Raw genomic sequence first — 55410 nt, 5'->3', positions numbered from 1 at the left:
TGGCAGTAACGGCAAGATAGACCTCTATGGCATTAAGAAACTGCGCGAGCTGATTCTGGAATTAGCAGTACGCGGTAAACTGGTGCAGCAGGATCAAAATGATGAACCGGCATCTGAGCTACTAAAGCGTATCGCTGCCGAGAAAGCCGACCTGGTTAAGCAGGGTAAGATTAAAAAGCAGAAGCTGCTTCCTGATATTAGCGAAGATGAGAAGCCGTTTGAGCTGCCGGATGGATGGGAGTGGGTGCGGTTGAATGATATTAGTGAGTACATACAACGAGGAAAAGGCCCAAAGTATTCTGAACAAGGTTCTGTAAAAGTTGTGTCTCAGAAATGTGTGCAATGGAACGGTTTTAAATTAGAACAATCTCGTTGGATTACGGATGAATCTATCCATTCATATACTGAAGATCGCTTTTTGAAGGATGGGGATGTTCTTTGGAACTCAACAGGTGCTGGTGGTACGGCAGGTAGGTGTATTTATCTGCCTGTAGTGAAAGAAAAACTAGTTGTCGACAGCCATGTCACGTTAATTCGAACCATTAGAGATAATGGAAAGTTTATTAGTAACTATATTTCCACTTATGGGATTCAGAATCGCTTCGATCCAAAGCACTCGAATACATTATTATCTGGCACAACAAATCAGGCAGAATTAAATTCTTCTGTTGTTACTTCTTTCTTAGCTCCATTCCCTCCGCAAAGGGAACAGGAAAGGATAAACGAAAAAACAGCAGAGCTCATGTCCCTCTGCGACCTACTGGAACAGCAATCTTTAACTAGTCACAATGCACATCAGCAACTAGTAGAAACCCTGCTGGCAACCCTGATCGACAGCCAGAATGTAGAAGAGCTTGACGAAAACTGGGCGCGAATTAGCCAGCATTTCGACACGCTGTTTACCACCGAAGCGAGTATCAATTCGCTTAAGCAAACCATCCTGCAACTGGCGGTAATGGGTAGACTGGTGCCGCAAGATCCGAACGATGAACCCGCATCCGAATTGCTCAAACGTATTGAGCAGGAAAAAGCGCAGCTAGTGAAAGAAGGCAAAATTAAAAAGCAAAAACCATTGCCGCCAATCAGTGACGAGGAGAAGCCTTTTGAATTACCTTCGGGTTGGGAGTGGATTCGGTTCGGTGAAATCTTGGCAGAGTTGAAGTACGGGACTTCTCAAAAGTGTGATTATTTAACTAATGGGTATCCTGTTCTGAGAATTCCCAACGTGGTTGGGGGAGAAGTTTCTCTAGAAGACATGAAGTTTGGAAAGTTATCAGAGCATGAAGTGAAGGAGTTGTCTTTAGAAAAAGATGATTTAATTTTCATTCGTTCCAATGGAAGTCTTAATATTGTTGGTCAATGTACTTTGCTAAGACAAGATTTAGTTAACCACGCTTATGCTGGTTATTTAATTCGAGCAAAAATGCACAATAACTTTGTGTGTGCTGAATATATCTCATTAATGACAAAGGCTGTTTTAATTCGCAACCAAATAGAGAAACCAGTCAGAACAACTACGGGTGTTAAAAATATTAATTCATCTGAGCTATCAAATTTAAAACTAACATTTCCGCCTTTATCAATGCAGATGGTAATAGTAGAAAAAGTTAATGCCCTTTTGAGTTTTTGCGAATCTCTCAAATCCCGCCTTAATTCTGCTCAGCAAACTCAGCTCCATCTGGCGGATGCCCTCACTGACGCAGTCTTAAACTAAAGAACAGACGATGCAGGTTCATCATGCTATCTAGCGGGTTAGAGATAACCCCCAGCCGCCAACCATAAGCAAACTAGCCAGCGAGCAACAGTCGGTGAAGGGCTTTTTAAACGCCCCCCACTAACGTGCGTAAATTGCGGGTTGATTCCAATACTGCATGGCGGGGTGCTTTAAAGAGAACGGGAATCTGAGATTTCCGTTTCTACGACCTAAGACACATCTGGGCAAGTTGGCTTATTCAGGCTGGGGTGCCATTGTCGGCATTACAGGAAATGGGCGGCTGGGAGAGTACAGAAATGGTGCAGCGTTATGCTCACCTGGCACCGAACCACTTAACGGAACATGCGAGACAAATTGACGCGATTTTTGGCAGTCGTGTCTCAAATCTGTCCCATGGGGAAAATTTGAAAGCGGGAGTAGAGTGATAACTCGTTGATTTGTATGGTACGCCCTACAGGATTCGAACCTGTGACCTACGGCTTAGAAGGCCGGTGCTCTATCCAACTGAGCTAAGGGCGCATAGTGATTGGGTCGGATTATACGTCCAGCGGCTCGCGCGTCAACGTTTTTGCCTCCCACCAGCAGCGGAGTGCTGCCAGATTAACCAAAACCCCTTAATGCCGCTTGCGCCACTCGCTTAACGACACCAGATTCCCGCCCTGTTCTGTTTCGCCTTCCAGCTCAATCCCTTGCTGAGTGAAGTGCGCATTGTACTGGTCGCGCAGCGCATGCAGTTCCTGGCTGTCTGGCTCCAGCTGGCGCAAGAACCCCAACGCCAGCAACAGCTGTTGCCTCGATATCAACGCTGAAAACCCCGCGCGGCTCAAAATGCCGTGCCAGCGCTGCCTATTTTCGTCGCTGCCATCGACAATCAACACCTGCCAAATCAGCAGCACCGCTGCGCCATTGTGCAGATGCGTGTCGTTATCGCCCGCAATGTAGTCGGTAAACTCTTTTGCCGCCTCTTTGCCCATCAGCGACAACATCGATTCGATATGCACCGGCGGCAGCTGCAACCGTTTATTGAGCGCCTGCACCGCATGGCGCGAGCTGGCCGTCAGCAGCTGAAAACCTACCACGAACACCACCGCCAGCGTGGCGAGAATTAACCAAATCATCACGTCATCCATCTCATTCACTGCCGGGCATCATAAGCGCTAATGCGGGCTGGCGCCACGGCGAAAAATCGGGAAAGCGGCGTTGATGGCGAATCTCTACCTGACAGCCGCACGCGCTTCTGACAGAATAGACGCCATCCCCGATCTAACCCTCTACAGATGGATTTCCTCTCTGATGGCAGCAAAAATTATTGACGGTAAAACGATTGCGCAGCAGGTGCGCCTTGAGGTTGCCGAAAAAGTACAGCAGCGTCTGGCGGCCGGTAAACGTGCACCCGGTTTGGCAGTTGTGCTGGTGGGTGAAAACCCGGCTTCGCAGATCTATGTCGCCAGCAAACGTCGTGCTTGTGATGAAGTGGGCTTCATCTCTCGCTCATACGATCTGCCCGCCACCACCAGCGAAGCCGAGCTGCTGGAGCTGATTGATACGCTCAACAACGACAACGATATCGACGGCATTCTGGTGCAGCTGCCGCTGCCAGCCGGCATCGATAACGTCAAAGTGCTGGAGCGCATCGTGCCGGACAAAGACGTGGATGGCTTCCATCCGTACAACGTCGGTCGTCTGTGCCAGCGCGCGCCGAAACTGCGTCCGTGTACGCCGCGCGGCATCGTCACCTTGCTGGAGCGCTACAATATCGATACTTACGGCCTGAACGCCGTGGTGGTTGGCGCATCGAATATTGTTGGCCGTCCGATGAGCATGGAGCTGCTGCTCGCCGGTTGCACCACCACCGTGACGCACCGTTTCACCAAAGATCTGCGTCATCACGTTGAGCACGCCGATCTGCTGGTGGTTGCAGTCGGCAAGCCGGGCTTTATTCCGGGCGACTGGATCAAGCCGGGCGCGGTAGTCATTGATGTGGGTATCAATCGTCTCGACAGCGGCAAAGTGGTGGGCGATGTGGAGTTCGAAGCAGCTGCTGAGCGCGCCTCGTACATCACGCCGGTTCCAGGCGGCGTCGGTCCAATGACGGTCGCTACATTAATCCAAAACACGCTGACGGCGTGTGAAGAATTTCACGACATTGAGGAGGCATAATGGCCAGTTTTTCTCTCGGTAAACATGCCCACGTTGATTTGTGCGACCTGCTGAAACTCGAAGGTTGGGTGCAAAGCGGTGCGCAGGCGAAAGCCGTGATCGCGGAAGGCGAAGTGCGCGTCGATGGCGCAGTTGAAACGCGTAAGCGCTGCAAGATTGTTGAAGGCCAGAAGGTTGAGTTTGCAGGTTTTAAAATTACGGTTGTTGCGTAATTAGGTGGCGGTCGCCATTAGTGGCGCCGTCACGTTAAGTGCAGTCATTGGCACGGTCGCCATGAATGGCGACCCTACTTTCCCCTTCTATTTGCTCCAGCTCGATATGATTCACCGCCGTATGCTGCGCAATCAGCGTGGCCAGTTTCGGTGAATGGCTGGTGATCCACAGTTGGCTGAACTGGCTGGCTTCAGCAATCAGTCGCGCCAATGCGGGCAACAAGTCTTCATGCAAACTGTTCTCCGGTTCATTCAGCGCCATAAACGCTGGCGGACGCGGGCTGAGCAGCGCCACCACCAAGCAAAGAAACCGCAGCGTGCCATCCGAGAACTCGGCGCTCTCCAGCGGACGCAAAATCCCACGCCGTGACATCAGCATCTGAAAACGTCCGTTCTGCACATCAACGTGAAATTCGGTGTCGGGGAAAGCTTCGGCCATCACTTCAATCAGTAATTCGGAATGACCGCGTTCAACGATAGTGGCCCAGGCCGTCGCCAGATTACTGCCATCATGGCTCAGCACCGGCGCGCGTACGCCAATCTGCGGCGCACGAATCGGTGAACCAGGCCACACAGCAAATTCATGATAGAAACGCCACTGACGTAGCCTTTCACGCACCTGTGAAAGCTCCGGATACAGATGCGGTTCCCCCAGTTGCCCAAACAGCGACTCTTCGGGATGCAGCACCGCCGGATAGGCTACGCGCTCGCCTTGCACGTTATGCAAAAAGGCGGTCTGATTTTGCCGCTGCATGATGCAGGAGGAAGGACGCCGCCGTTGGCCGCTCATCCATAAACGCTCCTCTTTCACCAGCGGATCGAGATTGAACATGCTGGTGACGAGCGGCTCAGGAAAACCGATATCGAGTTGATAATCCATATCGTCCATCACCACCGCCAATGCCAAACGTTTGGGATCGTGGCGACGATCGCCGCGCCGCAATCCGCCCGCCCACATCGCTTTCTGGATGCCGCCCTCTTCCGCCAACGCCAGCGCTAAGCGTCCGCTCGCCGCTTCGTGTAGCAGTCGCACCGCTTTATACAGGTTGGATTTGCCGCAGCCGTTTGGGCCGCTTACCACGTTGAGCTGTTGCAGCGGCAGTGTCAGGTCGCGCACCGAGCGGAAGCCGTGAATGTGAATCTGTTCAATCGCCATCAATAAAAAAGGGCGATTTCTCGCCCTCTCCGGTTATTTGCGTCGCCAGCTTGAACCTTGCGGTCCATCCTCAACGATAACGCCCAACTCATTGAGCTTATCGCGCGCCACATCCGCCTGCGCCCAATCTTTGGCTGCACGCGCATCGGAACGGGCTTTCACCCAATGCTCGATTTCCGCCACTTCATCGTCATTTACCTGCGCACCGCTTTGCAGGAACTGCTCGGGATCCTGCTGCAGAATGCCAAGCACGTTAGCGATCTGGCGCAGTTTCGCCGCCAGCGCATCAGCGGAGGTTTTGTCTTCGGTTTTCAGGCGATTGACTTCACGCGCCATATCGAACAACACCGAATAGGCTTCCGGCGTGTTGAAGTCGTCATCCATCGCAAGACGGAAACGCGCCTCAAACTCTTCGCCACCCGCCGCCGTGGCGTTGGCATCGGTATGACGCAGCGCGGTGTACAAACGCTCAAGCGCGGCACGCGCCTGGTTGAGGTTATCTTCGCCGTAGTTGAGCTGGCTGCGATAGTGGCCCGACATCAGGAAGTAACGCACGGTTTCAGCATCGTAGTGCTGTAACACATCGCGCACGGTGAAGAAGTTATCCAGCGATTTCGACATCTTCTCGCGATCAACCATCACCATGCCGGAGTGCATCCAGTAATTCACATACGGACCATTGTGCGCACAGGTGGATTGCGCCACTTCGTTTTCATGGTGCGGGAACATCAGATCCGAACCGCCGCCGTGAATGTCGAAATGGGTGCCGAGCTGCTTGCAGTTCATCGCCGAACATTCGATGTGCCAGCCTGGACGACCGTTGCCCCACGGCGAATTCCACGCTGGTTCGTCGGCTTTGGACATCTTCCACAGCACGAAGTCCATCGGATTGCGCTTCACATCTGCTACTTCGACGCGCGCACCAGCCTGCAGCTGCTCCAGATCCTGACGCGACAGCGCGCCGTAATCTTTGTCGCTCAGCACGTCGAACATCACGTCGCCGTTGTCCGCCACGTACGCATGATTGCGTTCAATCAGCGTGCCGACCAGTTCGATGATCTCATCGATATGGCGGGTCGCGCGCGGCTCCAGATCCGGCGGCAGAATGCCGAGCGCGGCGAAATCTTTGTGCATCTCGGCGATCATGCGGTTGGTCAGCGTTTCAATACTTTCACCGTTTTGATTGGCACGTTTGATGATTTTGTCATCGATATCGGTGATGTTACGCACATACTTCAGCTGATAGCCCATATAACGCAGATAACGCGCCACCACGTCGAATGCCACAAACGTACGCCCATGGCCGATATGACAGAGGTCGTAAACCGTGATACCACACACGTACATACCGATTTGACCGGCATGGATGGGTTTGAATTCCTCTTTCTGTCGACTCAGGGTGTTATAAATCTTTAGCATTGAACGGTTCCGTTTATTTACGTGTGCGGGATTCGAACGTGATAAATGTGCATTTGGTTTAATACGGTCACCATAAATGGCGACCCTACGTAACCTAACCAGCCGGTTATTGTGCCGTATTTTTCTGACTTGTGCATCGCTCGGTTGCCAACTGCCGTCCGGTTACTGACGCGTTATTGGAAATTGTGATATAAGAAGCGTCTACAAAAATGCCTCGCCGCCTTGCAGGCGCGGCAGCGACACTGACGACAACCTTGACAGGAAGAAAATAATGGTCACTTTCCAGACGAACCATGGCGATATCGTAATTAAAACTTTCGATGACAAAGCGCCGGCTACCGTGAAGAACTTCCTGGAATACTGCGCGGAAGGTTTTTACGATAACACTATCTTCCATCGCGTAATCAACGGTTTCATGATTCAGGGCGGCGGTTTTGAGCCTGGCATGAAGCAGAAAGATACCAAAGCAGACATCCGCAACGAAGCGAACAACGGCCTGAAAAACACCAAAGGCACCCTGGCGATGGCGCGTACTCAGGCTCCACACTCTGCCACTGCCCAGTTCTTCATCAACGTGGCAGACAACGACTTCCTGAACTTCCGTGACGAAAGCCTGCAAGGCTGGGGTTACTGCGTGTTCGCTGAAGTGGTTGAAGGCATGGACGTGGTTGAGAAAATCAAAGCGGTGAAAACCGGCCGCAGCGGCATGCATCAGGACGTTCCGGTTGAAGACGTTGTCATCCAGAAAGTGACTGTTAGCGAGTAATGTCGCGCACGCTGTTTATCGCAGATCTGCATCTGTGTAATGAAGAACCGGCAATTACTGCCGGTTTTCTGCATTTTTTGCAGGGTGAAGCGCGTTCCTGCGATGCACTTTACATCCTCGGCGATCTGTTTGAAGCCTGGATCGGCGACGACGATCCTAATCCGCTGCATCAGCAAATCGCTGCGGCGCTCAAGGCGCTGCCGGTACCGAAATTTTTCATCCACGGTAATCGCGACTTCCTGCTCGGCCAGCGTTTTGCGCGGGCTAGCGGCATGATGCTGCTGCCGGAAGAAAAGGTACTCGATCTCTACGGACATCGCGTGTTGATCATGCACGGCGATACCTTGTGCACCGACGATGAAGGCTATCAGCGTTTTCGCGCCAAAGTGCATCAGCGCTGGTTGCAGCGCCTGTTTCTCGCGTTACCGCTGCGTCTGCGCATGCGCATTGCCGCGCGTATGCGCAATGGCAGCAAGCAGGCGAATCAGCACAAGTCGGTCAGCATCATGGACGTTAATCAGTCCGCAGTGGAAGCCGCGATGACGCGCCAGCAGGTGCCGATTCTGATTCACGGCCACACGCATCGTCCCGCCATTCATCCCTTCACGCTGCACGGCGAAAACGCCCAGCGCGCGGTGCTCGGTGCCTGGCATGAGAACGGATCGATGATTCAGCTTGATGCCAGCGGCGTAAGCCTGATCGAATTCCCCTTCTGAAATCCGGGCGTAAATGCCCGTTTTCCGCCTACGCAACCGTTTTCCTTGCTGCCATCTCATGCTATTCTCTGTGCCCTTCTTCGCCTGCCCGCCCGGCCAGGTTCGTTTGCATATTCACAGGAGTTGACCGCATGTCATCCAACGCCGCCCCGGCCCGTATCGCCATTGTCATGGGTTCCAAAAGTGACTGGGCTACCATGCAGTTCGCCGAGGAAATTCTTAACAGCCTGGATGTTCCCTTCCACGTTGAAGTGGTCTCAGCTCACCGTACGCCTGACAAACTGTTCAGCTTCGCGGAAACCGCAGCCGATAATGGTTTTCAGGTGATCATCGCCGGTGCTGGCGGTGCCGCCCATTTGCCGGGCATGCTGGCCGCGAAAACGCTGGTGCCGGTGCTGGGCGTGCCAGTGCAAAGTGCGGCGCTGAGCGGTGTCGATAGCCTCTATTCCATCGTGCAGATGCCGCGCGGTATTCCGGTCGGAACGCTGGCGATTGGTAAAGCCGGTGCCGCTAACGCCGCCCTGCTGGCGGCACAGATTCTGGCGATCCACGACAGCGCGCTGTCAACGCGCATCGCCAACTGGCGTCAAACACAAACCGATGAAGTGCTGAACAACCCGGATCCGCGGGAGGACGCATGAAGCCGGTTTGCGTATTAGGAAATGGTCAGTTAGGCCGCATGCTGCGCCAGGCAGGTGAACCGCTGGGCATCGCGGTCTATCCGGTGGGTCTGGATGCAGAACCTTCTGCGCTGCCGATCGCTGAAAGCGTGATTACCGCCGAGATTGAGCGCTGGCCGGAAACCGCGTTAACCCGCGAACTGGCGAGCCATCCGGCATTTGTGAATCGCGATATTTTCCCGCGTCTCGCCGATCGCCTGACGCAAAAACAGCTGCTCGATCAGCTGAACCTCGCCACCGCGCCGTGGCAGCTGCTGGCCGATAAAGCCGAGTGGCCAAACGTGTTCAGCACCTTGGGCGAACTGGCGATTGTGAAGCGTCGTACCGGCGGCTATGACGGCCGCGGTCAGTGGCGTTTGCGCGCCAATGAAACCGACACGCTGCCAGATGAGTGCTACGGCGAATGCATCGTTGAGCAAGGCATTAATTTCAGCGGCGAAGTGTCGCTGGTCGGCGCGCGTGGACACGATGGCAGCACGGTGTTTTATCCGCTGACGCATAACCTGCATCAGGACGGCATTCTGCGCACCAGCGTGGCGTTCCCACAGGCCGATGCCGCACAGCAACAGCAGGCAGAAGCGATGCTCAGCGCCATCATGCATGAGCTGAAGTATGTTGGCGTGATGGCGATGGAGTGTTTCATTACGCCCGAAGGTTTGCTGATCAACGAACTGGCTCCACGCGTACACAACAGCGGTCACTGGACGCAGAATGGCGCGTCAATCAGCCAGTTCGAGCTGCATCTGCGTGCGGTTTTGGGTTTGGCGCTGCCAAAACCGGTGGTGTTTGCGCCGTCGGTGATGGTGAATCTGATTGGTACCGATGTGAACCTGGCGTGGTTGCAACAGCCGCTGGTGCATCTGCATTGGTACGACAAAGAGGTGCGCGAAGGCCGCAAGGTTGGGCATCTTAATCTGACCGATAGCGATCATGGGCGCCTTGCGTCAGCGCTGAATGCGCTGGTGCCGCTGCTGCCGGAAGCGTATGCGAGCGGAATTGCGTGGGCGGTTGAGAAGTTATAGTGCAGCTGTTTTTCCCTCACCCTAGCCCTCTCCCGAAGGGAGAGGGAACCGATCGAGCTAACATGTTGTCTCCCTCTCCCTGTGGGAGAGGGCCGGGGTGAGGGCATCAGGCCTCTCCTTTATGCCACCATCTTCATCGCCACATGGCTCCAGCGATTCAGATGCGTAATCTGGAAACCATGTGCACTGAACAATGCATTCAACGACGCTTCCGAATGAATCGTAATATGACCGGTGCGCGGCGCAATATACCAGTCAGTCATCCCCAAATGACTCACTTCGTCAGTGGTCGCTGTGCTGAAGAAAAAAAACCCGCCTTTTTTCAAAAAACCTGACACTTCTGCCAGCGTTTTATGCGGATCCGGCGTATGCTCAAACACCTCAAAACTGGTCATAAATTCATAAGAATTCAGTTCTGGATAATCGCCGGGCACAAACGGATCCCACGCCACCATATCAATGCCCACTTCCTGCATTAAGCGCGCCAGCGTGCCGGTGCCTCCACCGTAATCCAGCATTTTTTTGCCGTGATACTTTTTGAATAACGTCAAAATCAGATCGCGATTTCTCATCGGTCGATTGATCTCATAGTTAGGATCAAACTGCCCGTAATCCTCGTTATACATGTGCTGTGCATAATCCGCTGACGTCCAGTCATCGCACGCGTGGGTATAAACCAAACCACAGGTCTGACATTGATGATAATAAATCGCCACGCCGGTGAGCGGATAAGTGTAACGACTGGCATTTTCCGAATGACAGATGGTATTGAAATCGGTCACACCATACAGCGTGGCTTCGCCCTGGCAGACTTTACAGCAGCCGATTTCAACAACGGATTTGACGATAAGTGGAGATGACATGTTTAGCCTTAAATAAGTCTGGTCTGCTTTGATGAGTCGACTCACACAGACCAGAACTTAAATTTAAGACAAGTCGTTTTGCTTATCCGGCACTGAAGCTTCTGAACAGCGCCTTCTGTTTTAACAGTCGAATACCCAACCAGGCACCGCACAGCGAGAGCAGCAGCGCGCCGCCGATCGGCAAGGCGATCCACAGCGTCCAGTCTGGCTGCCACGGGAAATCGAAGATCTTGCGCTGCAAGCCCCACAGCGCCGCTTCCGCACCTAGCGCTGCCGCAATCCCCGACACCACGCCAAGCAGCGCAAACTCGCACCATAACGTGCCGCGCAGCAGGCGCTTGCTAGCACCGAGCGTGCGATAGACCACCAACTCCTGCCGACGCTGGCGCATGCCAACCTGAATCTGCGCCAGCAGCAGCAGCACGCCGCATACCGTCACCAGCACCACCATCACTTCCAGCGCCTGACTCACCTGCGTCAGCACCTGGCCGATCTGGCGCATCATGCTGCCGATATCCAATAGGCTCAGCGTCGGGAATGCGCGATTAAGCTGCGCCAGCAGCGCCGGATTGCTCTCCATGCGGAAGCTGGTCAGCCAGGTTTGTGGCTGTTGATCGAGCGCACCCGGCGGGAAGATAAAGAAGAAGTTCGGCCGCAGACTTTCCCAATCCACCTTACGCAAGCTGGTAATTTTGGCGCTGAACTGCTGCGTGTCGCCGCTGAAGGTTAAGGTATCGCCGAGCTTCACGCCCAGACGATCCGCTAACTCCACTTCCATCGATACTTCACCGGCCTGCGGCGGCCAGTTACCGGAAATCAGCGGATTGTGATCCGGACGCTCCGCTTGCCAAGTCAGATTGAGTTCGCGATTTAGCGCGTTATCCAGCTTGGGATCGGCCTCTTTGCCATTTAGCTCAGTCAGACGCGCACGCACAATCGGATAGAAGGTTTCCGGCTTGAGCTGATGTCCGCTCAGGAAGTCGCGCACCTGTGGCACCTGCTCTTTGGTGATGTTCAGCAGGAAATAGTTCGGGCTATCTGGCGGCAGTTGTTGTTGCCAGCGATCCAGCAGATCGCCGCGCATCACCAGCAGCAGCGCCAGCAGCATAAATGACAGTGAAAACGCCGCCAGTTGGCTGAGCGTCATCGCCGGTTGGCGCAGCAGACGATTGATCGCCAAGCGCAGCGCCAGATTACGCACCACCAGCCGACGCAGCAGCAGCAAGGTGCCCCAGCCGAGCAACGCCAGCAGCAGCGCCAGCATCACCACGCCCGCCAGCAACGCCCACAACATTTTGCTGCCGCCCATCAGCAGCGCCAGCAAGCCAATCACCACCAGCGCCATCGCAGGTAGATAGATGCGCAGCGGCCAGACGTTCGCCACCGCATCCCGGCGCAGTACGCGTAGCGGTTGCGTTGCCATCAGCAAGCGATACGGACGCAAACCCACCAGCAGCGAAATAACAAACATCGCGCCAATCGCCCACAGCCACGGCCAGAAACTCGCCGCAGGCAGCGCGCCCGGCAGCACCGGTTTCAGCATCAGCAGCAGAATCACTTCAATGCCCTGCCCCAACGCGCTTCCAACAATCGCCGCCAGCAGCAGCACCGCCAGCCACTGGCCGATAATCAGCCGCTGCAGCGCTTTACGGGTTGCGCCCAACGTTTTCAGCACCGCCACCAAATCGTAGCGACTGCGGCAGTAATGACTCATCGCCACCGCTACCGCAGCAATCGCCAGCATCAGCGTCAGCAAAGCCGATAGCAGTAAAAATTGCTGCGCGCGCTGCATTGAGCGGCCCAGCGCATCTTCCGAGTTATCAACGCTGATCCAGCGCTGATCGGCTTTCAGCTGTGGTTCGATCCAGCTGTCATAGCGCGCCAGCGGTGCCGGTTCGCCGGAGAATTTGTAGCGCCAGCTCAGGCGACTGCCCGGCTGCACCGCGCCAGTTTTCTCCACGTCAGCCAGATTCATCAGCAGACGCGGCGCGGTCTGGAACGGATTGAAGCCGCCATCCGGCTCCTGAATCACTTCACCAGCAATGCGCAGCGTGGTGTCGCCGACATCCACGCTATCACCCACTTTCAGATTCAGCAGCGCCAGCAAACGCGGCGCAGCCAACACCGTGCCCGCTTGTGGACGCAAGCCTGGCGGATCGGTTTGCAGCGTGCCAAACATTGGATAGGCATCATCCACCGCTTTAACGTCCGCCAGCTGCGGCGTCTCTTGTGCGAACGTCATGGTCATAAAGTGCAGCTGGCTGCTAACCGACAACCCTTCTTCACGCGCTTTATTCAGCCACGCGTCCGGCGCGGGCGAGGTGGTGCGCAGTGTGCGATCCCCCGCCATAAAGTCGCGGCTCTGCTGGCTTAAGCCTTTCTCCATACGATCGCTGATCGATCCCAACGCCAGCACGCAGGCCACCGCAAGGGTGAGCGCCAACCAGACAATCAGCAGCGAGGGCGAACGCCACTCGCGCCAGAACCAGCGCCAAATCATGACTCCTCCCACAACTTGCCGTCGCGCAGCCGTAAGCGGCGGTCACAGCGCGCCGCCAGTTGTTCATCGTGCGTCACCAGAATTAGCGTGGTGGCAAAATCGCGGTTGAGGGAGAACAGCAGATCGGCGATGCGATCGCCGGTTTTACGGTCGAGGTTACCGGTGGGTTCATCGGCAAACAGTAAACCGGGACGGCCGCTAAAGGCACGCGCCAGCGCCACACGCTGCTGCTCGCCGCCAGAGAGTTGGGCTGGCAGATGGTGCAGACGATCTTTCAAGCCCAATAAAGTTAACAACTCCACCGATTGCGCACGACTTTCGCGATCGCTGTCGCCACGCAACAGCGCCGGGAGTTGCACGTTTTCCAGCGCGTTCAGCGTCGGCACCAGCATAAAGGATTGAAACACAAAGCCCACTTCGCGTGCGCGCAGTGCCGCACGCTGCTCTTCATTCATGCTGTGCAGCGGCTGGCCAAGCAGATGCACTTCGCCGCTGCTGCCGTCATCCAGTCCGGCCAGAATGCCCAGCAGCGTGGATTTGCCAGAGCCGGACTCGCCAATCAGGGCGATGGTCTCAGCTGGTTTGACAACCAGCTCAACTCCGGTAAGGATGGTCAGCTGATGCTCTCCCTGACCGACGGACTTAGTAAGATGATGAACTGCAACAATGTTTTCCGCTGGCATTATCCCTTCCTGTTGTTATTGCTTCTGCTGGTGTCCCGCATCGCCGCCGCCGATACCTTGCTGGTATTGGGCGACAGCCTGAGCGCCGGGTATCGCATGTCGGCCACGGCGGCCTGGCCGAGCCTGCTGAATAAAGAGTGGCAACAGCAGCCCAAAGTGGTGAACGCCAGCATCAGCGGAGATACCGCCGGACAAGGGCTGGCGCGTTTACCGGGCCTATTAAAACAGCATCAACCCCGCTGGGTGTTAATCGAATTGGGCGGTAACGATGGCCTGCGCGGTTTCCCACCGCAGAATATCGCCGCCGATCTGACCAAAGTGATCGACGAAGTGAAGGCCGCTAAAGCGCAGCCGCTGCTGATGCAGATTCGTCTACCGGCCAATTATGGACGTCGTTATACGGAGGCGTTTAGCGCGATCTATCCGCGCCTGGCACAGCAGTACGACATTCCTCTGGTGCCCTTCTTTATGGAGCAGGTCTACCTGAAGCCGGAGTGGATGCAGCAGGATGGAATTCACCCCAATCCGGATGCTCAGCCGTTTATCGCCAATTTGATGGCGACCGAACTGGCTCCGTTAGTAAAGCATGATTAATGCAGACGTGTGATTTTTAACGGGTAAAAAAATGCAAAGAACAATTCTCATCACCGGCTGCTCGAGCGGCATTGGTTTGGTCGCCGCAAATGACCTTTTATCGCGCGGCTATCGCGTGATTGCCGCCTGTCGCCGCGCCGACGATGTGGCACGTATGGAAGCGCTGGGATTTATTGGCGTGCAGCTGGATCTGGATGATGCCGCCAGCGTCGATGCCGCCGCCGATCGCGTGCTGGAACTCACCGATCATCGCCTGCACGCGCTGTTTAACAACGGTGGTTTTGGTCAATATGGGCCGCTCAGCAGCGTTTCGCGTCAGCAGTTAGAGAAGCAGTTTTCCACCAACCTGTTTGGCACTCATCAACTGACCATGCGCCTGCTGCCCGCGCTGCAAGCCAGCGGCAACGGGCGCATCGTCAATACCAGCTCGGTGCTGGGACTGATCTCCACGCCGGGTCGTGGTGCTTATGCCGCCAGCAAATGGGCGCTGGAAGCCTGGAGCGATGCGCTGCGTCTCGAAGTGCGCGACTCAGGCGTGCGCGTCAGCCTGATTGAGCCAGGCCCGATTAGCACCCGTTTCACCGATAACGTGCATCAGGGCCAGCAGGATAAACCGGTACGCAATCCGGGCATCGCCGCGCGTTTTACCCTGCCGCCAGAAGCGATTCTGCCGAAGCTGCGCCACGCGCTAGAGAGCAAACATCCACGCCTGCGCTATCCGGTGACGCTGGTCGCCTGGGCGATGAGTCTGCTGAAACGTCTGCTGCCAGGTTGGATACTGGATCGCATTTTGCGCAGCAACTAAGCTGCAACACAGAATCAAACTTGAACCGGGGCAGCTTGCCCCCATATCCTCAACACACTTTCTGACAAGAGACGTATTCATGTCACACGCTTTGATTATCGACATCAACGAATCCAACCTGCAGCAGACCTTAGAACAGTCGATGCAGCTGCCGGTGCTGTTTTATTTCTGGTCCGAACGCAGTCAGCACTGTCTGGAACTGACGCCGGTGCTGGATCGCCTGGCGCAGGAGTATGCGGGTCAGTTTATTTTGGCGAAGCTGGATTGCGATAAAGAGCAGATGGTGGCATCGCAGTTTGGCCTGCGCTCCATTCCAACCGTTTACCTGTTCCAGAACGGTCAGCCGGTGGACGGCTTCCAGGGACCGCAGCCGGAAGAGGCGATTCGCGCCCTGCTGCAAAAAGTGTTGCCGCGTGAAGAAGAGGTTAAAGCGCAGCAGGCGATGCAATTGATGCACGAAGGCAAACCGCTGGAAGCGCTGCCGCTGCTGAAAGACGCCTGGCAGCTGAGCAACAAAAACAGCGAAATTGGTTTCCTGCTGGCGGAAGTGCTGATCACCCTGAACCGCAGCGACGAAGCAGAAACCGTGCTGGATGCGGTGCCGTTGCAGGATCAGGACACACGTTATCAGAGCCTGGTTTCGCAAATCGACCTGTTAAAGCAGGCCGCCGATACGCCAGAAATTCAGCTGTTGCAGGAGCAGTTAGCCAGCGATCCAACCAATGCCGAGCTGGCTGCTAAACTGTCGTTACAGTTGCATCAGGTTGGCCGCAATGAGGAAGCGCTGGAGTTGTTGTTCAGCTTCCTGAAAAGCGATCTCAGCGTCGGTGACGGCCAGGTGCGTAAAATGTTCCAGGAGATTTTGGCCGCACTCGGCACCGGCGACACCCTCGCCACGCGCTATCGCCGCCAGCTTTACTCGCTGCTGTACTGATCGGTACCGCGCGTTAAACGGGCCGAACGACTCGGCCCGACAATCTGACAGCCAGGAGGTTATATGTTAACGGTAATTCCCGTCATCATTGTGCTCGCACTCGTTACCGTGTGGGCCGGTGTAAAAATTGTTCCACAAGGCTATCAGTGGACGGTAGAGCGCTTTGGCCGTTATACCAAAACGCTGGAGCCTGGCCTCAATCTGCTTGTGCCGTTTATGGATCGTATTGGTCGTAAAATCAATATGATGGAACAGGTGCTCGATATCCCTTCTCAGGAAATCATCTCCAAAGACAACGCCAACGTCACCATTGATGCGGTGTGCTTTATCCAGGTTGTCGATCCGGCGCGTGCCGCCTATGAAGTCAGCAACCTTGAACTCTCGATCCTCAATCTGACCATGACCAATATCCGCACCGTGCTCGGCAGCATGGAATTGGATGAGATGCTGTCGCAGCGCGACAACATCAACACGCGTCTGTTGCATATCGTCGATGAAGCCACCAATCCGTGGGGCGTGAAAATCACCCGTATCGAAATCCGCGATGTGCGCCCGCCGCAGGAATTGATCGCCGCGATGAACGCGCAGATGAAGGCGGAACGTACCAAACGCGCCGACATTCTTGCCGCAGAAGGCGTACGTCAGGCGGCGATTCTGCGTGCCGAAGGTGACAAGCAGTCGCAGATCCTCAAAGCCGAAGGTGAACGCACCTCTGCCTTCCTGCAAGCCGAAGCGCGCGAGCGTCAGGCGGAAGCAGAAGCCACGGCGACGCGCATGGTTTCTGAGGCGATAGCCGCCGGCGATATTCAGGCGGTGAACTACTTCGTGGCGCAGAAATACACCGACGCGCTGCAAAAAATTGGCGAAGCCAACAACAGCAAAGTGGTGATGATGCCGCTGGACGCCAGCAGCCTGCTCGGTTCAATTGCCGGTATCAGTGAGTTGCTGAAGGAGAGCCGGACGGAGCGCCGACCATGATCCTGATGGAGCTGATTGCGCATCCACATTGGTTCTGGCTGACGTTGGGCGGCCTGCTGCTGGCCGCCGAAATGCTCGGCACCAGCGGTTATCTGCTGTGGAGTGGCTTAGCCGCCGTCGCGGTGGCGCTGATTGAATGGTTGTTTCCCATTTCATGGACCAGCCAGGGCATTGTGTTTGCGGTGATGACGCTGCTCAGCGCGTTTTTCTGGCATCGTTGGATGCGCTATCGCGAATCGTCGCAGGTCGCCAACACGCTTAACCAACGCGGCAACCAGTTAATGGGCATGCAGCTGACGCTGGATAACGCGCTGAAAAATGGCCTTGGTCACGTGCGCATCGGCGACAGCAGCTGGCGCGTGCAGGCGGATAGCGATCTGCCAGCGGGCACGCCAGTGATTGTCACCGGCGTGGTCGGCATTACGCTGATGATTCAGCCGCGCTTTCCATCGGCCTGATGGCAGCAACCGGCCAGATGATTGATGATCGGGCACTCGGCACTGTCATCGCCGGGACAAGCTTCCGCCAGCTCCAGCAAGCGCGCGCGCATCGCATGTAACTCTTCAATGTGCGCAGCAATCTCGTCGGCTTTCTGCAAGGTGCGCGCTTTCACATCGGCGCTGTGGCGCGCGGGATCGTTGAACAACGTCACCAGTTCACGGCACTCTTCCAGCGTAAATCCCACCTGACGCGCCTGACGCAGCAGATTCAGCTCATCAATATGATGCGCCGCATAATGACGATAACCATTGTCGCTGCGCGACGGCGGCGTCACTACGCCCTTCTCTTCGTAGAAGCGAATCGCTTTGCTGGTGAGTCCGGTTTTTTTTGCCACATCGCTGATATTCATTTTTCCCCCTTGACCTTCCATTCAGGGGAAGGTTTAGGCTTTAGTTCTAATGCAAATTTTGCATGCAGTCAAAATCATTACCTGAGGAGTTAACCATGTCACATACCCAACTGCTGGCGCTGGACGGCTTATCCTGTGGCCACTGCGTTAAACGCGTCAAAGAAGCGCTGGAGCATCGCAGCGATGTAGAACAGGCGGACGTCACGCAGCAAGAAGCGCGCGTCACCGGTGCGGCGAGCGCCAGCGATCTGATCGCTACGGTTGAACAAGCCGGTTATCACGCAGTACTAAAAGACGGCGCAACCAGCCCAAAGCCTGATCCGTTGACAGCTACAGAGCCGCCGCCGGAGGCGCTGACAACGGAGTCGCAACCGACACCATCCACTGAAGCGGTGCATCACTTACTGATTGGAGGCATGAGCTGCGCCAGCTGCGTGAGTCGCGTGGAACAGGCGCTGCAAAAGGTGTCGGGCGTCAGTCAGGCACGCGTCAATCTCGGTGAACGCAGCGCGCTGATCATCGGCGATGCAAGCGCCGAAGCGCTGGTGAGCGCTGTCGATCAGGCCGGTTATTCCGCTGAAGTGATCGATGACGAACAAACCCGGCGCGAGCGCCAGCAGGTCAGTGCGCAGCAAGCCATGCGCCGCTTTAGCTGGCAATCAGCGCTGGCATTGCTGCTCGGCGTGCCGATGATGATTTGGGGCATGCTCGGCGACAACATGATGCTGAGCGCAGATAACCAAACGCTGTGGCGCACGCTCGGCGTCATCACCTTACTGGTGATGGTGATTGCCGGTGGGCACTTCTACCGCAGCGCGTGGCGCAGTTTGCGTCACGGTACCGCCACCATGGACACATTGGTGGCGCTGGGAACTGGCGCGGCGTGGCTCTACTCGATGAGCGTCGCCCTGTGGCCCGAATTCTTCCCGCATCAGGCGCGTCATCTCTATTTCGAAGCCAGCGTGATGATCGTTGGTCTGATCAATCTCGGCCACGCGCTTGAGCAGCGCGCACGCCAGCGCGCCTCGAAGGCGCTGGAACGATTACTGGATTTAACCCCGGCGCAGGCGCGGGTCATTAGCGATCAAGGTGAAACGCTGCTGCCACTCAGCGAAGTTGAGTCCGGCATGACGCTAAAACTGGTGACCGGCGATCGCGTCCCGGTGGACGGTGACGTCGCCAGCGGCGAAGCCTGGCTGGATGAAGCGATGCTGACTGGTGAAGCGGTGCCGCAGGTCAAACAGCCGGGCGATAAAATCTTTGCTGGTACGCTGGTGCAAGACGGCACGCTGCACTTTGTGGCGCGCGCCACCGGCAGCCACACCACGCTGGCGCGCATTATCAATCTGGTGCGCCAGGCGCAAAGCAGCAAACCGGATATTGGCCGGCTGGCCGACCGTATCTCCGCGGTGTTTGTACCGGTGGTGGTGGCGATCGCGCTGCTAAGTGGTTTGATTTGGTATCTGGCGGGTCCGCAGCCGCAGCTGGCTTACACATTGGTGATTGTGACGACAGTGCTGATCATCGCCTGCCCTTGCGCTTTGGGTTTAGCCACGCCGATGTCAGTGATTGCAGGCGTCGGACGTGCCGCTGAGCTGGGCGTGCTGGTGCGTGACGCCGATGCGCTTCAGCGGGCCAGCGAAGTCGATACCATTGTGTTTGATAAAACCGGCACCCTGACACGCGGCACACCGCAGGTCAGTGATGTCGTGCTGTATGGTGATTGGAATCGCGAACAGGTGCTCAGCGCGGCGGCGCAGATGGAGCAAGGCTCCAGCCATCCGCTGGCTAAAGCCATTCTCGATGCTGCGCCAGCGGTGAACGCCGAAGCGGTTAAGCAATTTCGTACAATACGCGGCAAAGGTATCAGCGCTACAGTGGCCGACAGAACGCTGCTGCTGGGAAATCAGGCGCTGCTGGATGAGCAGCAGATTAATTATCGCGCCGCGCAGGCCGACATCGAACGCTTCGCCGCACAAGGCGCAACGCCGGTGCTGCTGGCCGATAATCAGCAGCTAATGGGATTGATCGCACTGCGAGACAGCTTGCGTCCCGAGAGCAAAGCAGCGCTGCAGCGTCTGCATCAGCAAGGTTATCGCCTGATTATGCTGACCGGCGATCACCAGAAAACCGCGCAGGCGATTGCCGCCGAAGCGGGTATGGATGAAGTGATCGCTGGCGTATTGCCGGATGGCAAAGCGCAGGCCATTACGCAGCTTCAGCAGCAAGGCCGCAAAGTGGTGATGGTCGGCGATGGCATCAATGATGCGCCCGCGCTGGCGCAAGCCGATGTCGGCATTGCGATGGGCGGCGGCAGCGATGTGGCAGTAGAAACCGCCGCCATGACGTTGATGCGAAACGATCTGCACTGCGTCGCCGATGCGCTGTCGATCTCCAGCGCCACACTGCGCAATATGCGGCAAAACCTGTTGGGTGCCTTTATTTACAACAGCCTGGGAATTCCAATTGCGGCGGGCGTGCTCTATCCGTTTACCGGCATGCTGCTGAGCCCGATTGTCGCGGGCGCGGCGATGGCGCTGTCATCAATTACCGTGGTGAGCAACGCCAACCGATTGTTGCGCTTCAAACCCGCGCAACGGCAATAGCCATTACAGCCCTGTTTTTCATCGGATGAAATCGCTAGCATGGTTTTTTGCCTTAAAAAGGACAGGGAATGAGACACGGTCTGTGGCACAGCATCCAACAACGGATCGCGACCCTTTTCCCGGCTAGCTACAGCTGGCCGGCGATGGATATCCAGCTGGGCGATCGTCGTTTGCATCTGGCGGGCAGCATTCATATGGGCACACGCGACATGCAGCCGTTACCTGCCGGGCTGTTGCGTCAGCTGCATAAAGCCGACGCGCTGATTGTCGAAGCCGATATCACTCAAGGCGGATCGCCGTTCAGCAATGATGATGAACATCCGCCGCTGGCCATGCGGCTCGACGACGAGGTGCTACAGCGTCTGCAGGCCTTATGCGATGAACTTTCGCTGTCATTGAGCCTGTTCGATACGCTGCCGTTCTGGCAGATCGCGCTGATGTTGCAGGCGCAACAGGCGCAGCGGCTGGGATTGCGCCCGCAGTTTGGTATCGATTATCAGCTGTTGCAGGCGGCCAAAGCGGCCAACAAACGCATTATCGAGCTGGAAGGTCCGGAAACGCAGATCGCCCTGCTGAAATCGCTGCCGCAGGATGGCTTGCCGCTGTTGCTGGATACGCTGGAACACTGGCATACCAACGCGCGTCTGCTGCAAACCATGATCAGCTGGTGGCTGGATGCGCCGCCGACCCAGCAACCGGTCGCGCTGCCAACCACTTTCAGCAGCGAGCTGAACGACACACTGATGCGCAATCGTAATCAGCACTGGCGCGAGTTGCTGCTGGCGTTACCGAAAGGGCGTTATGTGGTGGCGGTGGGCGCGCTACATCTGTATGGCGATGATAATCTGCCGGATTTGCTGAAGGGTTAACTTATTGGTCGCCATAAATGGCGCCTCTACAAAAACGCACCAAACATCCGTAGGGTCGCCATTAATGGCGACCTACATTCCAGATGTGCTCAAAATACAAAAAAAGAAGGCCAATAATTATATTGGCCCGTCAAAGAGGAATTTGTTTATGATTTTGGTTATCACCAACAATCTCTTGCTGGCGCGGGCCAATTCTCGCGCAAAGTTCAGAATTTCGCCACTGTTTTTCCATCAAAACTGAAATAAGAATTTTCCTAACAAGGACCGATCATGACGCCTGCGGTAAAACTTCTGGAAAAACAAAAAGTCACCTTTACCCTGCATCCGTACGACCACGATAGCCATGAAACCAATTTTGGTGATGAAGCGGTGCGTAAGCTGAATCTGGATGCACGTCAGGTGTTCAAAACCTTGCTGGTGTCGCTCAACGGCGATGCCAAAGCGCTGGCGGTTGCGGTGACGCCAGTCTCAACTCAGCTGGATCTAAAAAAGGTCGCCAAAGCGCTGGGCGCGAAGAAAGCGGATATGGCCGATCCGCAGCTGGCACAGCGCGTGACCGGTTATCTGGTGGGCGGCATCAGCCCGTTAGGACAGAAAAAACGTCTGCCAACGGTGATCGATCAGCAAGCGGCGGAGTTTGCCACCATCTTTATCTCCGGCGGCAAACGCGGCTTGGATCTGGAGTTGGCGGCACAAGATTTGTCTCGCCTGCTGGACGCGCCGCTGGCCGACATCGCGCGGCGCGATTAATCGGGCTGCTGGGCGCAGAGTTGATCGATCATCCAGCGCCCGGCCGGTCCCGGCGGATTACGTCGTGACCACACCACATCAACCGCAATATGCTGCGGCCAGCCAGGCACCGGCAACTCCTTCAACACCTGATGCCCAAACTGCTCCACCAGCCAGCGCGGCAATATACTCCAGCCAAAACCCTGCTCTGCCATCTCCAACAGCAACAAATAAGATGGCGCCGACCACACGCGTCCGGCGGGCAAAGGGTCGCGATTTTGCACCCAGGTATTGAGCCGCAGCTGACGTAATTGGCTTAGCTGCTCGTCACTCACCTGCTCCAGCTGCGATAAAACATGATCCTGATGCAGATAGATCGCCATCTGCGCGCCAACCTGTAAACGCGCCATCGCCAAATCGGTCGGCAGCTTCGGCTGCGCCCGCACCACGCCAAGATGCACGCGTCCAGCCTGTAACAGATCGAGTACATCTTCATCCTCGGCGATCATGCATTCGAAGGCGATCTCGGGATAAAGCTCAGCAAAACGGGTGAGCAAAGTGACGTGATGATCGGCTTGCCAAAAGTCGGAAATTGCCAGACTCAGACGCGGCTCGACGCCATCGGTAAGGCATTCTGCCAGTTCGTCCAGCCGCTGACTGGCGGCCAGAATTTGCTGCACCTGCGCAAAGGCGCGCTGACCATATTCGGTTAATACCGGATTACGTCCGCTGCGATCAAACAGCGTGAAACCGAGATCATCTTCCAGATTCGCGATCGCGTTACTGATGGTGGACTGGCTTTTAGCCAATGCACGCGCCGCCGCCGAAAAGGATCCGCTGGCCACGGTTTGTACAAACGCTTCAAGGGATTCCGGGGAATACTTCATGGTGAACCATCGCTTTTATCGATAGGTGATCATTTTATCTTAGCATCACACAGTGCGAAAATGCGGGTTATCACTAATAAGGAGGTTTATATGCGTACCCGTTCGCTGAAAGAACGTTTTTGTCATGCCGCAGGCTTTGAAGGGTTGGCACTTATCACTGTTGCGCCGCTGGCTGCCTGGATCATGGAGAAACCGCTGTTTCAGATGGGCGCGCTGGCGATCATGCTGTCGACCGTCGCCATGCTGTGGAACATGATCTATAACAGCGGTTTTGATCGCATCTGGCCGCCGCAGGTCAAACGCGGATTCGGTTTACGCGCGATGCATGCGCTGGGTTTTGAAGGCGGGTTTATCCTGATTGGCTTGCCGATTGCCGCCTGGATGCTGAATATTTCGCTGCTGGAAGCCTTTGTGCTGGAAGTGGCGTTCTTCCTGTTCTTCCTGCCCTACACCATGGTTTACAACTGGATGTGGGATAAGTTGCGCCACCGTTGGGTGACGCAGAAATCCTGTCAGGCTTGAGGTGCATCTGGAAAAAGGTCGCCATGAATGGCGACCTTACGTGCGCAGAGTTCAATGCTGTGCGGCGCGCGGCCAGATCCACGCCAGAATCATCTGCGGATAGCTTGGCTTGCGCTGCTTCTCCTGTGCTTTATTGCGCTCTTCAATTTGCGCTGCAGTCAGATGCACAATGCCGCTCGGTTGATAATCAATTACCTTCAACGGCGAATGCTGGCTAACGTAGTCACGCAACACATCCGCATCGCGCTGCCCGCTGTTGCTGAAACCGGCATGCGTTTCAATATTCGGATAGCCGTCCCCGCCGCTGGCGTTAAAACTGTTGGTCGCCATGCGGTAGGTTTTATCCTTTTGCAGCGGTTCGCCGTTAATCTTCACGTCGCTGACGCCTTTGCCATCCGCCACCAGACTGATGTTGCTGAACTGCGCGAAGCCGCCGGAATCCACTTTGATATTGGCCACCGTCGCTAGATAACTCAGCAGCTCATTGCCGCTCAGCGTAACGGAGACCACCTGATTGCCGAACGGCTGCACCTGCAGCAAATCGCGCCAGCTGAGATTGCCCTGCGCCAGCGAAGTGCGAATGCCGCCGCCGCTCATCACCGCAAAGTCCGCTTTGGTCGCCGCCATCTGCGCGCGCAAAATCAGCTGCCCAAGATTGGTCTGCTCAAAGCGAACTTTGTCGCGCTCGCCGACAAACACGCCGTCGCTGCTGCCGACTTTGACATCCAGCTTCTTGCCGGCACGCAGCTGGAAAGGCGTTAACAGCTTCATCATCGCGCTGTTCGGCGGGATCTGTTCCTGCCAGGTGAGCCAGGATTCACTGCCATCCAGATTCTTCACTTTGTGCTTGAGGTTGACCGGGATCAGCTGGTAATTCTCGAGCGTCAGCTCGCCATTGCGGAAGGTGAAGTCGCCGCGTCCAACAAATTTGCCCCACTCTTTCGCCTGCATGATCCACACGCCGTTTTGACGATCCGGCTGGCAAGGCTGGCCCGGCTGATAATCTTTTACGCTAACGTTCTCTTTCTCCATGCACACCGCATCCTGCGAATGACCGCCAATGATCACGTTGATGGTGCCTGGCGGCAGGCTGCGCGCCAGCTCCACGTCACCCGGCGCATTGCTGCCGTGCTGGCCGTCGTCGTAATGGCCCATGTGCGTCAGCGCGATGATTACGTCAGGCTTTTCGCTGGCGCGTAATTCCGCCACCGCTTTTTCGGTCTCTTTCACCGGATCGCGAATATCAATGGTCGCAATGTTTTCTGGATTGGAAATACGCAGCGTGTCGGTGGTGGTCAGGCCGATCACCGCAATCTTCAGCCCCATGCGGTTAAAGGTCGCCCACGGCTTGAATAAGCGCGTGTCGGTGCCTTTTTGATAGATGTTGGCCGAAAGGAAAGGAAACTTGGCCCACTTCTGCTGCTTTTGCAGCACGCTAAGCGGTTTATCGAATTCGTGATTACCCAACGCCATCGCGTCATAGCCCACCAGGTTCATGCCGCGAATGTCGGGTTCAGCATCCAGCATGTCTGACTCGGGCACGCCGGTGTTCACATCGCCCGCCGACAGGATCAGCGCGCCGCCGCCTTTGGCCTGCACATCATAGCGCTGTTGATCCATCAGGGTTTTCTGCGCGGCGAGGCCATATTCGCCCTGCGCGTTGGTCCAGTAGCGACCATGATGATCGTTGGTATGCAGAATACTAAAACGATAACTGCGATCCGTTTGCCACGCCTGCGCCAGCATCGGCAGCAGTAACACTGTCAGCGCCAGCCAGCGCCCCTTTCGCGGTGATAAAAACAAAGCCGATCTCCTTATTCTGCGTTTTTCCACTGAGCGGTGGACTTAATGTGCGTTATCGCCCTTCTGTTTCGCACAGATGGCTGGCTAACTCAAGATGAAACTGGCAAAGCATCAATCAAACAAGCTGCAAAACCGCCTGGCGCTTAATTGGATAACCCAATTCTACGTTTGGCGGCGACTTTATCGACTTAGGACCGCTTTAACCGCAACAACACCTGCTGCGAAGCCAGTTTCCCGTCGCAACTATTTTTCCGCGCCACCCTTCATTCTGCGTATTTCCAGCCGATATAGTGAGATAACTGACGAAAATGGAGCTTCAGCTGCGTTTTAGTCTCATTTTTTCAATTTAGTGCGTTTTTACCGCTCAAATGTTTAAACGCGGTCAGTGATTGTGCATTACACTAGGTTGTTACAAGCGGATACATTTGCACACAAGGAGACAGGCATGCATCACACCACACCGTTGATCACTACCATTGTCGGGGGGCTGGTCCTCGCATTTCTCCTTGGTATGCTGGCAAACCGCCTGCGCATCTCACCGCTGGTCGGTTACCTATTAGCTGGCGTATTGGCCGGCCCTTTCACACCAGGCTTTGTTGCGGATACCAACCTTGCTCCAGAACTGGCTGAACTCGGCGTCATTCTGCTGATGTTCGGCGTCGGTTTGCACTTCTCGCTGAAGGATTTGATGTCGGTAAAGTCCATCGCCATTCCTGGCGCCATCGCGCAAATCGCCGTGGCAACGCTGCTGGGAATGGGGCTTTCCTGGACAATGGGCTGGTCGTGGATGACCGGTCTGGTATTTGGTCTGTGTCTTTCCACTGCCAGTACCGTGGTGCTGCTGCGCGCGCTGGAAGAGCGTCAGCTGATTGATAGCCAGCGCGGGCAAATCGCCATTGGCTGGTTGATTGTGGAAGATTTGGTGATGGTGCTGACGCTGGTGCTGCTGCCAGCGATTGCGGGCATGCTGGAACAAGGCAACGCCAGCCCAACGCTGCTGTTGTGGGATCTGCTGCTGACCATCGGTAAAGTCGTCGCCTTTATGGTGCTGATGATGGTGGTAGGCCGTCGCGTGGTGCCGTGGATTCTGGCAAAAAGCGCCGCGACCGGTTCGCGTGAGCTGTTTACCCTTGCCGTGTTAGCGCTGGCGCTCGGTATTGCCTTTGGCGCCGTTGAATTCTTTGATGTCTCCTTCGCACTCGGCGCTTTCTTTGCCGGCATGGTGCTGAACGAATCTGAACTCAGCCACCGCGCGGCGCACGATACCTTGCCGCTGCGCGATGCGTTTGCCGTGCTGTTCTTTGTGTCGGTCGGCATGCTGTTTGACCCAATGATCCTGATTGAGCAACCGCTGGCAGTACTTGGCGCGCTGGCAATTATCGTACTGGGCAAATCCATTGCCGCCTGGCTGCTGGTAACGCTGTTGGGCCATTCACGTCGTACCGCGATGACCATTTCGGTGAGCCTGGCGCAGATTGGTGAATTCGCCTTTATTCTGGCCGGTCTCGGCATCTCGCTCGGCATGCTGAGCGAGGAAGGACGCAATCTGGTGCTGGCGGCGGCGATTCTCTCCATCATGCTTAACCCGATTCTGTTCAGCGTGCTGGAACGTTACCTCGACAAAACTGAGACCATCGAAGAGCAGACGCTGGAAGAAGCTATCGAAGAAGAGAAGCAGATTCCGGTGGATATCTGCAATCACGCGGTGCTGGTTGGTTATGGTCGCGTCGGCAGCCTGCTGGGGCAAAAGCTGATGGAAGCGGATGTACCGCTGGTGGTGGTGGAGAACTCGCGCCCGCGCGTTGAAGCGCTGCGCGAGCAAGGGATCAAAGCGGTGCTGGGTAATGCGGCGCGCGTCGATACCATGGATCTCGCCCGCCTCGACTGCGCCCGCTGGCTGCTGCTAACCATTCCAAATGGCTACGAAGCCGGTGAAGTGGTGACGGCGGCGCGCGAGAAGCGTCCGGATATAGAGATTATTGCGCGTGCGCATTATGACGATGAAGTGACCTACATTATGGAGCGCGGCGCGAATCGTGTAGTGATGGGCGAGCGTGAGATCGCCAACAGCATGTTGCATGTGCTGGAAGAGGAGATTGCGCAGAATCCGATTGTGCGTGAGTGCCCGATTTAAGTGAGTGCGGTCATTGAGAAGGTCGCCATTAATGGCGACCCTACGGGATTACCTGTCCCAGTATGACTCTTCTAAGCTGTCTTCCCGCTCCGGCAGGCCGCGCGTGAGACGCGGTGAATGCTGGTTCAGCACCTGATAACTTACCCGGTTCGCGTATTTACACACCTGTGCCAGTGACGAATAGGTCAGGTAGGCGCGGCCGTGTTTACTGGAGTTAGGCACTTTTTGGCGGTGAAAGTTGTTGGCGGTGATGTCATGCAGCAGCGCCGCCAGCGCACCATCGCCCGCGCCGTTGGTGTTCATGATCTTCTCTGGCCCGCCCATATAAGGTGCGATATGCGAGAAGATGCGCAGCGGCTGATCGCAATCCTTGTGGCGCATCGCGCGGCTAAATTCATATTGGTTGAACTCAGCCAGCGCGCCCGGCAGCAGCGGATGATTGGTTTTACGTTTGTACTCTTCTTCGGTGAAACCGGCCATGTACAAACCGGTTGGCCCGGCGGTGCACAGCACCAAATCCACCCAATCCAGCGCCATATTCGACGCCAGAAGCGGATCCTGTTCACCGGTCAGCGCAAAGGCTTCTTCTTCATTCATCGCCACAATCGAGACATGATCGCGCAGGAAATCGCGCCAGAACTGCGGGTTATCCTGAATCACGTATTTGGTGCCGAGCGTCAATACCACCGGCACATTGTGCTTTTTGGCGTATTCGATGGCGCGCAAGGTGGCTTCCGGCATCGGTTCGCCCGGCTGGCAACGTACCAGATACGAGGTCAGCACCAGCGCCGATGCGCCCGCAATCACCTCTTCCGGAATACTGTTAGCCTGCAGCTGGTTCATCAAGCCGGGACTGATGGCGAAGGTACGTTCGCCCTGCTCACCAATTAGCGTGAAGCAGCGGCCAATCGCGCCATCGACGCCCTGCAGGAAATTGAGATCCATGCGGCTGGAGGTGTTGCACAGGTAGCGATAAGCGTAGCCGCCGATCTGGATGTTATTGCACATCACGCCGAGCAGCACCGAGCGATCATCCGCCAGCACCGAGTAGTTATGCAGGGTATTTCCGATGGTGCCACCGGCAAATTGATGGCTGATGAGCTCTTCGCGCATCAGCTCGTTGTAGAGCGCCTCGGCGGTAGCATCATCGATCACCAGCGAGTGACCGGCGCTTAAGCCGTAACGCTGCAGAAAGTCGTCGTCGACTTTAGCTTCGATATCCACCAGCGTCTGGTCGATACCCACTACCCAACTGCCCTCTTCCTGCTCTTGCTGCGTTGCTTGCAGCAGCGGATCGCGCGCGTTGACCGGGAAATAGTGTTTGGATTTGCGTTTGCCGGGAAATTTCATCGAGAGTGCCGTCAGGGAAAATCAGGCAGAGAATGATATCACACTCTCTGCCACACCCTTAACGACGCGCGTTGACCAGCTGCACCATCATTTCAATGTGTTCAGCATCGTCATTGAGCGCAGGAATGTACTCGAACTTTTCGCCGCCAGCATGCAGGAAGATTTCACAGTTCTCACCGCTGATCTCCTCCAGCGTTTCGAGGCAATCCGCCGCAAAGCCTGGACTCATCACCTGCACGTGCTTAATGCCTTTGGCCGGCAAGCTCTTCATGGTTTCGTCGGTATACGGCGTCAGCCATGGCTCGCGACCAAAGCGCGACTGGAAGGTCATCATGATCTTGTGCGGCGCAATACCCAATGCCGCGGCCAGCGCGTCGGTGGTGTCTTTGCAGCGCAGCGGATAATCGTCGCCTTCATTGGCGAAACGCTGCGGAATGCCGTGATACGACAGCACCAGCAGATCCGGTTCGCCATGCAGTGCAAACGAGCGCTCAACCGAGGCTTTCAGCGCGGCGATGTAAGCCGGATGCTCGGCGTAATCGCGGATAAACGCCACTTCCGGCAGTGAACGCAGCGGTTTGAAGCTGGTGGCTAAGCCATCCCAAACTGCGGCAACCGTCGAGCAGGAGAACTGCGGATAGAGCGGCAGCACGATGAGTTTGTTCACACCTTGATCCAGCAAGCGTTTTAACGCGCTGTCGAGGCTTGGCTGGCCGTAGCTCATGCCAAGTTCAACCGGCATATCGAGGCGCTGCGCCAATGCGTCACGTTGACGCTTGCTGAACACCATCAGTGGTGAACCTTCATCCATCCACACGGAAGCATAAAGTTTCGACACGCGTGGCGAACGGAAAGGCACGATGATGAAATTGAGAATCGGCCACCACAATAAGCGCGGTGTATCAACCACTCGTGGATCGCCGAGGAATTGTTTCAGATAGCGTTTAACCGCAGGTGTTGTGGGTGCGTCTGGTGTGCCTAAGTTAACCAGCAAAACCCCGGGCTTTTCTTGCCTCATTGTATTTCCTTGATGTCGAAACGAATGGGTCGAATGCAAAATCAGGGGGAAATTGTAGCGGAAATCGAGGGAGGGGAAAGCAATTGCTGCAAAAGGGCCGGACAACCGGCCCTATCAACGCATTAACCGAGAATCGTAGCCAATTGCGTGCTCACTTCAGCGACAGGACGGGTGCCGTCGATTTTGTGATATTCGGTGTTGCCGTCTTGCGCTTCTTTGCCGTAGTAGGCAATCAGCGGCGCGGTCAGCTGATGGTATTCCACCAGACGCTTACGCACGGTCTCTTCCTGGTCATCTTTACGCGTGGTCAGCTCTTCGCCGGTCAGGTCATCTTTACCTTCCACTTTCGGCGGATTGTAAGTGACGTGATAAACGCGGCCTGATGGCGTGTGTACGCGACGACCAACAATACGATCCACAATCAGCTCGTCCGGTACAGCGAACTCCAGCACGTAGTCAACCTTGATGCCCGCTTCTTTCATGGCGTCAGCCTGCGGGATGGTGCGTGGGAAGCCATCGAGCAGAAAACCGTTTTTGCAGTCTTCCTGCGCGATACGCTCTTTAACCAGCGCAATCACCAGCTCGTCAGTCACCAGTTTACCGGCATCCATGATCGCTTTTGCCTGTTGGCCCAGTTCCGTACCTGCTTTAACTGCCGCACGTAACATGTCACCGGTGGAGATTTGCGGAATACCGTATTTCTCCATGATGAATTGAGCCTGAGTGCCTTTACCTGCGCCCGGAGCTCCGAGCAGAATAATACGCATTGCGTAATTCCCCTTGCGAATCGCATTGTTCAATCTGAGAAGGCGAAGAACATACCATTATGGCCCGCGCACCACAAGGAAACGGGCGCGCTCGCCACGAAAGGTCTACTTTGACCTGCTTTGTCAGCAAATACCAGCAGAGTGCCCGTTTTTAGGAATCACGGCTAAGCATGAGTGCGTCTTTGAGACGTTTTTTAAGTACAGGCGTGACGTTCAGCTGTTTGTTGACGCCGCCGCGCACGTCGGCGCGCAAGCGTAAACGTGCCTGTTGCGGCAACACCTGAATATCCTGCGGCAATTCACTGGCATTGAGGCCGTTCGGCAGCGGAAAAAGCGCAAAGGGTAAACCCGGTTGCTGAATGGAATGCAGGATGAAAGGCGAGTCGAGTGCGATATTTTCCACCATCGCAATATTGAACGGACGCCATTCGCTGTCCTCCATCATCGTCAGCGCCTGTTCTGGTGCGTCACGAAGCGCTAATCCCTGCTCAAATAGACGCAGTTCACTGCGCACCAGCGTGCTGAAATCGGCGGTGCGCAACGCGATCAACACCAGATCGCCGCATAACGCCGCATGACGATCGAGGCGAGCAACAAATAGGCGCGCATCGCTCACCAGTCGCTTATGTAGCTGCGTGGCAAACGACTCCGATGCATCGGTAACGCCGTGGCTTTGGCATTCACTTAGCGCCCGCACCCGTCCCTGCTGCATATCGACATGATCTACCAACGCAATATTGCCCGCCGTCATCGGCAAAGTGGGCAGCACGCTGAGTTCGCTGACCGGATGGTGAGAGGCATAGCGCGTTTGATTACGTGATTGTTCCTGACGGAGAAACAGCTGGGAAAGCAGCACCCGCGAGATATGCAAAGAGGGTGCGAAGAAAAGATCGTAGTTTTCAAGCCGGTAATGACGGGAAAGCAAGCCGCGAAGCTTATCGCGCGCCGCCGCCGCCCTGGCAGTAGCAAGTTGTGGAGCCATCGCGTGATAGGTCTCTTATTATTGTGCTGTGTGTGGGAGGTGAAACTTGCGGTGATAGTCGGCGTGAAACACAGAGAGCCGGAGCCGTCAACCCGCCAGAATCTGGGGGAAAGGTTAGGCCAATGCGGCTGGACATTAAAATGATATAAACTGACAATCCCTGTTAGGTTTTTACACAGGGGACGAGTATGACCGCGCTTCCATCGTTACGTGCACTGCACTATTTTCACCAGGCGGCACTGTATAGCAGTTTTAGCGTTGCGGCCGAACGTCTGCATGTGACCCATAGCGCCATTAGCCATCAGGTTCGACAGCTGGAGAGCTGGATGGGGAAGCCGCTGTTTGTGCGTACCAATGGACGCGTCAAATTAACCTCACACGGTGAACGTTTGCTGGTGAGCTGTCAGAAAGCTTTTAGCGAACTCTCAACTACCTGCGAAAGCATCCGTACCGGCATGCGCCATCACCTTAGCGTCTCCTGCGCCCCCAGCTTTCTCTCACAATGGCTGATTCCGCGTATCGCCAGCTTTTATCAGCGCTATCCCGATATAGAAGTGCAGTTTCAGTCGCTGGTGGAGATCGATCAACTGCGCAGCGAGCACACCGATGTGCTGATTCTCAGCGCCGAGCAGTCGCCAGATGACGATATTGATGCCACTTTGATCAGCGATGATTACATCGGCCCGCTGTGCGCCCCGCAGTTTGCTGCCCGTTTTCAGAGTGAGCAGGATCTCGCCTCGCTGCCGCTGCTGCACGCCGATACGCGGCTGCATGCGTGGGCCGAATGGGCGAAAACCAGCGGCGTGCGCGGCAATTACTGGATCGGCAAGCATTTCGATAATTTGACGTTAGGCATTCAGGCGGCGAGAAATGGATTGGGCGTGATTATGGCGCCGCGCTTGCTGGTGCGTCAGGAGTTGAGTGACGGCACCTTAATTGCACCGCTGGGCTTTGTGCGTGTTGATCGCGCGACGTTGATGATGACCAAGACTTCGCGCCAGCACGATGCGGAGATTACGTTGTTTCGCGATTGGTTGCGGGATCAGGCGCAGATTTAAGAGCAGATAATAAAAAGGTCGCCATGAATGGCGACCCTACGGGTTTGGTGCGTTTACGCCGTCAGCAACTGGTTCATGCGACGGATAAACTGGTTTGGATCGTCCAGCGTACCGCGCTCGGCCAGCAGCGCCTGATCCAGCAGCAGCTCAACCCACTCGGCAAAGTGCGTTTCGTCCTGGGTATCGGCCACGCGTTTCACCAGAGTGTGATCCGGATTGATCTCGAAGATGTACTTCACTTCCGGCACGTCCTGACCCGCTGCGGCAAACAGTTTCGCCATTTGCGTGGTCATTTCGTTGGCATCGGTGGTAACGATCGCTGGCGTGTCGGTGAGACGATGCGTCAGACGCACCTCTTTCACGCGCTCGCCCAGCAGGGTTTTCACGCGCTCAACGAATGGCTCCAGCGCCTTCTCCGCTTCTTTCTGCTCTTCGGTCTCTTCGTCAGCCAGTTTGCTCAGCGAATCATCCGCTTTGCTGACTGACTGGAAGGTTTTGCCGTCGAACTCGGTGAGGTAGCTCATCATCCATTCGTCGATGCGATCGGAGAGCAGCAGCACCTCGATGCCTTTCTTGCGGAACAGTTCCAGATGCGGGCTGCTCTTCGCGGCGGCATAGCTGTCGGCGGTGATGTAATAAATCTTATCCTGACCTTCCACCATGCGCGTCAGGTAGTCGTCGAGCGAAATGGTCTGCTCGGCGCCTTCGCTCTGGCTGGTGGCAAAGCGCAGCAGTTTGGCAATCTGTTGCTGGTTAGCGTTGTCTTCTGCCGGGCCCTCTTTCAGCACCAGACCGAACTCTTTCCAGAACTGCTGATATTTTTCTGCGTCGTCTTTCGCCAGTTTTTCCAGCATCTGCAGGCTACGCTTGGTCAGGGCGGCGCGCAGGCTCTGGGTCACGCGGCTGTCCTGCAGGATTTCACGCGATACGTTCAGCGGCAGATCGTTGGAATCTATCAGACCACGCACGAAGCGCAGGTAGTTCGGCATGAACTGCTCGGCGTCGTCCATGATGAACACGCGTTGCACGTAAAGTTTCAGGCCGTGCTTGCTGTCGCGGTTGAACATGTCAAACGGCGCGCGTGATGGCAGATACAGCAAACTGGTGTATTCCTGCTTACCTTCCACGCGGTTATGGCTCCAGATCGCCGGATCGCTGAAATCATGGGCGATATGTTTGTAAAACTCGTTGTACTCGTCGTCGCTGATCTCGGACTTATTACGCGTCCACAGCGCCTGGGCTTTGTTGATCTTTTCCCAGGTGGTGGTGTCGCTCTCTTCGTCTTTGCTTTCGATTTCGACCGGCAGCGCGATGTGATCGGAGTATTTGCTGATCACGTTACGTACACGCCACGCATCGAGGAAATCGTCCTCGCCTTCACGGAAGTGCAGCGTGATTTCGGTGCCGCGATCGGCTTTCTCGATCTCCGCCAGCGTGTATTCGCCTTCGCCGGCAGATTCCCAGAACACCGCTTCATCGGCTTTAGCGCCGGCGGCGCGGGTGCGCACGGTGACTTTATCCGCCACGATGAACGCCGAGTAGAAGCCCACGCCGAACTGGCCGATCAACTGGCTGTCTTTCGCCTGGTCGGAGCCCATGGATTCGAGGAAGGATTTGGTACCAGATTTCGCGATGGTGCCGAGGTTCTCAATCACCTCGTCACGGCGCATACCGATGCCGTTATCGCTGAGCGTCAGCGTGCGGTTTTCCGGGTTGACCGAGATACGTACGCGCAGGTCGCCGTCGCCTTCATACAGATCGGGCGTCGACAGCGCGCGGAAGCGCAGTTTGTCGGCGGCATCTGAAGCGTTGGAAATCAGCTCGCGCAGGAAAATCTCTTTATTTGAATAGAGCGAATGGATCATCAGGTGCAGAAGTTGTTTTACCTCTGACTGGAAGCCACGCGTCTCTTGTCCTTTCATGGTCATTGCTACCTCAACTGAATCGGGGTTGATGATACGTTGAGAGAGAAATGGGGATGAAGGGCAGGATTTCAAGCCGATGTCTGCGAAGACATCGGCAAGTGATTAGAAATTAATCTTGTGGCGTCCGGCGAGCGAGTGCGACAGCGTGGTGCCATCGACCATTTCCAGCTCACCGCCAACCGGCACACCGTGCGCAATGCGGCTGGCATCAACGCCATATTGTCCGCACAGCTCGGCGATGTAGTTGGCCGTGGCTTCCCCTTCCACCGTAGGATTGGTAGCGAGGATCACTTCGGTTAAGGTTTCGCGCTCGAGACGCTGCTCCAGCCGATCCAGGCCGATATCCTGTGGACCAATGCCATCCAGCGGTGACAAGTGGCCCATCAGCACAAAGTAGCGGCCGCCAAACTGGCCGGTCTGCTCAATGGCGTGAATATCTGCCGGGCTCTCTACCACGCAAATCTGGCCGTTTTGCTGACGACGCGGATTGGCGCAGATGGTGCAGATTTCCTGCTCGGTGAAGGTACGGCAATCAGCGCAGTGGCCGATTTCCGACATGGCGCGGGTCAACGCCTGCGCCAGACGCATGCCACCGCTACGATCGCGCTGCAACAGCTGAAAAGCCATGCGCTGCGCCGACTTCGGGCCAACGCCCGGCAGGCAGCGCAACGACTCCATCAAAGATTCAAGCAGTGGACTGGTTTGCATCAGAACGGCATCTTGAAGCCAGGTGGCAGCTGCATACCTGAAGAGACAGCAGCCATCTTCTCTTTCTGCGTTTCATCAATACGACGTGCCGCATCGTTGAAGGCTGCCGCAATCAGGTCTTCCAACATGTCTTTGTCATCTTCCAGCAAGCTTGGATCGACTTCGACACGACGGCAGTTGTGCGCACCGTTGATGGTTACTTTAACCAAGCCAGCGCCTGATTCACCGGTCACTTCGATCGCGGCGATCTCTTCCTGAACTTTGGCCATTTTGTCTTGCATCTGCTGGGCCTGTTTCATCAGGTTGCCCAATCCGCCTTTACCAAACATAGTTTTCTCTCTCTGCTGGGGCTGCGCGCAGTTGACGCGCGGCAGCATGTTCACACCGGTCGAATACTCTCTTCATCCAAATCGGCATCGAAGAATCGACGCAATGTCTGAATATGGGTATCACTTTCGATCGACTGCCGCGCCTGCGACAGCTTCTCTTCATAAATGGCCTGACGCCACTCCAGTGGCGTCAATACCGTAGGATTATCGTCTTCAATAATGGTCAATTCAACCGGCTGACCGGCAGACTGACTCAGCGCGTCCGCCAGCGCTTGCTTTGACGACGCAGAATTCAGATGGCGCTGGCTGCTGCGCAGATGCAGCGTAATGCCATTCTCGCCCACCTCTTTCCACGCATTGAGCGCCACTTGCTGCACCAGTTTCGGCAGCGTCAGCGCGGCGATTTCTGCGGCCCATGCATCGCGCTGCTGGGCTTCTTCCGCCAGACGCAGCGCCAGCTCTGGCGTTTTCTCATGCTCCAGTGCCGAACGCAAGGCTTTTGGCGTCGCCACCGGCTCCGCTTTAACCTCCACCGGCAGCTGCGTTTTCCAGCGATAGGCTTCCGGTTTGGCCGGCGCTTTTACCGTGGGTTCAGACGCACGTTGTTGCACACGTTCAGTGACGCTAGCGAGTCGTTCCAGCGCCGGATTCGCCGGCCGCGCGGAACGCGCTGCCGGCTCACTCTTTTTTGCTTTGCCGGCTCCCTGACGCAGCAACTGCGTTCGCGCCTGTAACAACTGGCTGGTGGAGTCGGGTAACGGATCGGGCGCAGGCTGCATGTCTGGATAATCATCCGACATTGGCGGCGCGTCATGGTTCGGCGGTGCCATCTGTGGCTGCGCAGCCGGTGCGGGCGCGGCTTTTGGTGCGGCTTGTGGCGCAGCAACCTGCGGAGCAGCTTGTGGCATCAAGGTGGGACGCGCTACCGGCTCGGCAATCGTTGCCTGCGGATGGAAGGCCAGCGCGCGCAGCAGCGTCATTTCTACCCCTAAGCGCCGATCCGGTGCCAGCGGCAGATCTTTACGTCCCATCAACAGCGTTTGGTAATAGAGCTGCACGTCAGCCGGTGGCAGCACGCGCGCTAACTCGCGCAGGCGATCGGCCTGGCTAAGATCGTCCTCGCTGAGCGAGCTCGGCAATAGCTGCACCATCGCAATGCGGTGCAGCAAACGCAGCATCTCAACCAGCAGCGCTTCCCACTCCACCCCGCGCGATGCGGCCTGATTTAGCAGCGCCATCACCTGTTCGCCCTGACCATCTACCAGCGCTTCAATCAGCGCCAGCGGCTGTTCGTCGTCGAGTGTGCCGAGCATTTGTGCCACGGTGTCACGCGTTACGCTGCCCTGCCCCATGGCAATCGCCTGGTCGGTCAGGCTCAGCGCATCGCGCATACTACCGTCAGCGGCGCGCGCCAGCAGATGCAGCGCGCGCGGTTCGGCAGCAATCTGCTCCTGCTGCAACACATGCGCCAGCTGCTGCTGGATTTGCTCAACGTCGAGCGCTTTAAGATGGAATTGCAGGCAACGTGACAGAATCGTCACCGGCAGCTTCTGCGGATCGGTGGTCGCCAGCAGGAATTTGACGTGCGATGGCGGCTCTTCCAGCGTTTTCAGCAGCGCATTGAAGCTGTGGCGCGACAGCATGTGCACTTCATCGATCAGATAGACCTTGAAGCGACCGCGCGCGGGCGCGTACTGCACGTTATCGAGCAGATCGCGCGTATCTTCCACTTTGGTGCGTGAGGCGGCATCGATCTCAATCAGATCGACAAAACGGCCCTGCTCGATTTCGCGGCAGTTGTCGCATTGTCCGCACGGCGTTGACGTGATGCCGGTTTCACAGTTAAGGCCCTTCGCCAGCAGACGGGCGATCGAGGTTTTACCCACGCCGCGGGTGCCAGAAAAGAGATAAGCATGATGGATTCGTCCCAGTGACAACCCGTTAGCCAGCGCAGTCAGCACATGTTCCTGACCGACTACGTCAGCGAAGGCCTGGGGACGCCATTTTCGCGCAAGTACCTGATAGCTCATGTGGATTCAATCACTGGAATTTAGGGAGAAGGGAGAAAATGCAGCTTCGCAAACCCTGTTTATTTTGGCAGTAGTTTAACAGCCACCAGCGGATCAGCAACCACTAACTTTGCAGAGGTGGCGCCCCGCCGCATAGCGGAGCGCGCAGGCCTTAGTGGCCGGGGAAATTCACCAGGCTGAAGCACTCGACGCCCATGGCAGTCAGGCGCGCTTCGCCGGTCAGGTCAAACAGATTAATCACGAATGCGGCGTCTTTCACTTCACCACCGGCGCGGCGGATCAGTTTCACCGTTGCTTCCAGCGTGCCGCCGGTTGCCAGCAGATCGTCCACCACCAGCACCACATCGCCTGGCTTGATGGCATCTTTGTGCAGTTCCAGCGCATCGGTGCCGTATTCCAGCTCATAGCTTTCGCTGAAGGTTTCACGCGGCAGTTTACCTGGCTTACGCACCGGCACAAAACCCACACCCAAACCCAGCGCCACCGGTGCGCCAAACAGGAAGCCACGCGCTTCCGTTCCCACCACCTTGGTGATGCCTTTGTTACGATAACGCTCAACCAGAATAGCGATCGACGCGGCATACGCCTGCGGATCTTCCATCAGACTGGTTACGTCACGGAACAGAATGCCCGGCTTCGGATAGTCAGGAATGCTTTTAATGCTGTTTTTGATGAGTTCAAGCTGCTGCGCAGTTGCGGTCATAAATGTTACGCCTGGAGAAAATATCTAATACGCGCAGCTTCTCTAGCGCCAAACCCCGGAAACCGGGTTAAGCGAAGTCGTTTATAAGGGAAGCCACGCACGAAGATGCCCAAATCTATGCAAATAACCGGCTAAATGCAACCCTCACGCTACTGTTGTGGCGGGCTGGCATCCTCGGCAACAACCGGAATGCGCCACATGAAAAGCAGCAGCATGCACAGCATCGCGCCTAACAGAATGCGTACCCACAGCAGGTTCACCAGATAAATCGAGATCGAAAAGGTAATCACAATCAGCAACATGGCGCGAATCTTGGCACCGGGCGGCATGGCACGATGCTGCTGCCAGTGACGAATGTAGCGGCCAAACGGCGATTTCCACAGCAGCCAATGGTGGAAACGCGGCGACGAGCGGGCAAAACACCAGGCCGCCAGCAACACAAATGGCGTCGTAGGTAATAAAGGTAATACAATGCCCAGCGTACCTAGCACAATCGCCAGCCAGCCAAGGCTCAGTAGTAAAATGCGCTGCATGCCTGATGCCTGAATGAGTCAAAACAGCGTTACGTTAACACAGTCGGAAACAGAGTGATGCCCCAAGCGCCCGCACAGCAGCGTCTCCACGCCATGTTAGATCTACTGCGCCAGCAGATTGCGCAGCAGCCGGATGGTGCCTGTCGTCAGCCGCGCTTTGATTCTCAACTGTTTCGCACCAGCGGCACGCGTCTGGCGGATTATCTGCGCGAACTGGAAGGCAATATTACACAGCTAACCGCAGCCGATACCGATGTGGTGCGTCGTCAATGGCTGGCGGAGAAAGTGTTGGATCAGATTGCCGCCTTGCAGCGCGAATGCCAAAGCCAACAGCTGCGGGTTAAGCGCGAGCGGCCACGCGTCGATTCGCGCCAGACCAAACGTGAAGAGTATCAAGGCTACGAAAAGCGCTTACTGGCGATGATTCAACAGCGCGAGCAGCATCTGGCGCGCGCCGAAACCCTTAGCGTTCAGCAGCAGTTGATTCGTGAAGTCGATCAGCTGCAGGAGCGTCTGGCACGCTGCCGCGCCGCCATCTACAAACTGGAGTTGCCGGCTATGCCACGCTAAACGCGGCGCTCTTTCCTCTATACTCAGTGCGGTGAGAAAAAGGAGAAAAATCATGACGCTGGTTTTTTGGATTGTAATTGGTTTAGCGGCAGGCTGGCTTAAGCGGGTGATTTTTCCCGGTCGTCCGGGAGGATTTGTGCCTACGCTGGTGCTGGCGGTGATTGGCGCGCTGATTGGCGGCTATATCGCTACCTATTTCACCACCGGCGACCTTGCCGCCTTGCATCCAGCCGGTTTCGCCAGCGCGCTGCTGGGTGCACTGTTAATGCTGCTGGTCGCGGCGAAATTACGTATTTAGGAGAAACAATGTCACTGGACAGCGCACCCGACGAAATCAAGCTTGCCGTCGATCTGATTCAACTGCTTGAAGAGAATAATGTTCCCACCGCCACCGTGCTGGCCGCGCTGGCAATTGTTCAGCGGGATTATCAACAAAAGAAAGCGGCGGAAGATGCTGCTTAACGTGGCCCGGTGGTAAGTGTTGGACTAAGGCGCAACATATCCAAAAATGCATCGACTAGCTGCGGCGCATCGGCAGCCAAATCATAAGCCTGCGGATTGAATAACCAGTTTTCCATCATGCCGTTGATGTAGCCACACATCAGACGTGCAGACTGGCGCGTGTTGATGTTGTTGGGCAGCTGACCGACCTCAATACACTCTTTCAACACCACTTCAATGCGGTCGTAACACTCCAGCAGTAAGCTTTGGCGCATATCCTGTAACGTCGACATTTCGCCAACAAACTCACACTTATGGAAGATAATCTCCATTAATGCGCGTCTTTGCGGATCCTTTGCTGTGGCGTCAAGGATATAGATCAACATTGAACGTACAACAGAAAGTGGATCACCCGGGTATTTTGTCTGATACTCAAGTTCCACATCGTCCAGCCCAGCGTCACAACGTAGCCAGATTTCATGTAAGAGATCGGCTTTGTTTTTGAAATGCCAGTAGATAGCCCCGCGCGTGACGCCGGCCGCTGTTGCGATATCCGCCAGAGACGTGGCGGCCACACCATGTTCGGAAAAGTGTGCTAATGCGGCGTCAAGAATTTGATGCCGTGTTTCAAGAGCTTGCGCTTTGGTTTTTCGTGCCATGCTGGGCTTTTTTTACAAACTTGTAAGTTTACATACATTTGTGAATGTATGTACCATAGCACGACCCGTGTTTTAACGCAGCAATGGGTTTATCGGTTTGTGATCCATTGATCATTTGATATCGGACACTAGAGGTTTATTTATGAATAAAAACAGAGGATTAGCGCCTCTGGCGGCCGTCCTGATGCTTTCAGGCAGCTTTTTGTTAACAGGATGTGATGATAATAAATCCCAGCAAGCCGCCCAGCAGCAGCCCCCAGAAGTGGGTGTTGTGACGTTAAAAAACGAACCATTGCAAATTACCACTGAGCTGCCGGGCCGTACCTCGGCTTTCCGCGTTGCGGAAGTTCGCCCTCAGGTGTCAGGTATTATTCTCAAACGTAATTTTGTTGAAGGTAGTGATGTAAAAGCCGGTCAGTCGCTGTATCAGATCGATCCCGCCACCTATCAGGCGGCCTACGATAGCGCTAAAGCGGATTTAGCCCAGGCGGAAGCCAATGCTCGCGTCGCGCAGTTAACCATCACTCGCTACAAGCCACTGCTGGGTACCAAGTACATCAGTCAGCAGGACTATGACACCGCCGCAGGCACAGCAGCCCAAACTGCTGCAGCCGCACAGGCTGCGCGTGCCAACGTTGAAACCGCACGCATTAATCTGGCGTATACCAAAGTGACCTCGCCAATCAGCGGTCGCATCGGTAAATCGTCAGTCACCGAAGGTGCGCTGGTTTCAAATGGGCAGACTACCGCGCTGGCGACCGTGCAACAGCTCGATCCTATGTATGTCGACGTGACCCAATCCAGTGATGAATTCCTGCGTTTGCGCGCAGAACTGGAATCCGGTCAGCTGAAACAGAACGACGGTAAGGCCAACGTCACCCTGCTGATGCAAAACGGTAACGCATACCCGCAAACAGGCACATTGGAATTCTCTGATGTGAGCGTGGATGAAACTACCGGCTCAATCACGCTGCGTGCCATCTTCCCGAATCCGGACAATCGCCTGCTGCCAGGTATGTTTGTTCGCGCACGTCTGGATGAAGGCACCAATCCAACCGCATTGCTGGTACCGCAACAGGGCGTAACACGTACCCCAACCGGTCAGGCAACGGCGATGGTAGTGGGCGCGGATAATAAAGTGGAATCTCGTAACATCACCGCTAATCAGGCATTTGGTGACAAATGGCTGGTAACGGAAGGTCTTAAAGCAGGCGATCGGGTGATCACCACCGGTATCCAGCGTGCCAAACCGGGTGCGCAGGTGACGCCACAAGAAGTCTCCGATGATGCCAAAGCTGCACCAGAATCACCGTCTGCTAAATCATCGTCATAACAGGAGCCACTGATACATGGCTAAGTTCTTTATTGATCGCCCCATTTTTGCGTGGGTGCTCGCCATCATCATCATGTTGGTTGGTGTGCTATCGATTATCAGCCTGCCGATTGAGCAATATCCCAATGTTGCGCCGCCGGCAGTTGAAATCCAGGCGACCTATCCGGGTGCTGATGCGAAAACGCTGCAAGATTCGGTGACGCAGGTCATCGAGCAAAACATGAACGGTATCGATGGCCTGATGTATATGTCATCGAGCAGTGATTCGTCGGGCACATTGACGCTGACGCTGACCTTCCAATCCGGTACTGACGCTGATATCGCGCAGGTTCAGGTGCAGAACAAACTGCAGCTGGCCACGCCGTTACTGCCACAAGAAGTGCAGCAACAGGGGATTCAGGTTAAGAAATCCTCCAGCAGCTTCCTGATGGTGGCAGGTTTCGTCAGCGATAACGACAACATGACGCAGAACGATATTTCTGACTATGTTGCTTCGAACATCAAAGATCCGGTCAGCCGTATGCCGGGCGTGGGTGATACACAGGTGTTTGGTGCGCAGTATGCGATGCGTATCTGGCTGGACCCACACAAGCTGAATAACTACTCACTGACGCCAGTGGATGTGATCAGCGCATTGAAAGTCCAGAACACCCAAATCGCCGCCGGTCAGTTGGGCGGTACTCCACCTGTGCCGGGTCAACAGCTTAATGCCTCGATCATTGCGCAAACCCGTCTGACTTCAACAGATGAGTTCGGCAAGATCTTGCTGAAAGTGAATCAGGATGGTTCTCAGGTGCGCCTGCGTGACGTGGCGAAGATTGAACTCGGTGGTGAAAACTACGAGATCATCGCACGTTATAATGGCAAACCGGCTTCCGGTATCGGTATTAAGCTGGCAACCGGCGCTAACGCGCTGGACACCGCCGATGCGGTGAAAGCAGAACTGGCGAAACTGCAGCCGTTCTTCCCGGCAGGCATGAAAACGGTTTATCCGTACGACACCACGCCGTTCGTGAAAATTTCGATTTTCGAAGTGGTGAAAACGCTGTTTGAAGCGATCGTACTGGTGTTCCTGGTGATGTATCTGTTCCTGCAAAACTTCCGTGCGACCTTGATTCCAACCATCGCCGTACCGGTAGTCTTGCTGGGTACTTTCGCCGTCATCAGCGCCTTTGGTTACTCGATAAACACCCTAACGATGTTCGGGATGGTACTTGCCATCGGCCTGTTAGTGGATGACGCCATCGTGGTGGTCGAGAACGTTGAACGTGTTATGGCTGAAGAGGGTTTACCGCCGAAAGAAGCCACCAAACGTTCGATGGAGCAGATTCAAGGCGCGTTGGTGGGTATCGCGCTGGTGCTGTCTGCGGTATTTATTCCGATGGCATTCTTCGGCGGTTCAACCGGCGTCATCTATCGTCAGTTCTCGATCACCATCGTTTCGGCGATGGCGCTCTCGGTGCTGGTGGCGTTGATTCTGACTCCAGCGCTTTGTGCCACCTTGCTGAAGCCGGTGGAAAAAGGCACCCATGGTAAAACTACCGGCTTCTTTGGTTGGTTTAACCGCGTGTTCGATAAGAGCACCAACCACTATGTTGATAGTGTGGGCCACATCGTTCGCAGCACCGGTCGTTACCTGCTGATTTACCTGGTAATCGTCGTCGGCATGGCTTACCTGTTCATAAAACTGCCTACCTCATTCCTGCCGGAAGAGGATCAGGGTCTGTTACTGGCTCAGGCGCAATTGCCAGCCGGTGCAACTCAGGAACGTACGCAGAAAGTACTGGATCAGGTTACTGACTACTTCCTGAACAAAGAGAAAGACAGCGTGAATTCGGTGTTTACCGTTAACGGCTTCGGCTTTGCCGGTCGTGGACAGAACACCGGTATCGCGTTCGTCAGCCTCAAGCCGTGGGATGAGCGTGGCGATGCCAGCCTGAAAGTGCCTGCGATTGCCGGTCGTGCCATGCAGGCGCTCGGTCAAATCAAAGATGCGATGGTGTTCCCGTTCAACCTGCCAGCGATTATCGAACTGGGTAACGCCACTGGCTTCGACTTCATGCTGACCGATCAGGGCAACCTGGGTCACGAGAAACTGACCGCCGCACGTAACCAGCTGTTTGGCATGATTGCCCAGCATCCGGATACGCTGGTGGGCGTGCGTCCAAACGGCATGGAAGATACGCCACAGTACAAACTGATCATCGATCAGGAAAAAGCACAGGCGCTGGGTGTGTCGCTGTCAGACATCAACACCACGCTGGGCGCCGCATGGGGCGGTTCTTACGTCAACGACTTCATCGACCGCGGTCGTGTGAAGAAAGTGTACGTAATGGGCCAGGCCGATTCACGTATGTTGCCGGACGATATCAGTAAGTGGTTCGTGCGCAACAGCGGCGGCACCATGGTTCCGTTCTCCGCCTTCTCTTCGGCGAAGTGGCAGTATGGCTCACCACGTCTGGAGCGTTACAACGGCTTGCCATCAATGGAGATTCTCGGCCAGGCAGCACCAGGCAAGAGCTCCGGTGATGCCATGAACCTGATGGAACAGTTGGCAGGAAAACTGCCTGCGGGTATCGGTTACGACTGGACCGGCATGTCCTATCAGGAACGTTTGTCAGGTAACCAGGCACCGGCGCTGTATGCTATCTCGCTGATTGTGGTGTTCCTGTGTCTGGCCGCGCTGTATGAGAGCTGGTCGATTCCGTTCTCGGTAATGTTAGTGGTACCGCTGGGTGTTGTCGGCGCACTGATCTTCACCACGGCGCGTGGCTTGAGTAACGACGTCTACTTTGTGGTGGGCTTGTTGACCACCATAGGATTGTCGGCGAAGAACGCCATCCTGATCGTCGAATTCGCCAAGGATTTGATGGAGAAGGAAGGCAAAGGGCTGGTTGAATCAACGCTGGAAGCATCCCGTATGCGTCTGCGTCCGATTCTGATGACCTCGCTCGCCTTTATCCTCGGCGTAATGCCCCTGGCGATCAGCACCGGTGCTGGCTCTGGCGCGCAGAACGCGGTAGGTACCGGCGTAATGGGCGGGATGGTAACAGCGACCGCGCTGGCTATCTTCTTCGTTCCGGTATTCTTCGTGGTGGTACGTCGCCGCTTCAGTAAGAACAAAGGTGACCTCGAACAAGGTCATCCGGTAGAGCACAAACACTAAGTTCTACCCTTCCCTAAAAGGCCGCTGATGCGGCCTTTTTTATTGCTGCTTCGCTACCCCGCCAAAATCCCTGCGTTTTACACGGTTGCAATCAGCCACTCTCGGGTTCATAATATTGTTATAGTATAACATTACATAGCGAGGTTACTATGAAACCGAATATCCATCCACTTTATCGCCCAGTGGTGTTCCACGACACCTCGGCCAACGAATACTTCAAAGTCGGCTCCACTATTAAGACTGAGCGCACCATTGAGTTTGAAGGTGAAGTGCTGCCGTATGTCACGCTGGATGTATCGTCAAAATCCCACGTGTTCTACACCGGCAAGCAGAAAGATTTCGCCAAAGAAGGCAGCACCGCGCGCTTCAACCAGCGTTTTGGCAGCTTCCTGTCGCGCAACAAGTAACGCTGGAGAGAAGAGATGCAGGTATTGAGTTCATTGCGCTCTGCAAAGACGCGCCATAAAGATTGCAAAGTCGTGCGTCGTAAAGGTCGCATTTATGTGATTTGCAAAACCAACCCGCGCTTTAAGGCGGTTCAGGGAAGAAAGAAAAAAAGGTAGGAAAGTGTCGTGATAATTGGCCGGGATGCTCCCCGGCCTTTTTTTTACTTCATGCTGTGCAGAATGGCGTCAACATTGTGTTTGAACGCGGCCACATAGGTCGCTGCCGGGCCATTCGCTTCCGACAACGCTTCAGGATAGAGTTCACCGCCCGGCTGTGCGCCGGTTTCGCTGGCAATCTGTTTTACCAGACGTGGATCGGTTTGATTCTCCATGAAGTAAGTTTTGATGTGCTCGGCCTTCAGCTGTTTGATGATCGAAGCCACATCGCTGGCGCTGGCTTCCGCTTCAGTAGAGAAGCCCACCGGCGCAAGGAAACTGACGCCATAACGTTGGCCAAAGTAGCCAAAGGCATCATGGCTGGTCAGCACCTTACGCTTGTTCTTCGGCACTTCAGCAAAGGCGGTTTTCGCCCAGCTATCTAGCTTTTGCAACTGCTGAATGTAACTTTCACCGCTTTTCCGAATATCCGCCGCATCTTCAGGATCGGCTTTGATCAGCGCATTCATCACATTGGTGGCGTAGATCACACCGTTTTGCATGCTGTTCCACGCGTGGGGATCGGTGACGCTTTTACCGTCCTCTTCCATCTTGCGCGTGTTAACGCCGTTCGAGGCCACTACGATGGTGCCTTTATAGCCTGACGCGCTAATCAGGCGATCCATCCAACCTTCCATGCCCAAACCACTAACGAACACCACATCCGCTTTCGACAGCGCCTGGCTATCCTGCGGCGTCGGTTCGAAGGTGTGCGGATCACCGTTCGGCCCGACCAGCGATTTCACGTTGACGTGATCGCCACCAACCTGTTTAACGATATCCGCCAGCACGGTAAAACTCGCCACAACATCAACGCTTTTCGCCAGCGACAGTGGGCTAATCAGCATGGCACCAATCGCCAGACTCAGCGGTAACTTTTTCATTCATATCCCCTTATTGGTTTCGTTATCGACGGCGCAACAGGCCGCCACATGGTCCTGTCAAAACAGAAAGCAGAAACAGCACCGCAGCACTCAGCACCACCGCAGGTCCAGCCGGCAGCGAGAAATGCCACGAAAGAATCAAACCGATAAACGCAGAGATGATCGCCAGCAGCATGGCGATGCCAAGCATGCAAGCCAGATGGCGACTCCAGAAGCGTGCGCTGGTGGCCGGCAGCATCATCAATCCCACCGACATCAGAGTGCCCAGCACCTGAAAGCCCGCCACCAGATTAAGCACCACCAGCATCAGGAACAGACCGTGCACCAGCGGTGCGCTCCATTTGCCCTGTGCGCGCAGGAAATCGGGATCGAAGGCATCGATCACCAGCGGACGGAAGATCACCGCCAGCAGTAGCAAGGTCGTAGCGGCAATGCCGCCAACCAGCAGAATTGCCGCGTTATCTACCGCCAGCAGCGATCCAAATAACACGTGCAGCAGATCGACGCTGGAACCACGCAGTGATACCAGCGTGACGCCGAGTGCGAGAGATCCGAGGTAGAAGCCCGAGAAACTGGCATCCTCTTTGAGGTGCGTGTAACGGCTGACCGCCCCCGAGAGTAGCGCCACCGCCAAACCGGCAATCAGGCCGCCGATGCCCATCGCCACCAGCGATAATCCCGACACCAGATAACCAATCGCTGCGCCGGGTAATACCGCATGTGATAACGCATCGCCGACCAGACTCATGCGGCGCAGGGAGAGGAAAACGCCCAGCGGTGTGGCGCTAATCGCTAATGCAACGCAGGCCACCAATGCACGGCGCATGAAACCAAATTCGATAAAGGGTTGAAGTAATGTCACGACGCTACCCTACGCAACGTTGGCGTTTGTGCGGAATCAGCGTCATCGAGCGATAACACATCCTGAAAATAGCGCGCCACCAGCGGCCGATCGTGCAGCACAACTAACAATGTGGTGCCCGCCTGCTGCTGCTGTTCGAGGATCGACATCAGTAAAGTGACGGTTTGGCTATCAATGCCGTTGAAGGGTTCATCCAGCAGCCAGAGCTGACTGCGCTGCAACATTAAGCGCGCAAACAGCACGCGCTGCAGTTGTCCACCAGATAAAGTGGCTGGCTGCGCATCGGCAAATTCACGCATTTGCACCGCATCCAGCGCGGCATCAATTTCCAGACGCAAGGCGCGATTAATGCCACCAAACCAGCCGCAGCGTGGCCAGCAGCCCATCGCTACCAGTTCATAAGCAGTAAGAGGAAAGCGGGTTTCGAGTTCACTGCGTTGTGGTAACCAGCCCAGTGCTTTACGTGGGATCTGCAATTCGCAGCTGCCAGAAATCGGCGGCAATAAGCCGGCAATGGTTTTCAATAAGGTCGATTTGCCGGTGCCGTTAGCGCCAATCAGCGCCGTCATGCTGCCCGTTGCCAGCTCACCATTAACGACAGGCGTCACCGCACGGCCTTGATAACCTGCTTGTAAGCGGTTGAAATGCATCATTTCTGCATTCCCCACCATAAGGCTATTGCCAGAAAGGCAATCAGCATCAGCGCAACCAGCAAACGGCCGCCAAGGGAAAGAAGTAAACCGCTGTGATTCATACTCAATAACCAAAAAATGTTATAACATAACAATTATACTACCCGAATCTTCCTCTATTACGCCCGAGCAAAAGTGTTTCAAAAGTTGATCGCTCAAGACGATTACCGCTGTAATTCGCCGTTTCGCCATGATTGAGTTATGAAACCCATCACAACGATTACTCTTTCTGTTTATTAGCGACTTGCAATGTCACCCAATAAGCTCAATGATAGAAACATCATTCTTTTACTGGATACAAAATGCCGTCTATTATTCATTGTGATATTGCTGTGGATGAGGACGATTGCGAAAAGTTGCTAAGAATTATCCAGGGGAATATTCTCAAAATAGCCGAGGCATTAGCAGGTGATTTACAGTGGTATTCTCAAAACGCGCAATTAGTTCCCGAGAGCTTCCAGATTATTTCTATTCAACCAACCAACAACAATCGATTTAAAATGCTTTACGATTTCAGCTGGAATTTATTTAATCCTTGCCTGGATTTAAATGAAACGTTTAAGCGTCGTGAAGAAGTGTTGTTTCAGGTAACGCCCGGCGCGCTGGTGTTTGAAGTGATTGACAATGAGCGCCCCTCTCCTGCCGACGAATTGTAATATTTGGTAATTGAGGTGAGCAAAGCTAATGATTGTGGATTACATTTAAGGAGTCGCTGAATTCAATTTTATTCGAGATCGCTTCCTGGTAGCTTTTCCTAATCTCGCCGCGCTGCGGTAACTGTGCTAGCTATGGAGGGGAAAAAGATGGACGAATACTCACCGAAACGGCATGATATTGCCCAGCTTAAATACCTGTGTGAGAACTTGTTCGACGAAAGTATGGCGACATTGACTGATAGCCATCATGGTTGGGTTAATGATCCTACTTCGGAAAGCAATTTACAGCTCAACGATTTGATTGAGCATATCGCTTCTTTCACGATGAATTACAAAATTAAGCACGTTGAAGATGAAGCCCTGATTACGCAAATCGATGAATATCTTGACGATACCTTTATGCTGTTCAGCAGCTATGGAATCAATACTCAGGATCTACAACGGTGGCAGCGTTCAGCAAAACGTTTATTTAATCTGTTTGCCGAAGAGTGTGCATATCTCCAACAACCTAGCCATTCCTTTTAGCACCAGACTGAGACCGGTTTATTTATGAGCAACCAAGCCTTAACCAAAACAGATTATTTGATGCGACTGCGCCGCTGTCGCTCAATCGATACCCTTGAACGGGTTATCGAAAAAAACAAGTATGAATTACCTGATAATGAACTCGCGGTATTCTATTCGGCAGCCGATCATCGTCTGGCTGAACTGACCATGAATAAGCTTTACGATAAAGTACCGGTTTCTGTCTGGAAGTTCGTCCGCTAAGTTTTTCCCCTAACAGCCGCTCTGCACCATCATCGTATTAATCAAGGATTGAATCACAGGCAAAGGATTGCCAGATTTCTCTGTGCGTAAAATTCTGTGGAGTATTAGGCGGATACAAAATGGTGGGGGCCCTGCCAGCTACATCCCGGCACACGCGTCGCCTGCTGCGGCTGCTTCCTTCCGGATCTGACCGAGTTCACAAGTTAGCATTGCGGGAGAACCAACAGGGCCCCCATTGACAAGCCCTCATTTCGAGAGCGCAGGCATTATCAAGTATGCCCCTGGCAATTGCAAGCGCAGGCCCGACAACCGTTGGTTTCTTGCACAAGCACACAGCAATGCGCTGATGTCTACCCTTCTGCATGCTAAAGTTTGCCCTTTCCTGATGAAAATAGGTGCGCATATGAGCGACCAAAACAATTTCTCTGAGCGCGTGTGGCAAATCATTGCAGCCATTCCGCCAGGAAAGGTCACCACTTACGGTGATGTTGCCCAGTTGGCCGGATCGCCACGCGCGGCACGTCAGGTGGGTGGCGTATTACGTCGTTTGCCGGAAGGCAGTAAGTTACCCTGGTTTCGCGTTATTAATCGTCACGGCAGGATTTCGCTGCAGGGCGACGATCTGTTTCGTCAGCGGGATGCGCTGGAAGCGGAAGGGATTGAAGTGAGCGATGCTGGGGAGATTGAGCTGGAAAAATATCGTTGGGAAATTTAGCGGTGCGATATGTCGCGCCCAAACCCGCCACAAACCGTACTGAACTTAACACGCCGGAAGTCATCGTTGTGGAGTAAAGCGTCACACGCCATGGATGGCGTGTGCCGAGCGATCAGGGACGAGACAGCGACTTTACGGAATAATGATGACTTCCGGCGCTCTCTCGTCCCATCAATCGAAGTTACAAACTCGTCGGTGCCGGCACCGAAGACGATGGCGTCACCTGTGTAGGTGAAGTCGAAGGCACTGTTGTTGCGGCACCCGGTTGGGTTTGCATCGCGACGTTAGTCACGGGAACCAACAGCAGTTCGGCTTTCGTTCCGCCCTGATTAATCACCGGTTTCACCGTATCGGTGATAAACGCCAGCTTGCCATCAATTGAAATCGCCGCACTTAACAGAATGCGCGCGTTTGGCTGGATGTCAGCCGGATTGAACGGCAAGACAAACTGGAACGGTGACTGTTTCCCTTCCGTACGCACTACGCGCTGCGACAAGACTTTTGAAGGCGCATCGGCCAGCGATGCATCAGACAGCGTTACGGTTAGCACGGAATCCGGTGGCAGCGCGATGCGCTGGCGGATATACACCGAACCACTGACATTCGGCTGCGCAATGGCGGCCTGCTGCCCCGCTACCGCTGAGCCGAGTGTAGGTGTGGCTACCGGCTTGCTGTGGTCCGCACAACCGGTAATCGCCGCAGCCAGGGTCATACCGCTAATAACTTGCCAGATTTTCATCGATGTCGTCTCCTTATGAACACTATGATTGTCGGCGGTAAATTCATTACTTAGCTTTTCAGCCGCCGAATGACCTTAATTCTGGCACAAATATCGGCATTGCGCCTAAACCTTCAGCCAGCCCACTGAAATCGCGGCAAAATCATTGACGGAAACTGGTCGGATCTTTCACACTGACGCGATTAGTCACGCTGAGGAATCCGCTATGAGCCAGGCACTGCACAACCTGCTTAATTTATTAAATCTGGAAAAACTGGAAGAAGGCCTGTTTCGTGGTCAGAGCGAAGATCTTGGTCTGCGCCAGGTGTTTGGTGGCCAGGTAGTTGGCCAGGCGCTGTATGCCGCGAAACAAACGGTGCCGGAAGAGCGCATCATTCACTCTTTCCACAGCTACTTTCTGCGTCCGGGCGATAGCCAAAAAGCCATCATCTATGATGTCGAAACGCTGCGTGACGGCAAAAGCTTCAGCGCACGCCGCGTCAGCGCCGTACAGAATGGCCAACCGATCTTCTACATGACCGCCTCGTTCCAGGCACCTGAAAGCGGCTTCGAGCACCAGAACAGCATGCCGCAGGTGCCGGGCCCGGATAATCTGCCATCGGAACAGGATTTGGCGAAAAAGCTGGCCGCCCATCTGCCACTCAAGCTGAAAGAAAAATTCCTCGCCGAGCGTCCGCTGGATATTCGTCCAGTACAGATTCATAACCCGCTGAAAGGCCACGTTGATGAGCCGCTGCGTCAGGTGTGGATTCGTGCCAACGGCGAGTTACCGGCCGATCGTCGTATCCATCAATATCTGCTGGGATATGCCTCGGATCTCAACTTCCTGCCGGTGGCGCTGCAACCGCACGGTAAAGGCTTCCTCGAAGCCGATATGCAGGTTGCCACCATCGATCACTCAATGTGGTTCCATCGCCCGTTCGACTTGTCTGAATGGCTGCTGTACAGCGTGGTGAGCACCTCCGCCTCCGGCGCGCGCGGTTTTGTGCGTGGCGAGTTTTATACGCAGGATGGCAGACTGGTGGCGACCACGGTGCAGGAAGGCGTGATGCGCCAACGCGACGCATAAAAAAAGGGGCGATATTATCGCCCCTTCTGCTTTTTATAATTTTAGCGCACTGCTCTTCTTCAGCCCGGCTGTTACTGGTTGTAAGCGTTCTCGCCGTGGCTGTTCACATCCAGACCTTCACGTTCCTGATCTTCCGGAACACGCAGGCCAACAATCATATCTGCCAGTTTGAAGCCAATGAAGGCCACAACTGCAGTCCAGACGATGGTCACGCCCACGCTGAACAGCTGAATCCAAACCTGATGGCCCATGGTCACGCCTTCTGCGTAGCCTACGCCGCCCAGTGAAGAGGACGCGAACACGCCGGTCAGGATACAACCGAGGATGCCACACACGCCGTGCACACCGAAAACATCACATGGGTCATCAACGCGCAGCCATTTCTTCAGGGTAGTTACGCCCCACAGACCGGCTAAACCACCCGCCAGACCGATAATCAACGCGCCGCCGACACCGACATAACCACAAGCTGGGGTAATCGCCACCAGACCCGCGATGAAGCCTGAGCAGGCACCGAGCAGAGAAGGTTTACCACGTACCGCCCACTCGCCGAACACCCACGACAGCACCGCACCCGCCGTAGCCACTACGGTATTCAGGAACGCCAGCGCAGCGATTTCGTTAGCTGAGGAAGCAGAACCGGCGTTGAAGCCGAACCAGCCCACATACAGAATCGCGGTACCGAGGAACACCATCGGCAGGTTGTGTGGTTTGAAGGCTTCTTTGCCGAAACCAGCACGTTTACCCACCAGATAAGCACCCACCAGGCCAGCAACTGCGGCGTTGATGTGAACCACGGTGCCGCCCGCGAAGTCGAGCGCGCCATCTTGCGCCAGCAAGCCACCCGCCCAAACCATGTGTGCGATTGGCAGGTAAGCCAGCGTCAGCCAAACCACCACGAAAATCAGTACCGCCGAGAAGCGAATACGTTCAGCCAGCGCACCGACAATCAGACCGACGGTAATACAGGCGAAGGAAGCCTGGAACGCAACGTGAATGTACTGATAGAAGCTGCCCATCACCGCTTTCAGCTCAATATTTTTCAGCATCGCCCACTGGAAGCTACCGAAGAAGGAGTTGCCTTCACTGAAGGCCAGCGAGTAGCCGTAAATCACCCACAGCACGCACACCAGCGAGAAGGTCACTGCAACCTGCGTCAGCATCGACAGCACGTTCTTACCGCGGATCAAACCGCCGTAGAACAGCGCAATGCCTGGAATCGACATAAACAGTACCAGCGCGGTACAGATCATCATAAAGGCGTTATCGGCTTTATCCGCGACGGCAGGCGCTGCCGCCATCGCCAGAGAAGGTAACAGCGCAAGGCTGGTGAGGCCCAACTTCGTTATCAGTTTATTCATTTCTTTCCATCCCATCACAATTCAGAGCCCCAGTTACAGTGCTGCTTCGTCGGTCTCGCCGGTACGAATACGAATGACGCGCTGCAGTTCTGCGACGAAAATCTTGCCGTCGCCAATTTTGCCGGTATACGCGGCTTTGCTGATGACATCGACCACTTCATCAAGTTGGTCGTCCGCAATAGCGATATCAATTTTTACTTTAGGCAGGAAGTTAACGCTGTACTCGGCACCGCGATAAAGCTCTGCGTGACCTTTCTGGCGACCGAAACCTTTAACCTCGGTAACTGTCAGTCCCTGAATGCCAATAGAGGATAAGGCTTCACGCACGTCCTCCAGCTTAAATGGTTTGATTACCACGGTAACCAGCTTCATACGTTCCCCTCCGGATAAGAAATTGAGTGAGTCTTCGCGGACACGTAGGGATATAAGCAAAGGCTGTGCCATAAATAAAAAAAGGGGAATGTCAGTAGCATAGGCGCGCTGCATCACGCTTCGTTATGTGAAGCACAGCGCAGATTGGGGACCAGGAATAGGAAAGGTGTTGCAATATTGCACTTCTTTGGTGCTTCAAGCCTCAAAGAAGTGCATCAATACAGAACATTCCGATAAAACTGTGCAAAAAAGGTGCAATTCACCCTTCAGCTTGTACGGGGATGCCCGCCGCGAGTTCATCGCCGGCCTGCTGCAGCTGATACATCTGCCAGTAACGGCCCTGCTCGGCCAGCAGCTCAGCATGCGTACCGCGCTCCACCACCTGACCGCGATGCAGCACTAAAATCTGATCGGCTTCGGTGATGGTGGAAAGGCGATGCGCAATCACCACCAGCGTGCTGTGCTGACGTAATGCACGCAACGCGTGCTGAATCGCCTGTTCCGTACCGGAATCGATATTGGCCGTGGCTTCATCGAGGATCAGGATTTGTGGCAATGACACCAACACGCGCGCCAGCGCCAGTAGCTGTTTCTGCCCAACCGACAGATTATTGCCCTGCTCGCCTAAACGCGTATGGATGCCATCCGCCATGCTGCGCGCCAGCGGTGCCAGCTGCACCGTCTCCAGCGCCTGCCACACTTGCTCTTCCGGGATATCGCGCCCTAAGCGCACGTTGGCCAGCAGCGAATCCGCCAGCACCACCGGATCCTGTTGCACCATCGCAACGCTTTGACGTAAAGCGGCGTGCGACAGTTGCGGCAGCGGGCGACCATCCAGTTCGATGCTGCCGCGCGTCACCGGGTAATAGCCCATCAGCAAATTCGCCAGCGTGCTTTTCCCGCTGCCGGTATGCCCCACCAGCGCAACAAAATTACGCGCGGGCACTTCAAGGTTGATGTTGCTGAGCACATCGCGATTATCGCGATAGGCAAAGCTCACATCGCGCAGCGAAATGCTGCCCGAGGCCAGCGGCTGAATATCGCTGCCGTAACCTTGCTGATCCGCATCCATCAGTTCGAAGATGCGCTCGCCAGACACCACCGCTTGTTGCAGCATCGACTGCTGCGTGGTGAGTTCAATCAGCGGTTCGTTGAGACGGCCAAGATAGGTAATAAAGGCGTACAGCACGCCAACCTCAAACACGCCTGGCGTGGCGAAGCTGAACAGCATCAGCAAACCGCACAGAATCATCGCCGAAAACAGACTCAGTAACGGGCGCAATAAAAAGCCATCCAGCCGCAGCGTTTCCATGCGCGCCAGATAGTGCGAACGGCTTGCTTCGCCCATGCGCTCACCAAAGCGCGCCTGCTGGCGGAACTGCTGGATCACGCTCATGCCGTTGATCACTTCATTAAAGCCGTTGTTGATGTCCGCCAGATAGCTGCGCACGCGGCGCGCAATCGGCGTGCTGAAGCGCTGATAAATCAGCATTACCGTCAGCACCAGCGGGAAAAT

At 55.3% G+C, this 55410-nt stretch carries 57 protein-coding genes, 1 tRNA gene, 1 other RNA gene, 1 pseudogene and 1 other annotated feature (2 of these 61 running past the window's edge); of the genes and pseudogenes, 31 read left to right on the top strand and 29 right to left on the bottom strand.

The window, feature by feature from the left end; translation table 11 throughout:
* Both BM323_RS17360 and BM323_RS17355 read left to right on the top strand, forming a co-directional pair.
* Positions 1-1714, top strand: partial view of a restriction endonuclease subunit S gene (locus tag BM323_RS17360; RefSeq protein ID WP_008103809.1) — the 3' portion only. The gene continues 77 nt to the left of window position 1, outside the view; the window shows 1714 of its 1791 coding nt (coding positions 78-1791); the start codon falls outside the window, past its left edge; the stop codon is at positions 1712-1714.
* A gap of 122 nt (positions 1715-1836) precedes the next feature.
* Positions 1837-2139, top strand: a pseudogene (locus BM323_RS17355) (tyrosine-type recombinase/integrase); the annotation flags it as partial.
* A gap of 17 nt (positions 2140-2156) precedes the next feature.
* Here BM323_RS17355 and BM323_RS17350 read toward each other — a convergent pair.
* Positions 2157-2233 (bottom strand) — tRNA-Arg (locus BM323_RS17350).
* 95 nt (positions 2234-2328) lie between these two features.
* Entirely contained in the window at positions 2329-2832 is a 504-nt protein-coding gene (locus BM323_RS17345) for a DUF1198 family protein (protein WP_008103811.1), read from the bottom strand.
* 175 nt (positions 2833-3007) lie between these two features.
* Here BM323_RS17345 and folD point away from each other — a divergent pair, with 175 nt between their 5' ends.
* Together folD and ybcJ are read left to right on the top strand one after the other, a co-directional pair.
* Positions 3008-3874: a bifunctional methylenetetrahydrofolate dehydrogenase/methenyltetrahydrofolate cyclohydrolase FolD gene (gene folD, locus BM323_RS17340; protein WP_036648219.1), complete on the top strand. Its 867-nt coding sequence runs from the start codon at positions 3008-3010 to the stop codon at positions 3872-3874.
* Complete coding sequence (ybcJ, locus tag BM323_RS17335; protein WP_007890771.1) at positions 3874-4086, top strand: ribosome-associated protein YbcJ; 213 nt, start codon at positions 3874-3876, stop codon at positions 4084-4086. Before folD ends, ybcJ begins: the two co-directional genes overlap by 1 nt.
* A 34-nt stretch (positions 4087-4120) precedes the next feature.
* On the opposite strand, the gene BM323_RS17330 is transcribed toward ybcJ, so the two are convergent.
* Positions 4121-5242 (bottom strand): AAA family ATPase, encoded by a 1122-nt coding sequence (locus BM323_RS17330; protein WP_008103814.1) that lies wholly within the window; start codon positions 5240-5242, stop codon positions 4121-4123.
* A gap of 33 nt (positions 5243-5275) precedes the next feature.
* Complete coding sequence (gene cysS / locus BM323_RS17325) at positions 5276-6661, bottom strand: cysteine--tRNA ligase (protein WP_091004144.1); 1386 nt, start codon at positions 6659-6661, stop codon at positions 5276-5278.
* Between the two features lie 271 nt (positions 6662-6932).
* On the opposite strand from cysS, the gene ppiB reads away from it, so the two are divergent.
* From ppiB to purK, 4 genes are all read left to right on the top strand, one after another.
* Complete coding sequence (gene ppiB / locus BM323_RS17320; RefSeq protein ID WP_008103818.1) at positions 6933-7427, top strand: peptidylprolyl isomerase B; 495 nt, start codon at positions 6933-6935, stop codon at positions 7425-7427.
* Positions 7427-8143 (top strand): UDP-2,3-diacylglucosamine diphosphatase, encoded by a 717-nt coding sequence (locus BM323_RS17315; protein ID WP_008103822.1) that lies wholly within the window; start codon positions 7427-7429, stop codon positions 8141-8143. The genes ppiB and BM323_RS17315 overlap by 1 nt, the downstream gene beginning before the upstream one ends.
* A gap of 131 nt (positions 8144-8274) precedes the next feature.
* Positions 8275-8784, top strand: a complete 510-nt coding sequence (gene purE, locus BM323_RS17310; RefSeq protein ID WP_008103823.1) for a 5-(carboxyamino)imidazole ribonucleotide mutase — start codon at positions 8275-8277, stop codon at positions 8782-8784.
* Positions 8781-9845 (top strand): 5-(carboxyamino)imidazole ribonucleotide synthase, encoded by a 1065-nt coding sequence (gene purK, locus BM323_RS17305; RefSeq protein WP_008103825.1) that lies wholly within the window; start codon positions 8781-8783, stop codon positions 9843-9845. The genes purE and purK overlap by 4 nt, the downstream gene beginning before the upstream one ends.
* 119 nt (positions 9846-9964) lie before the next feature.
* Here purK and BM323_RS17300 read toward each other — a convergent pair whose 3' ends face one another.
* The 3 genes from BM323_RS17300 to ybbA all read right to left on the bottom strand — a co-directional run bounded on the left by BM323_RS17300 (position 9965) and on the right by ybbA (position 13891).
* Positions 9965-10708, bottom strand: coding sequence for a class I SAM-dependent methyltransferase (locus BM323_RS17300; protein WP_091004141.1), 744 nt, complete (start codon positions 10706-10708; stop codon positions 9965-9967).
* A gap of 82 nt (positions 10709-10790) precedes the next feature.
* Positions 10791-13208 carry a putative ABC transporter permease subunit YbbP gene (gene ybbP / locus BM323_RS17295; RefSeq protein WP_008103829.1) on the bottom strand — a complete coding sequence of 806 codons (2418 nt, stop codon included), beginning with the start codon at positions 13206-13208 and terminating at the stop codon, positions 10791-10793.
* A complete protein-coding gene (gene ybbA, locus BM323_RS17290) occupies positions 13205-13891 on the bottom strand; it encodes a putative ABC transporter ATP-binding protein YbbA (RefSeq protein WP_008103831.1) in 687 nt (228 codons plus the stop codon). Before ybbA ends, ybbP begins: the two co-directional genes overlap by 4 nt.
* Here ybbA and tesA point away from each other — a divergent pair.
* From tesA to BM323_RS17265, 5 genes are all read left to right on the top strand, one after another.
* Entirely contained in the window at positions 13859-14485 is a 627-nt protein-coding gene (gene tesA, locus BM323_RS17285; protein WP_175501722.1) for a multifunctional acyl-CoA thioesterase I/protease I/lysophospholipase L1, read from the top strand. The genes ybbA and tesA overlap by 33 nt on opposite strands.
* A 31-nt stretch (positions 14486-14516) precedes the next feature.
* On the top strand, positions 14517-15290 hold the full coding sequence (locus tag BM323_RS17280) for an SDR family oxidoreductase (protein WP_008103835.1): 774 nt from the start codon (positions 14517-14519) through the stop codon (positions 15288-15290).
* 79 nt (positions 15291-15369) lie between these two features.
* Entirely contained in the window at positions 15370-16224 is an 855-nt protein-coding gene (locus tag BM323_RS17275) for a co-chaperone YbbN (RefSeq protein ID WP_008103837.1), read from the top strand.
* Positions 16225-16287: 63 nt separating this feature from the next.
* Entirely contained in the window at positions 16288-17202 is a 915-nt protein-coding gene (locus BM323_RS17270; protein ID WP_008103839.1) for an SPFH domain-containing protein, read from the top strand.
* Positions 17199-17660 (top strand): NfeD family protein, encoded by a 462-nt coding sequence (locus BM323_RS17265; RefSeq protein WP_008103840.1) that lies wholly within the window; start codon positions 17199-17201, stop codon positions 17658-17660. The genes BM323_RS17270 and BM323_RS17265 overlap by 4 nt, the downstream gene beginning before the upstream one ends.
* Here the strand turns inward: BM323_RS17265 and cueR are convergent.
* Positions 17636-18052: a Cu(I)-responsive transcriptional regulator gene (gene cueR / locus BM323_RS17260; RefSeq protein WP_061717431.1), complete on the bottom strand. Its 417-nt coding sequence runs from the start codon at positions 18050-18052 to the stop codon at positions 17636-17638. The two genes, BM323_RS17265 and cueR, sit on opposite strands and share 25 nt — an antisense overlap.
* Before the next feature lie 95 nt (positions 18053-18147).
* Between cueR and copA the strand changes: the two genes are divergently transcribed.
* The 3 genes from copA to ybaK all read left to right on the top strand — a co-directional run bounded on the left by copA (position 18148) and on the right by ybaK (position 22277).
* Complete coding sequence (copA, locus tag BM323_RS17255; protein WP_008103843.1) at positions 18148-20658, top strand: copper-exporting P-type ATPase CopA; 2511 nt, start codon at positions 18148-18150, stop codon at positions 20656-20658.
* A 68-nt stretch (positions 20659-20726) separates the two neighbouring features.
* Complete coding sequence (locus tag BM323_RS17250; protein ID WP_008103846.1) at positions 20727-21527, top strand: TraB/GumN family protein; 801 nt, start codon at positions 20727-20729, stop codon at positions 21525-21527.
* Positions 21528-21797: 270 nt separating this feature from the next.
* Positions 21798-22277 carry a Cys-tRNA(Pro)/Cys-tRNA(Cys) deacylase YbaK gene (gene ybaK / locus BM323_RS17245; protein ID WP_008103849.1) on the top strand — a complete coding sequence of 160 codons (480 nt, stop codon included), beginning with the start codon at positions 21798-21800 and terminating at the stop codon, positions 22275-22277.
* On the opposite strand, the gene BM323_RS17240 is transcribed toward ybaK, so the two are convergent.
* On the bottom strand, positions 22274-23143 hold the full coding sequence (locus BM323_RS17240; protein ID WP_008103852.1) for a LysR family transcriptional regulator: 870 nt from the start codon (positions 23141-23143) through the stop codon (positions 22274-22276). The genes ybaK and BM323_RS17240 overlap by 4 nt on opposite strands.
* A 90-nt stretch (positions 23144-23233) precedes the next feature.
* Here BM323_RS17240 and BM323_RS17235 point away from each other — a divergent pair, with 90 nt between their 5' ends.
* Positions 23234-23665, top strand: coding sequence for a multidrug/biocide efflux PACE transporter (locus tag BM323_RS17235; protein WP_008103853.1), 432 nt, complete (start codon positions 23234-23236; stop codon positions 23663-23665).
* A gap of 51 nt (positions 23666-23716) precedes the next feature.
* On the opposite strand, the gene ushA is transcribed toward BM323_RS17235, so the two are convergent.
* Positions 23717-25468, bottom strand: coding sequence for a bifunctional UDP-sugar hydrolase/5'-nucleotidase UshA (gene ushA, locus BM323_RS17230; protein ID WP_008103856.1), 1752 nt, complete (start codon positions 25466-25468; stop codon positions 23717-23719).
* A 445-nt stretch (positions 25469-25913) separates the two neighbouring features.
* Here ushA and ybaL point away from each other — a divergent pair, with 445 nt between their 5' ends.
* The gene (gene ybaL, locus BM323_RS17225) at positions 25914-27602 is read left to right on the top strand and encodes a YbaL family putative K(+) efflux transporter (protein ID WP_008103859.1); all 1689 of its coding nucleotides are present in this window, start codon (positions 25914-25916) and stop codon (positions 27600-27602) included.
* A 48-nt stretch (positions 27603-27650) separates the two neighbouring features.
* Here the strand turns inward: ybaL and BM323_RS17220 are convergent, their stop codons facing one another.
* From BM323_RS17220 to BM323_RS17205, 4 genes are all read right to left on the bottom strand, one after another.
* The gene (locus BM323_RS17220) at positions 27651-28952 is read right to left on the bottom strand and encodes an inosine/guanosine kinase (protein WP_008103861.1); all 1302 of its coding nucleotides are present in this window, start codon (positions 28950-28952) and stop codon (positions 27651-27653) included.
* Between the two features lie 58 nt (positions 28953-29010).
* Positions 29011-29970 carry a ferrochelatase gene (gene hemH / locus BM323_RS17215; RefSeq protein ID WP_008103862.1) on the bottom strand — a complete coding sequence of 320 codons (960 nt, stop codon included), beginning with the start codon at positions 29968-29970 and terminating at the stop codon, positions 29011-29013.
* A 122-nt stretch (positions 29971-30092) separates the two neighbouring features.
* Positions 30093-30737, bottom strand: coding sequence for an adenylate kinase (gene adk / locus BM323_RS17210; RefSeq protein ID WP_008103865.1), 645 nt, complete (start codon positions 30735-30737; stop codon positions 30093-30095).
* A gap of 151 nt (positions 30738-30888) precedes the next feature.
* The gene (locus BM323_RS17205) at positions 30889-31719 is read right to left on the bottom strand and encodes a DUF6024 family protein (RefSeq protein WP_008103867.1); all 831 of its coding nucleotides are present in this window, start codon (positions 31717-31719) and stop codon (positions 30889-30891) included.
* A 188-nt stretch (positions 31720-31907) separates the two neighbouring features.
* Between BM323_RS17205 and BM323_RS17200 the strand changes: the two genes are divergently transcribed.
* Entirely contained in the window at positions 31908-32777 is an 870-nt protein-coding gene (locus BM323_RS17200; protein ID WP_008103869.1) for a LysR substrate-binding domain-containing protein, read from the top strand.
* Between the two features lie 53 nt (positions 32778-32830).
* Here the strand turns inward: BM323_RS17200 and htpG are convergent, their stop codons facing one another.
* The 6 genes from htpG to BM323_RS17170 form a co-directional block, all read right to left on the bottom strand.
* On the bottom strand, positions 32831-34705 hold the full coding sequence (htpG, locus tag BM323_RS17195) for a molecular chaperone HtpG (RefSeq protein ID WP_008103871.1): 1875 nt from the start codon (positions 34703-34705) through the stop codon (positions 32831-32833).
* 99 nt (positions 34706-34804) lie between these two features.
* Positions 34805-35410 (bottom strand): recombination mediator RecR, encoded by a 606-nt coding sequence (recR, locus tag BM323_RS17190; protein WP_008103873.1) that lies wholly within the window; start codon positions 35408-35410, stop codon positions 34805-34807.
* Positions 35410-35739, bottom strand: coding sequence for a YbaB/EbfC family nucleoid-associated protein (locus BM323_RS17185; RefSeq protein ID WP_008103874.1), 330 nt, complete (start codon positions 35737-35739; stop codon positions 35410-35412). The genes recR and BM323_RS17185 overlap by 1 nt, the downstream gene beginning before the upstream one ends.
* A gap of 50 nt (positions 35740-35789) precedes the next feature.
* Positions 35790-37769, bottom strand: coding sequence for a DNA polymerase III subunit gamma/tau (gene dnaX / locus BM323_RS17180; protein WP_091004138.1), 1980 nt, complete (start codon positions 37767-37769; stop codon positions 35790-35792).
* Positions 36387-36448 (bottom strand) — a sequence feature (DnaX frameshifting element). (Overlaps the previous gene by 62 nt.)
* A gap of 151 nt (positions 37770-37920) precedes the next feature.
* Positions 37921-38472 carry an adenine phosphoribosyltransferase gene (gene apt / locus BM323_RS17175; RefSeq protein ID WP_008103878.1) on the bottom strand — a complete coding sequence of 184 codons (552 nt, stop codon included), beginning with the start codon at positions 38470-38472 and terminating at the stop codon, positions 37921-37923.
* Positions 38473-38621: 149 nt separating this feature from the next.
* Positions 38622-39005, bottom strand: a complete 384-nt coding sequence (locus tag BM323_RS17170; protein WP_008103880.1) for a DUF454 family protein — start codon at positions 39003-39005, stop codon at positions 38622-38624.
* A 57-nt stretch (positions 39006-39062) separates the two neighbouring features.
* On the opposite strand from BM323_RS17170, the gene priC reads away from it, so the two are divergent.
* Genes priC through rsmS form a run of 3 tightly spaced genes read left to right on the top strand, consistent with a single transcriptional unit; the run spans position 39063 to position 40037 of the window.
* Positions 39063-39575: a primosomal replication protein PriC gene (gene priC, locus BM323_RS17165; RefSeq protein WP_008103882.1), complete on the top strand. Its 513-nt coding sequence runs from the start codon at positions 39063-39065 to the stop codon at positions 39573-39575.
* Between the two features lie 52 nt (positions 39576-39627).
* Complete coding sequence (locus tag BM323_RS17160) at positions 39628-39873, top strand: GlsB/YeaQ/YmgE family stress response membrane protein (RefSeq protein WP_008103884.1); 246 nt, start codon at positions 39628-39630, stop codon at positions 39871-39873.
* 8 nt (positions 39874-39881) lie between these two features.
* Positions 39882-40037 carry a pleiotropic regulatory protein RsmS gene (rsmS, locus tag BM323_RS17155; RefSeq protein WP_008103886.1) on the top strand — a complete coding sequence of 52 codons (156 nt, stop codon included), beginning with the start codon at positions 39882-39884 and terminating at the stop codon, positions 40035-40037.
* Here the strand turns inward: rsmS and acrR are convergent.
* Entirely contained in the window at positions 40034-40675 is a 642-nt protein-coding gene (gene acrR / locus BM323_RS17150) for a multidrug efflux transporter transcriptional repressor AcrR (protein WP_008103887.1), read from the bottom strand. The genes rsmS and acrR overlap by 4 nt on opposite strands.
* A gap of 142 nt (positions 40676-40817) precedes the next feature.
* Between acrR and BM323_RS17145 the strand changes: the two genes are divergently transcribed.
* From BM323_RS17145 to ykgO, 4 genes are all read left to right on the top strand, one after another.
* On the top strand, positions 40818-42008 hold the full coding sequence (locus BM323_RS17145; RefSeq protein WP_008103889.1) for an efflux RND transporter periplasmic adaptor subunit: 1191 nt from the start codon (positions 40818-40820) through the stop codon (positions 42006-42008).
* Positions 42009-42024: 16 nt separating this feature from the next.
* Positions 42025-45174: a multidrug efflux RND transporter permease subunit AcrB gene (locus BM323_RS17140; protein ID WP_008103890.1), complete on the top strand. Its 3150-nt coding sequence runs from the start codon at positions 42025-42027 to the stop codon at positions 45172-45174.
* A 149-nt stretch (positions 45175-45323) separates the two neighbouring features.
* On the top strand, positions 45324-45581 hold the full coding sequence (locus tag BM323_RS17135) for a type B 50S ribosomal protein L31 (protein WP_008103892.1): 258 nt from the start codon (positions 45324-45326) through the stop codon (positions 45579-45581).
* 15 nt (positions 45582-45596) lie between these two features.
* Positions 45597-45737, top strand: coding sequence for a type B 50S ribosomal protein L36 (ykgO, locus tag BM323_RS17130; protein WP_008103894.1), 141 nt, complete (start codon positions 45597-45599; stop codon positions 45735-45737).
* A 44-nt stretch (positions 45738-45781) separates the two neighbouring features.
* Here the strand turns inward: ykgO and BM323_RS17125 are convergent, their stop codons facing one another.
* Genes BM323_RS17125 through BM323_RS17115 form a run of 3 tightly spaced genes read right to left on the bottom strand, consistent with a single transcriptional unit; the run spans position 45782 to position 48175 of the window.
* Positions 45782-46660 (bottom strand): metal ABC transporter substrate-binding protein, encoded by an 879-nt coding sequence (locus BM323_RS17125; protein ID WP_008103895.1) that lies wholly within the window; start codon positions 46658-46660, stop codon positions 45782-45784.
* A gap of 22 nt (positions 46661-46682) precedes the next feature.
* Positions 46683-47522: a metal ABC transporter permease gene (locus BM323_RS17120; protein WP_008103897.1), complete on the bottom strand. Its 840-nt coding sequence runs from the start codon at positions 47520-47522 to the stop codon at positions 46683-46685.
* Positions 47519-48175: a metal ABC transporter ATP-binding protein gene (locus tag BM323_RS17115; RefSeq protein ID WP_008103899.1), complete on the bottom strand. Its 657-nt coding sequence runs from the start codon at positions 48173-48175 to the stop codon at positions 47519-47521. Before BM323_RS17115 ends, BM323_RS17120 begins: the two co-directional genes overlap by 4 nt.
* A 341-nt stretch (positions 48176-48516) precedes the next feature.
* Between BM323_RS17115 and BM323_RS17110 the strand changes: the two genes are divergently transcribed.
* The 3 genes from BM323_RS17110 to BM323_RS17100 all read left to right on the top strand — a co-directional run bounded on the left by BM323_RS17110 (position 48517) and on the right by BM323_RS17100 (position 49638).
* Positions 48517-48870: a hypothetical protein gene (locus BM323_RS17110; RefSeq protein WP_008103901.1), complete on the top strand. Its 354-nt coding sequence runs from the start codon at positions 48517-48519 to the stop codon at positions 48868-48870.
* A gap of 147 nt (positions 48871-49017) precedes the next feature.
* Positions 49018-49395: an Hha toxicity modulator TomB gene (tomB, locus tag BM323_RS17105; RefSeq protein ID WP_007886936.1), complete on the top strand. Its 378-nt coding sequence runs from the start codon at positions 49018-49020 to the stop codon at positions 49393-49395.
* 24 nt (positions 49396-49419) lie between these two features.
* Complete coding sequence (locus BM323_RS17100; RefSeq protein ID WP_007886938.1) at positions 49420-49638, top strand: HHA domain-containing protein; 219 nt, start codon at positions 49420-49422, stop codon at positions 49636-49638.
* A 129-nt stretch (positions 49639-49767) separates the two neighbouring features.
* Here the strand turns inward: BM323_RS17100 and ffs are convergent.
* Positions 49768-49864, bottom strand: an RNA gene (gene ffs / locus BM323_RS17095) — signal recognition particle sRNA small type.
* Between the two features lie 177 nt (positions 49865-50041).
* Between ffs and BM323_RS17090 the strand changes: the two genes are divergently transcribed.
* Positions 50042-50353, top strand: coding sequence for an MGMT family protein (locus BM323_RS17090; protein ID WP_008103902.1), 312 nt, complete (start codon positions 50042-50044; stop codon positions 50351-50353).
* A 181-nt stretch (positions 50354-50534) separates the two neighbouring features.
* On the opposite strand, the gene BM323_RS17085 is transcribed toward BM323_RS17090, so the two are convergent.
* A complete protein-coding gene (locus BM323_RS17085) occupies positions 50535-51092 on the bottom strand; it encodes a YbaY family lipoprotein (RefSeq protein WP_008103903.1) in 558 nt (185 codons plus the stop codon).
* Positions 51093-51297: 205 nt separating this feature from the next.
* Here BM323_RS17085 and tesB point away from each other — a divergent pair, with 205 nt between their 5' ends.
* Positions 51298-52161: an acyl-CoA thioesterase II gene (gene tesB, locus BM323_RS17080; protein ID WP_008103905.1), complete on the top strand. Its 864-nt coding sequence runs from the start codon at positions 51298-51300 to the stop codon at positions 52159-52161.
* 71 nt (positions 52162-52232) lie between these two features.
* Here tesB and amtB read toward each other — a convergent pair whose 3' ends face one another.
* The 3 genes from amtB to BM323_RS17065 all read right to left on the bottom strand — a co-directional run.
* Positions 52233-53522: an ammonium transporter AmtB gene (gene amtB, locus BM323_RS17075; protein WP_008103907.1), complete on the bottom strand. Its 1290-nt coding sequence runs from the start codon at positions 53520-53522 to the stop codon at positions 52233-52235.
* Between the two features lie 33 nt (positions 53523-53555).
* Positions 53556-53894: a P-II family nitrogen regulator gene (gene glnK, locus BM323_RS17070; protein ID WP_007886947.1), complete on the bottom strand. Its 339-nt coding sequence runs from the start codon at positions 53892-53894 to the stop codon at positions 53556-53558.
* A gap of 259 nt (positions 53895-54153) precedes the next feature.
* Positions 54154-55410, bottom strand: partial view of a SmdB family multidrug efflux ABC transporter permease/ATP-binding protein gene (locus BM323_RS17065; RefSeq protein WP_036648283.1) — the 3' portion only. 519 nt of this gene lie beyond the right edge of the window; 1257 of the gene's 1776 nt are visible here — the last part of the coding sequence; its start codon lies beyond the right edge, outside the window — the gene reads right to left on this strand; the stop codon is at positions 54154-54156.

It is taken from the genome of Pantoea sp. YR525 (assembly GCF_900116775.1).
Lineage (GTDB): Bacteria > Pseudomonadota > Gammaproteobacteria > Enterobacterales > Enterobacteriaceae > Pantoea > Pantoea symbiotica.
Note: the sequence above shows the minus strand (reverse complement) of the source record. Positions and strands in the feature narration are given on the sequence as shown.

Bases quoted from the DNA above. Each gene is read 5' to 3' on its own strand.
- BM323_RS17345 (WP_008103811.1), bottom strand. From the start codon at position 2,832: ATGATTTGGTTAATTCTCGCCACGCTGGCGGTGGTGTTCGTGGTAGGT.
- folD (WP_036648219.1), top strand. From the start codon at position 3,008: ATGGCAGCAAAAATTATTGACGGTAAAACGATTGCGCAGCAGGTGCGC.
- ybcJ (WP_007890771.1), top strand. From the start codon at position 3,874: ATGGCCAGTTTTTCTCTCGGTAAACATGCCCACGTTGATTTGTGCGAC.
- BM323_RS17330 (WP_008103814.1), bottom strand. From the start codon at position 5,242: ATGGCGATTGAACAGATTCACATTCACGGCTTCCGCTCGGTGCGCGAC.
- cysS (WP_091004144.1), bottom strand. From the start codon at position 6,661: ATGCTAAAGATTTATAACACCCTGAGTCGACAGAAAGAGGAATTCAAA.
- ppiB (WP_008103818.1), top strand. From the start codon at position 6,933: ATGGTCACTTTCCAGACGAACCATGGCGATATCGTAATTAAAACTTTC.
- BM323_RS17315 (WP_008103822.1), top strand. From the start codon at position 7,427: ATGTCGCGCACGCTGTTTATCGCAGATCTGCATCTGTGTAATGAAGAA.
- purE (WP_008103823.1), top strand. From the start codon at position 8,275: ATGTCATCCAACGCCGCCCCGGCCCGTATCGCCATTGTCATGGGTTCC.
- purK (WP_008103825.1), top strand. From the start codon at position 8,781: ATGAAGCCGGTTTGCGTATTAGGAAATGGTCAGTTAGGCCGCATGCTG.
- BM323_RS17300 (WP_091004141.1), bottom strand. From the start codon at position 10,708: ATGTCATCTCCACTTATCGTCAAATCCGTTGTTGAAATCGGCTGCTGT.
- ybbP (WP_008103829.1), bottom strand. From the start codon at position 13,208: ATGATTTGGCGCTGGTTCTGGCGCGAGTGGCGTTCGCCCTCGCTGCTG.
- tesA (WP_175501722.1), top strand. From the start codon at position 13,859: ATGATGAACTGCAACAATGTTTTCCGCTGGCATTATCCCTTCCTGTTG.
- ybbA (WP_008103831.1), bottom strand. From the start codon at position 13,891: ATGCCAGCGGAAAACATTGTTGCAGTTCATCATCTTACTAAGTCCGTC.
- BM323_RS17280 (WP_008103835.1), top strand. From the start codon at position 14,517: ATGCAAAGAACAATTCTCATCACCGGCTGCTCGAGCGGCATTGGTTTG.
- BM323_RS17275 (WP_008103837.1), top strand. From the start codon at position 15,370: ATGTCACACGCTTTGATTATCGACATCAACGAATCCAACCTGCAGCAG.
- BM323_RS17270 (WP_008103839.1), top strand. From the start codon at position 16,288: ATGTTAACGGTAATTCCCGTCATCATTGTGCTCGCACTCGTTACCGTG.
- BM323_RS17265 (WP_008103840.1), top strand. From the start codon at position 17,199: ATGATCCTGATGGAGCTGATTGCGCATCCACATTGGTTCTGGCTGACG.
- cueR (WP_061717431.1), bottom strand. From the start codon at position 18,052: ATGAATATCAGCGATGTGGCAAAAAAAACCGGACTCACCAGCAAAGCG.
- copA (WP_008103843.1), top strand. From the start codon at position 18,148: ATGTCACATACCCAACTGCTGGCGCTGGACGGCTTATCCTGTGGCCAC.
- BM323_RS17250 (WP_008103846.1), top strand. From the start codon at position 20,727: ATGAGACACGGTCTGTGGCACAGCATCCAACAACGGATCGCGACCCTT.
- ybaK (WP_008103849.1), top strand. From the start codon at position 21,798: ATGACGCCTGCGGTAAAACTTCTGGAAAAACAAAAAGTCACCTTTACC.
- BM323_RS17240 (WP_008103852.1), bottom strand. From the start codon at position 23,143: ATGAAGTATTCCCCGGAATCCCTTGAAGCGTTTGTACAAACCGTGGCC.
- BM323_RS17235 (WP_008103853.1), top strand. From the start codon at position 23,234: ATGCGTACCCGTTCGCTGAAAGAACGTTTTTGTCATGCCGCAGGCTTT.
- ybaL (WP_008103859.1), top strand. From the start codon at position 25,914: ATGCATCACACCACACCGTTGATCACTACCATTGTCGGGGGGCTGGTC.
- BM323_RS17220 (WP_008103861.1), bottom strand. From the start codon at position 28,952: ATGAAATTTCCCGGCAAACGCAAATCCAAACACTATTTCCCGGTCAAC.
- hemH (WP_008103862.1), bottom strand. From the start codon at position 29,970: ATGAGGCAAGAAAAGCCCGGGGTTTTGCTGGTTAACTTAGGCACACCA.
- adk (WP_008103865.1), bottom strand. From the start codon at position 30,737: ATGCGTATTATTCTGCTCGGAGCTCCGGGCGCAGGTAAAGGCACTCAG.
- BM323_RS17205 (WP_008103867.1), bottom strand. From the start codon at position 31,719: ATGGCTCCACAACTTGCTACTGCCAGGGCGGCGGCGGCGCGCGATAAG.
- BM323_RS17200 (WP_008103869.1), top strand. From the start codon at position 31,908: ATGACCGCGCTTCCATCGTTACGTGCACTGCACTATTTTCACCAGGCG.
- htpG (WP_008103871.1), bottom strand. From the start codon at position 34,705: ATGACCATGAAAGGACAAGAGACGCGTGGCTTCCAGTCAGAGGTAAAA.
- recR (WP_008103873.1), bottom strand. From the start codon at position 35,410: ATGCAAACCAGTCCACTGCTTGAATCTTTGATGGAGTCGTTGCGCTGC.
- BM323_RS17185 (WP_008103874.1), bottom strand. From the start codon at position 35,739: ATGTTTGGTAAAGGCGGATTGGGCAACCTGATGAAACAGGCCCAGCAG.
- dnaX (WP_091004138.1), bottom strand. From the start codon at position 37,769: ATGAGCTATCAGGTACTTGCGCGAAAATGGCGTCCCCAGGCCTTCGCT.
- apt (WP_008103878.1), bottom strand. From the start codon at position 38,472: ATGACCGCAACTGCGCAGCAGCTTGAACTCATCAAAAACAGCATTAAA.
- BM323_RS17170 (WP_008103880.1), bottom strand. From the start codon at position 39,005: ATGCAGCGCATTTTACTACTGAGCCTTGGCTGGCTGGCGATTGTGCTA.
- priC (WP_008103882.1), top strand. From the start codon at position 39,063: ATGCCCCAAGCGCCCGCACAGCAGCGTCTCCACGCCATGTTAGATCTA.
- BM323_RS17160 (WP_008103884.1), top strand. From the start codon at position 39,628: ATGACGCTGGTTTTTTGGATTGTAATTGGTTTAGCGGCAGGCTGGCTT.
- rsmS (WP_008103886.1), top strand. From the start codon at position 39,882: ATGTCACTGGACAGCGCACCCGACGAAATCAAGCTTGCCGTCGATCTG.
- acrR (WP_008103887.1), bottom strand. From the start codon at position 40,675: ATGGCACGAAAAACCAAAGCGCAAGCTCTTGAAACACGGCATCAAATT.
- BM323_RS17145 (WP_008103889.1), top strand. From the start codon at position 40,818: ATGAATAAAAACAGAGGATTAGCGCCTCTGGCGGCCGTCCTGATGCTT.
- BM323_RS17140 (WP_008103890.1), top strand. From the start codon at position 42,025: ATGGCTAAGTTCTTTATTGATCGCCCCATTTTTGCGTGGGTGCTCGCC.
- BM323_RS17135 (WP_008103892.1), top strand. From the start codon at position 45,324: ATGAAACCGAATATCCATCCACTTTATCGCCCAGTGGTGTTCCACGAC.
- ykgO (WP_008103894.1), top strand. From the start codon at position 45,597: ATGCAGGTATTGAGTTCATTGCGCTCTGCAAAGACGCGCCATAAAGAT.
- BM323_RS17125 (WP_008103895.1), bottom strand. From the start codon at position 46,660: ATGAAAAAGTTACCGCTGAGTCTGGCGATTGGTGCCATGCTGATTAGC.
- BM323_RS17115 (WP_008103899.1), bottom strand. From the start codon at position 48,175: ATGATGCATTTCAACCGCTTACAAGCAGGTTATCAAGGCCGTGCGGTG.
- BM323_RS17110 (WP_008103901.1), top strand. From the start codon at position 48,517: ATGCCGTCTATTATTCATTGTGATATTGCTGTGGATGAGGACGATTGC.
- tomB (WP_007886936.1), top strand. From the start codon at position 49,018: ATGGACGAATACTCACCGAAACGGCATGATATTGCCCAGCTTAAATAC.
- BM323_RS17100 (WP_007886938.1), top strand. From the start codon at position 49,420: ATGAGCAACCAAGCCTTAACCAAAACAGATTATTTGATGCGACTGCGC.
- BM323_RS17090 (WP_008103902.1), top strand. From the start codon at position 50,042: ATGAGCGACCAAAACAATTTCTCTGAGCGCGTGTGGCAAATCATTGCA.
- BM323_RS17085 (WP_008103903.1), bottom strand. From the start codon at position 51,092: ATGAAAATCTGGCAAGTTATTAGCGGTATGACCCTGGCTGCGGCGATT.
- tesB (WP_008103905.1), top strand. From the start codon at position 51,298: ATGAGCCAGGCACTGCACAACCTGCTTAATTTATTAAATCTGGAAAAA.
- amtB (WP_008103907.1), bottom strand. From the start codon at position 53,522: ATGAATAAACTGATAACGAAGTTGGGCCTCACCAGCCTTGCGCTGTTA.
- glnK (WP_007886947.1), bottom strand. From the start codon at position 53,894: ATGAAGCTGGTTACCGTGGTAATCAAACCATTTAAGCTGGAGGACGTG.